This is a genomic window from Amycolatopsis sp. H20-H5 (assembly GCF_035828755.1).
Taxonomy (GTDB): domain Bacteria; phylum Actinomycetota; class Actinomycetes; order Mycobacteriales; family Pseudonocardiaceae; genus Amycolatopsis.
In genome coordinates this window covers 18,182-74,633 of the sequence record NZ_JAYMZS010000024.1, presented here as the reverse complement: position 1 = coordinate 74,633, position 56,452 = coordinate 18,182, and the positions used below count along the sequence as shown (strand labels likewise).

54 protein-coding genes and 1 pseudogene (1 of these 55 only partly in view) are annotated in these 56,452 nt (G+C 69.6%); 33 read left to right on the top strand and 22 right to left on the bottom strand.

Annotated elements, in window-relative coordinates; genetic code table 11:
• A protein-coding gene (locus QMK34_RS16405) for an aldo/keto reductase (protein ID WP_326414855.1) crosses the window boundary here: on the bottom strand, positions 1-730 show its 5' portion. 239 nt of this gene lie to the left of the window's left edge; the window shows 730 of its 969 coding nt (coding positions 1-730); the start codon lies at positions 728-730; the stop codon falls past the left edge of the window.
• Positions 731-908: 178 nt separating this feature from the next.
• On the opposite strand from QMK34_RS16405, the gene QMK34_RS16400 reads away from it, so the two are divergent.
• The 3 genes from QMK34_RS16400 to QMK34_RS16390 all read left to right on the top strand — a co-directional run bounded on the left by QMK34_RS16400 (position 909) and on the right by QMK34_RS16390 (position 4,639).
• On the top strand, positions 909-1,748 hold the full coding sequence (locus QMK34_RS16400) for an undecaprenyl-diphosphate phosphatase (protein ID WP_326414854.1): 840 nt from the start codon (positions 909-911) through the stop codon (positions 1,746-1,748).
• 38 nt (positions 1,749-1,786) lie between these two features.
• On the top strand, positions 1,787-2,506 hold the full coding sequence (locus QMK34_RS16395; protein ID WP_326414853.1) for a histidine phosphatase family protein: 720 nt from the start codon (positions 1,787-1,789) through the stop codon (positions 2,504-2,506).
• 81 nt (positions 2,507-2,587) lie between these two features.
• Entirely contained in the window at positions 2,588-4,639 is a 2,052-nt protein-coding gene (locus QMK34_RS16390) for a M3 family metallopeptidase (RefSeq protein WP_326414852.1), read from the top strand.
• Between the two features lie 85 nt (positions 4,640-4,724).
• On the opposite strand, the gene QMK34_RS16385 is transcribed toward QMK34_RS16390, so the two are convergent.
• Both QMK34_RS16385 and QMK34_RS16380 read right to left on the bottom strand, forming a co-directional pair.
• Positions 4,725-5,018 (bottom strand): putative quinol monooxygenase, encoded by a 294-nt coding sequence (locus tag QMK34_RS16385; RefSeq protein WP_326414851.1) that lies wholly within the window; start codon positions 5,016-5,018, stop codon positions 4,725-4,727.
• Positions 5,019-5,313: 295 nt separating this feature from the next.
• Positions 5,314-6,303 (bottom strand): malate dehydrogenase, encoded by a 990-nt coding sequence (locus QMK34_RS16380; RefSeq protein ID WP_326414850.1) that lies wholly within the window; start codon positions 6,301-6,303, stop codon positions 5,314-5,316.
• Between the two features lie 132 nt (positions 6,304-6,435).
• Between QMK34_RS16380 and QMK34_RS16375 the strand changes: the two genes are divergently transcribed.
• The gene (locus QMK34_RS16375; RefSeq protein WP_326414849.1) at positions 6,436-6,600 is read left to right on the top strand and encodes a hypothetical protein; all 165 of its coding nucleotides are present in this window, start codon (positions 6,436-6,438) and stop codon (positions 6,598-6,600) included.
• Between the two features lie 18 nt (positions 6,601-6,618).
• Positions 6,619-6,792, top strand: a complete 174-nt coding sequence (locus QMK34_RS16370) for a VOC family protein (RefSeq protein ID WP_326414848.1) — start codon at positions 6,619-6,621, stop codon at positions 6,790-6,792.
• A 65-nt stretch (positions 6,793-6,857) separates the two neighbouring features.
• Here the strand turns inward: QMK34_RS16370 and QMK34_RS16365 are convergent, their stop codons facing one another.
• From QMK34_RS16365 to QMK34_RS16345, 5 genes are all read right to left on the bottom strand, one after another.
• Positions 6,858-8,951 (bottom strand): FUSC family protein, encoded by a 2,094-nt coding sequence (locus tag QMK34_RS16365; protein WP_326414847.1) that lies wholly within the window; start codon positions 8,949-8,951, stop codon positions 6,858-6,860.
• A complete protein-coding gene (locus QMK34_RS16360) occupies positions 8,948-12,085 on the bottom strand; it encodes a GH92 family glycosyl hydrolase (RefSeq protein WP_326414846.1) in 3,138 nt (1,045 codons plus the stop codon). Before QMK34_RS16360 ends, QMK34_RS16365 begins: the two co-directional genes overlap by 4 nt.
• Positions 12,086-12,101: 16 nt before the next feature.
• A complete protein-coding gene (locus tag QMK34_RS16355; RefSeq protein WP_326414845.1) occupies positions 12,102-12,512 on the bottom strand; it encodes a hypothetical protein in 411 nt (136 codons plus the stop codon).
• Positions 12,509-13,291, bottom strand: a complete 783-nt coding sequence (locus QMK34_RS16350) for an SDR family oxidoreductase (RefSeq protein ID WP_326414844.1) — start codon at positions 13,289-13,291, stop codon at positions 12,509-12,511. The genes QMK34_RS16355 and QMK34_RS16350 overlap by 4 nt, the downstream gene beginning before the upstream one ends.
• A 172-nt stretch (positions 13,292-13,463) precedes the next feature.
• Positions 13,464-17,756 (bottom strand): GH92 family glycosyl hydrolase, encoded by a 4,293-nt coding sequence (locus QMK34_RS16345; RefSeq protein WP_326414843.1) that lies wholly within the window; start codon positions 17,754-17,756, stop codon positions 13,464-13,466.
• Positions 17,757-17,899: 143 nt separating this feature from the next.
• Here QMK34_RS16345 and QMK34_RS16340 point away from each other — a divergent pair, with 143 nt between their 5' ends.
• A complete protein-coding gene (locus QMK34_RS16340) occupies positions 17,900-18,544 on the top strand; it encodes a class I SAM-dependent methyltransferase (RefSeq protein WP_326414842.1) in 645 nt (214 codons plus the stop codon).
• A 127-nt stretch (positions 18,545-18,671) separates the two neighbouring features.
• Here the strand turns inward: QMK34_RS16340 and QMK34_RS16335 are convergent, their stop codons facing one another.
• The 4 genes from QMK34_RS16335 to QMK34_RS16320 form a co-directional block, all read right to left on the bottom strand.
• Positions 18,672-19,769, bottom strand: coding sequence for an MAB_1171c family putative transporter (locus QMK34_RS16335; protein ID WP_326414841.1), 1,098 nt, complete (start codon positions 19,767-19,769; stop codon positions 18,672-18,674).
• Positions 19,766-20,320, bottom strand: coding sequence for a hypothetical protein (locus QMK34_RS16330; protein WP_326414840.1), 555 nt, complete (start codon positions 20,318-20,320; stop codon positions 19,766-19,768). The genes QMK34_RS16335 and QMK34_RS16330 overlap by 4 nt, the downstream gene beginning before the upstream one ends.
• A gap of 66 nt (positions 20,321-20,386) precedes the next feature.
• Positions 20,387-21,679: a M20/M25/M40 family metallo-hydrolase gene (locus tag QMK34_RS16325; RefSeq protein ID WP_326414839.1), complete on the bottom strand. Its 1,293-nt coding sequence runs from the start codon at positions 21,677-21,679 to the stop codon at positions 20,387-20,389.
• Positions 21,672-22,499: a M55 family metallopeptidase gene (locus tag QMK34_RS16320; protein ID WP_326414877.1), complete on the bottom strand. Its 828-nt coding sequence runs from the start codon at positions 22,497-22,499 to the stop codon at positions 21,672-21,674. Before QMK34_RS16320 ends, QMK34_RS16325 begins: the two co-directional genes overlap by 8 nt.
• Positions 22,500-22,693: 194 nt before the next feature.
• Here QMK34_RS16320 and QMK34_RS16315 point away from each other — a divergent pair, with 194 nt between their 5' ends.
• The 6 genes from QMK34_RS16315 (at position 22,694) to mptB (ending at position 30,726) form a co-directional block, all read left to right on the top strand.
• Positions 22,694-23,302: a TetR/AcrR family transcriptional regulator gene (locus QMK34_RS16315; RefSeq protein ID WP_326414838.1), complete on the top strand. Its 609-nt coding sequence runs from the start codon at positions 22,694-22,696 to the stop codon at positions 23,300-23,302.
• 384 nt (positions 23,303-23,686) lie between these two features.
• On the top strand, positions 23,687-25,459 hold the full coding sequence (locus QMK34_RS16310) for an ABC transporter substrate-binding protein (RefSeq protein WP_326414837.1): 1,773 nt from the start codon (positions 23,687-23,689) through the stop codon (positions 25,457-25,459).
• A 9-nt stretch (positions 25,460-25,468) separates the two neighbouring features.
• Entirely contained in the window at positions 25,469-26,500 is a 1,032-nt protein-coding gene (locus tag QMK34_RS16305) for an ABC transporter permease (protein ID WP_326414836.1), read from the top strand.
• Positions 26,497-27,405, top strand: coding sequence for an ABC transporter permease (locus QMK34_RS16300; RefSeq protein ID WP_326414835.1), 909 nt, complete (start codon positions 26,497-26,499; stop codon positions 27,403-27,405). The genes QMK34_RS16305 and QMK34_RS16300 overlap by 4 nt, the downstream gene beginning before the upstream one ends.
• Positions 27,405-29,060, top strand: coding sequence for an ABC transporter ATP-binding protein (gene nikE / locus QMK34_RS16295; RefSeq protein WP_326414834.1), 1,656 nt, complete (start codon positions 27,405-27,407; stop codon positions 29,058-29,060). Before QMK34_RS16300 ends, nikE begins: the two co-directional genes overlap by 1 nt.
• An 82-nt stretch (positions 29,061-29,142) precedes the next feature.
• Positions 29,143-30,726, top strand: coding sequence for a polyprenol phosphomannose-dependent alpha 1,6 mannosyltransferase MptB (gene mptB / locus QMK34_RS16290; RefSeq protein ID WP_326414833.1), 1,584 nt, complete (start codon positions 29,143-29,145; stop codon positions 30,724-30,726).
• A 59-nt stretch (positions 30,727-30,785) separates the two neighbouring features.
• On the opposite strand, the gene QMK34_RS16285 is transcribed toward mptB, so the two are convergent.
• The 3 genes from QMK34_RS16285 to QMK34_RS16275 are packed head-to-tail and all read right to left on the bottom strand — an operon-like array spanning position 30,786 to position 34,090.
• A complete protein-coding gene (locus QMK34_RS16285) occupies positions 30,786-31,232 on the bottom strand; it encodes a TIGR03668 family PPOX class F420-dependent oxidoreductase (protein ID WP_326414832.1) in 447 nt (148 codons plus the stop codon).
• A 6-nt stretch (positions 31,233-31,238) separates the two neighbouring features.
• A complete protein-coding gene (locus QMK34_RS16280; protein ID WP_326414831.1) occupies positions 31,239-32,147 on the bottom strand; it encodes a S66 peptidase family protein in 909 nt (302 codons plus the stop codon).
• Positions 32,144-34,090: a prolyl oligopeptidase family serine peptidase gene (locus QMK34_RS16275; protein WP_326414830.1), complete on the bottom strand. Its 1,947-nt coding sequence runs from the start codon at positions 34,088-34,090 to the stop codon at positions 32,144-32,146. Before QMK34_RS16275 ends, QMK34_RS16280 begins: the two co-directional genes overlap by 4 nt.
• Before the next feature lie 98 nt (positions 34,091-34,188).
• Between QMK34_RS16275 and QMK34_RS16270 the strand changes: the two genes are divergently transcribed.
• The 10 genes from QMK34_RS16270 to QMK34_RS16225 all read left to right on the top strand — a co-directional run bounded on the left by QMK34_RS16270 (position 34,189) and on the right by QMK34_RS16225 (position 41,172).
• Complete coding sequence (locus tag QMK34_RS16270) at positions 34,189-34,764, top strand: DUF3090 domain-containing protein (RefSeq protein ID WP_326414829.1); 576 nt, start codon at positions 34,189-34,191, stop codon at positions 34,762-34,764.
• Between the two features lie 80 nt (positions 34,765-34,844).
• Positions 34,845-35,588, top strand: coding sequence for an SCO1664 family protein (locus QMK34_RS16265; RefSeq protein WP_326414876.1), 744 nt, complete (start codon positions 34,845-34,847; stop codon positions 35,586-35,588).
• Between the two features lie 6 nt (positions 35,589-35,594).
• The gene (locus tag QMK34_RS16260) at positions 35,595-36,485 is read left to right on the top strand and encodes an aminoglycoside phosphotransferase family protein (protein ID WP_326414828.1); all 891 of its coding nucleotides are present in this window, start codon (positions 35,595-35,597) and stop codon (positions 36,483-36,485) included.
• 51 nt (positions 36,486-36,536) lie between these two features.
• Positions 36,537-37,352 carry a DUF3097 domain-containing protein gene (locus tag QMK34_RS16255; protein WP_326414827.1) on the top strand — a complete coding sequence of 272 codons (816 nt, stop codon included), beginning with the start codon at positions 36,537-36,539 and terminating at the stop codon, positions 37,350-37,352.
• An 84-nt stretch (positions 37,353-37,436) separates the two neighbouring features.
• A complete protein-coding gene (locus tag QMK34_RS16250) occupies positions 37,437-37,868 on the top strand; it encodes an NfeD family protein (protein ID WP_326414826.1) in 432 nt (143 codons plus the stop codon).
• A 121-nt stretch (positions 37,869-37,989) separates the two neighbouring features.
• Positions 37,990-39,306, top strand: a complete 1,317-nt coding sequence (locus QMK34_RS16245; RefSeq protein ID WP_326414875.1) for an SPFH domain-containing protein — start codon at positions 37,990-37,992, stop codon at positions 39,304-39,306.
• Between the two features lie 109 nt (positions 39,307-39,415).
• Positions 39,416-39,802 carry a VOC family protein gene (locus QMK34_RS16240; protein ID WP_326414825.1) on the top strand — a complete coding sequence of 129 codons (387 nt, stop codon included), beginning with the start codon at positions 39,416-39,418 and terminating at the stop codon, positions 39,800-39,802.
• The gene (locus QMK34_RS16235; protein WP_326414824.1) at positions 39,802-40,119 is read left to right on the top strand and encodes an ArsR/SmtB family transcription factor; all 318 of its coding nucleotides are present in this window, start codon (positions 39,802-39,804) and stop codon (positions 40,117-40,119) included. Before QMK34_RS16240 ends, QMK34_RS16235 begins: the two co-directional genes overlap by 1 nt.
• A complete protein-coding gene (locus QMK34_RS16230; RefSeq protein ID WP_326414823.1) occupies positions 40,116-40,559 on the top strand; it encodes an SRPBCC family protein in 444 nt (147 codons plus the stop codon). Before QMK34_RS16235 ends, QMK34_RS16230 begins: the two co-directional genes overlap by 4 nt.
• A 22-nt stretch (positions 40,560-40,581) precedes the next feature.
• Positions 40,582-41,172, top strand: a complete 591-nt coding sequence (locus QMK34_RS16225) for a TetR/AcrR family transcriptional regulator (RefSeq protein WP_326414822.1) — start codon at positions 40,582-40,584, stop codon at positions 41,170-41,172.
• Between the two features lie 445 nt (positions 41,173-41,617).
• On the opposite strand, the gene QMK34_RS16220 is transcribed toward QMK34_RS16225, so the two are convergent.
• Both QMK34_RS16220 and QMK34_RS16215 read right to left on the bottom strand, forming a co-directional pair.
• The gene (locus QMK34_RS16220; protein ID WP_326414821.1) at positions 41,618-42,388 is read right to left on the bottom strand and encodes an SGNH/GDSL hydrolase family protein; all 771 of its coding nucleotides are present in this window, start codon (positions 42,386-42,388) and stop codon (positions 41,618-41,620) included.
• 372 nt (positions 42,389-42,760) lie between these two features.
• The gene (locus QMK34_RS16215; protein WP_326414820.1) at positions 42,761-43,282 is read right to left on the bottom strand and encodes a CGNR zinc finger domain-containing protein; all 522 of its coding nucleotides are present in this window, start codon (positions 43,280-43,282) and stop codon (positions 42,761-42,763) included.
• Between the two features lie 25 nt (positions 43,283-43,307).
• On the opposite strand from QMK34_RS16215, the gene QMK34_RS16210 reads away from it, so the two are divergent.
• Positions 43,308-43,484: a hypothetical protein gene (locus tag QMK34_RS16210; protein WP_326414819.1), complete on the top strand. Its 177-nt coding sequence runs from the start codon at positions 43,308-43,310 to the stop codon at positions 43,482-43,484.
• Between the two features lie 3 nt (positions 43,485-43,487).
• On the opposite strand, the gene QMK34_RS16205 is transcribed toward QMK34_RS16210, so the two are convergent.
• Together QMK34_RS16205 and QMK34_RS16200 are read right to left on the bottom strand one after the other, a co-directional pair.
• Positions 43,488-44,093 (bottom strand): response regulator transcription factor, encoded by a 606-nt coding sequence (locus tag QMK34_RS16205; protein WP_326414818.1) that lies wholly within the window; start codon positions 44,091-44,093, stop codon positions 43,488-43,490.
• Positions 44,090-45,322: a sensor histidine kinase gene (locus QMK34_RS16200; protein ID WP_326414817.1), complete on the bottom strand. Its 1,233-nt coding sequence runs from the start codon at positions 45,320-45,322 to the stop codon at positions 44,090-44,092. The genes QMK34_RS16205 and QMK34_RS16200 overlap by 4 nt, the downstream gene beginning before the upstream one ends.
• Before the next feature lie 99 nt (positions 45,323-45,421).
• On the opposite strand from QMK34_RS16200, the gene QMK34_RS16195 reads away from it, so the two are divergent.
• From QMK34_RS16195 to QMK34_RS16175, 5 genes are all read left to right on the top strand, one after another.
• The gene (locus QMK34_RS16195) at positions 45,422-46,438 is read left to right on the top strand and encodes an ABC transporter ATP-binding protein (RefSeq protein ID WP_326414816.1); all 1,017 of its coding nucleotides are present in this window, start codon (positions 45,422-45,424) and stop codon (positions 46,436-46,438) included.
• The gene (locus tag QMK34_RS16190; RefSeq protein WP_326414814.1) at positions 46,435-47,184 is read left to right on the top strand and encodes a hypothetical protein; all 750 of its coding nucleotides are present in this window, start codon (positions 46,435-46,437) and stop codon (positions 47,182-47,184) included. Before QMK34_RS16195 ends, QMK34_RS16190 begins: the two co-directional genes overlap by 4 nt.
• Before the next feature lie 72 nt (positions 47,185-47,256).
• The gene (locus QMK34_RS16185) at positions 47,257-47,985 is read left to right on the top strand and encodes a CPBP family intramembrane glutamic endopeptidase (RefSeq protein WP_326414813.1); all 729 of its coding nucleotides are present in this window, start codon (positions 47,257-47,259) and stop codon (positions 47,983-47,985) included.
• A gap of 36 nt (positions 47,986-48,021) precedes the next feature.
• Positions 48,022-48,213 (top strand): DUF4177 domain-containing protein, encoded by a 192-nt coding sequence (locus QMK34_RS16180; protein WP_326414812.1) that lies wholly within the window; start codon positions 48,022-48,024, stop codon positions 48,211-48,213.
• A gap of 170 nt (positions 48,214-48,383) precedes the next feature.
• A complete protein-coding gene (locus tag QMK34_RS16175; protein WP_326414811.1) occupies positions 48,384-48,866 on the top strand; it encodes a DUF3995 domain-containing protein in 483 nt (160 codons plus the stop codon).
• 19 nt (positions 48,867-48,885) lie between these two features.
• On the opposite strand, the gene QMK34_RS16170 is transcribed toward QMK34_RS16175, so the two are convergent.
• Complete coding sequence (locus tag QMK34_RS16170; RefSeq protein WP_326414810.1) at positions 48,886-49,494, bottom strand: TetR/AcrR family transcriptional regulator; 609 nt, start codon at positions 49,492-49,494, stop codon at positions 48,886-48,888.
• 94 nt (positions 49,495-49,588) lie between these two features.
• On the opposite strand from QMK34_RS16170, the gene QMK34_RS16165 reads away from it, so the two are divergent.
• The gene (locus tag QMK34_RS16165) at positions 49,589-50,590 is read left to right on the top strand and encodes an SDR family NAD(P)-dependent oxidoreductase (RefSeq protein WP_326414809.1); all 1,002 of its coding nucleotides are present in this window, start codon (positions 49,589-49,591) and stop codon (positions 50,588-50,590) included.
• Here the strand turns inward: QMK34_RS16165 and QMK34_RS16160 are convergent.
• Entirely contained in the window at positions 50,585-51,847 is a 1,263-nt protein-coding gene (locus QMK34_RS16160; protein WP_326414808.1) for a tyrosine-type recombinase/integrase, read from the bottom strand. The genes QMK34_RS16165 and QMK34_RS16160 overlap by 6 nt on opposite strands.
• A gap of 146 nt (positions 51,848-51,993) precedes the next feature.
• Between QMK34_RS16160 and QMK34_RS16155 the strand changes: the two genes are divergently transcribed.
• Positions 51,994-53,157, top strand: a complete 1,164-nt coding sequence (locus QMK34_RS16155) for a response regulator receiver protein (protein ID WP_326414807.1) — start codon at positions 51,994-51,996, stop codon at positions 53,155-53,157.
• Between the two features lie 934 nt (positions 53,158-54,091).
• Positions 54,092-54,328, top strand: coding sequence for a TetR-like C-terminal domain-containing protein (locus tag QMK34_RS16150; RefSeq protein ID WP_326414806.1), 237 nt, complete (start codon positions 54,092-54,094; stop codon positions 54,326-54,328).
• 57 nt (positions 54,329-54,385) lie between these two features.
• Here the strand turns inward: QMK34_RS16150 and QMK34_RS16145 are convergent, their stop codons facing one another.
• Positions 54,386-55,360, bottom strand: a complete 975-nt coding sequence (locus tag QMK34_RS16145; protein ID WP_326414805.1) for a helix-turn-helix transcriptional regulator — start codon at positions 55,358-55,360, stop codon at positions 54,386-54,388.
• Between the two features lie 97 nt (positions 55,361-55,457).
• Here QMK34_RS16145 and QMK34_RS16140 point away from each other — a divergent pair, with 97 nt between their 5' ends.
• Both QMK34_RS16140 and QMK34_RS16135 read left to right on the top strand, forming a co-directional pair.
• On the top strand, positions 55,458-56,018 hold the full coding sequence (locus QMK34_RS16140; protein ID WP_326414804.1) for a DinB family protein: 561 nt from the start codon (positions 55,458-55,460) through the stop codon (positions 56,016-56,018).
• 56 nt (positions 56,019-56,074) lie between these two features.
• A pseudogene (locus tag QMK34_RS16135) lies at positions 56,075-56,452 on the top strand (DNA glycosylase AlkZ-like family protein); the annotation flags it as partial.

The following is a 56,452-nucleotide window of genomic DNA, read 5'->3' as shown; positions in this document are numbered from 1 at the left end:
GGGCGGCGCGCTCGTTGCGGTGGTGTTCGACGTAGCCGGCGAAGGTGGTGGACGCGCCGCGGGAGTCGGCGGGGGTGCCGGACCGGTACTTGCCGGTCAGGACGCCGCGGCCGAGTGGGGCCCAGGGGAGCAGGCCGATGCCGTGGTGGGCGGCGCCGGGGACGACCTCGCGTTCGACGCCGCGTTCCAGCAGGGAGTATTCGACCTGGGTGGACAGGATCGGGGCGGTGGCCGCGGAGCGGGCGGCGGCTGTCGCGAGCTGCCAGCCGGAGTAGTTGGACACGCCGACGTAGCGGACCTTGCCGCTGGCGACGGCGAACTCCAGAGCCGCGAGGGTCTCCTCGATGGGCACGGCGGTGTCCCATGCGTGCAGCTGCCAGAGATCGACGTAGTCGACGTCGAGCCTGCGCAGTGACGCGTTGAGGGCGTTGAGCAGGGCGCCGCGGGAGGCTCCGCCGCCGAACGGGCCGTCGGTGCGGCGGGCGACTGCCTTCGTGGCGAGGACGATGTCTTCGCGGGGCACCAGGTCGCCGAGGAGGGTGCCGAGCACCCGTTCGCTCTCGCCCTCGCCGTAGACGTCGGCGGTGTCGACCAGGGTGCCGCCCGCGTCGACGAAGGCGACGAGCTGGCTGGCCGCCTCTTCCGCGTCGGTGTCGATACCCCAGGTCATGGTGCCGAGAGCGGTCCTCGAGACGCGCAGTCCCGACCGGCCGAGCTGTCGCTTTTCCACGACGGCCCAGCCTAGTGGTTCGGCCACGGGGAGCTTGACCAAGGTAAGTCGTGTCGCGTGGATGGTGCCCCATTAGGGTTTCCCATCGTGCGACTCGGACTGAATCTCGGCGGCGGGCAGGAAACGGGCGGTCGCGGCTATGCCGTGGCCCCGACGGAACCGGCGGGGGTCGTCTGACATGGGGTGGTTCGAAGCACTGGTGCTCGGGCTCGTCCAGGGCCTGACCGAGTTCCTGCCGATCTCGTCGAGCGCGCACCTGCGGATCACCGCGGCGCTGGCGGGCTGGGACGACCCGGGCGCGGCGTTCACCGCGGTCACCCAGATCGGCACCGAGCTGGCGGTCATCCTCTATTTCGCGAAGAAGATCGGCCGGGTGCTGGTCGCGTGGTTCCACTCGCTGTACAGCAAGGAGTGGCGCAGCCATCCGGACGCGCGGCTCGGCTGGCTGATCATCGTGGGCTCGCTGCCGATCGTGGTGCTGGGCCTGCTGTTCCAGGACGACATCGACACCTCGTTCCGCGACCTGCGGATCACCGCGACGATGTTGATCGTGTTCGGCGTCATCCTGCTGGTCGCCGACCGGATCGGCCGCCAGGAGCGTGACCTCGACCAGCTGACGGTGAAGCACGGTCTCGGGTTCGGGTTCGCGCAGGCGCTGGCGATCATCCCTGGTGTGTCCCGTTCGGGTGGTACGACCAGTGCCGGGCTGCTGATGGGGTACACGCGGGCCGACGCGGCGGAGTACTCGTTCCTGCTCGCGGTGCCTGCGGTGTTCGGTTCGGGGCTGTACAAGCTGACCGACATCGGCAAGAACGGCGTGACCGCGCAGTGGGGTCCGACGATCCTGGCCACGCTGGTGGCGTTCGGTGTCGGGTATGTGGTGATCGCGTGGCTGATGTCGTACATCAAGACGAAGAGCTTCCTGCCGTTCGTGGTGTATCGCCTCGCGCTGGGTGTGCTGTTGTTCGTCCTGATCTTCACCCACGTCCTGGACCCGAACGCGGGCCCGGCGGTCTGACCGCAGGGTGGCTGATCGGTAACCCGTATGGTGGAACGGTGAGTACCGTCATCCTGCTCCGGCACGGCAAGTCCACGGCCAACGGCTCCGGCGTCCTCGCCGGGCGGACGCCGAAGGTGAACCTCGACGAGACCGGGCAGAAGCAGGCCGAAGCGCTGGTGGAGCGGTTGTCGCCGGTGCCTCTGGCCGAGCTGGTGATCTCCCCGTTGCTGCGTTGCCGTCAGACGGTCGGCCCGCTGGCGAAGGCCCGCGGGCTCGGCCGCACGACCGAACCACGGCTGTCCGAAGTGGACTACGGCGACTGGACCGGTCGTGAGCTGAAGACGCTGTTCAAGGAGCCGTTGTGGCGGGTCGTGCAGGCGCACGCCTCGGCCGCGGTGTTCCCGGGCGGTGAGGGGCTCGCGGCGATGCAGGCGCGCGCGGTCGCGGCGGTTCGTGCGCACGACGCCCGGATCAGCGCCGAGCACGGTGAGAACGCGGTCTGGCTGCTGTGCAGCCATGGTGACGTGATCAAGTCGATCCTCGCCGACGCGCTGGGCCAGCATCTGGACGCGTTCCAGCGGATCGTGGTGGATCCGTCGTCGATCTCCGTGGTCCGGTACACCGAGACCCGCCCGTTCGTGCTGCGCGTCAACGATCACAGCGGGGACCTGGCCGGGATCGTGCCGCCGAAACCGCCCGCGAAGCCCAAACGCGGCAAGGCGAAGGCCGGTGCGGACGCGGGTGACGCCGTGGTGGGCGGATCCACCGGGCGCTGACTGTGCAGATGAACACCGTTGTCACTCGCCAGCCCGTAGGCTGACCGGACCGTAGCGAGCCGACAACCAGGAGCATGGCCGATGATTTCGCAGGACAACCCGTTCGCCAGCCCGAGCGAGCTCCCGTACGCCCTGCCCCCGTTCGACCGGATCACCGACGAGCATTTCCTGCCGGCCTTCGAGGCCGGGCTCGAAGGGCACGTGGCCGACATCGCCGCGATCGCGGCCGACCCGGAACAGCCGACGTTCGAGAACACGATCGTCGCGCTGGAGCGTTCCGGCCGGTTGCTGAACCGGGTGGGTTCTGTGTTCTTCAACCTGGCGGGGTCCAACGCCACCGACCGGATCCAGGAGATCCAGGCCGAGCTGGCACCAAAGCTGGCCGCGCACGACGACGCGCTGTACCTCAACGCGGAGCTGTTCGCCCGGATCGACGCGCTGTACTCCCGTCGTGACGAACTCGGCCTCGACGGTGAGTCCGCCAGGTTGCTGGAGCGGCACCACACCGATTTCCGGCGCGCGGGCGCCGGGCTGCCCGAGACGGACAAGCAGCGGCTGCGTGAGCTGAACGAGAAGCTCTCGACGTTGCGCACCCAGTTCCAGCAGAACCTGCTGAAGGACACGAACGAGCTCGCGGTCGTCGTCGACGACGTGGCGGACCTGGCAGGGTTGACCGCCGACGAGATCGCGACGGCGGCCGAGGCGGCTTCGGCCAAGGGCCAGGAAGGGCGGTACGCGCTCAAGCTGACCCTGCCGACAGCGCAGGCGTCGCTGGCTTCGCTGGAGAAGCGCGCGGTGCGCGAGCGGATCTTCACCGCGTCGATCTCCCGGGGCAACCGCGGCAACGAGTCCGACAACAACCGGATCATCGCCGACATCGCCCGGCTGCGTGCCGAGCGGGCGGCGGTGCTGGGCTACCCGCACCACGCGGCGTACGTCATCGCCGACGAGACCGCGAAGACCGCCGAGGCGGCCGTCGGGCTGCTGGAGAGGCTGGCACCGGTCGCGGTGGCGAACGCGAACGCCGACGCCGAGGAGCTGCAGCGTTACCTGGTGGCGGACGAGCCCGGCGCGGTGCTCAAGCCGTGGGACTGGGCGTTCTACGCCGCGAAGGTGCGCAAGGACCGTTTCGACGTCGACACCGCCGAGCTGCGACCCTACTTCGAGCTGAACCGGGTGCTGATCGACGGCGTGTTCCACGCGGCGGGCGCGTTGTACGGCCTCACCTTCACCGAGCGCGAGGACCTGCCGAAGTACCACCCCGAGGTGCGGATCTTCGAGGTCTTCGACGCCGACGGCAGCGGGCTGGGCCTGTTCCTGATGGACTACTACACCCGTGACTCCAAGCGCGGTGGCGCGTGGATGAACAACTTCGTCGATCAGAGCGGTCTGCTGGGCGGGAAGACCGTCGTGGTGAACGTGCTCAACGTGGCGAAGCCGCCGGCGGGGGAGCCGACGCTGCTCACCTTCGACGAGGTGGTGACCGCGTTCCACGAGTTCGGCCACGCGCTGCACTCGCTGGTGTCCTCGGTGCGGTACCCGACGTTCACCGGCACGAACGTGCCCAGCGACTTCGTCGAGTACCCCTCGCAGGTCAACGAGATGTGGATGCTCTGGCCCGAGGTGCTGGCCAACTACGCCAAGCACCACAAGACCGGCGAACCGCTGCCCGCCGAGACCGTCGGGAAGCTGATGGCGTCGCAACAGTACGGCGAGGGGTTCTCCACCACCGAGTACCTCGCCGCGTCGCTGCTGGACCAGGCCTGGCACGGACTCGGCGCGGACGACCAGGTCGACGACGTCCAGGCGTTCGAGGCGGAGGCGCTGGCCAAGGCCGGTGTCGCGCTCGAGAGCGTTCCGCCGCGCTACCGCACGACCTACTTCGCGCACATCTTCAGCGGTGGGTACAGCGCCGGGTACTACTCCTACATCTGGAGCGAGGTGCTCGACGCGGACACCGTGGAGTGGTTCACCGAGAACGGTGGCCTCAAGCGGGAGAACGGCGACCACTTCCGGCGTGAGCTGCTCGGCCGTGGTGGCAGCATCGACCCGATGGAGGCGTTCCGCGCCTTCCGCGGGCGCGATCCGGAGATCGAGCCGCTGCTCAAGCGCCGCGGCCTCGCCGGAGCCTGACGACGTGCCTCTGAAGGCCACCTTGAGGGACTCTAACGCCCTCAAGGTGGCCTTCAGAGGCTTTGGTGCTTGCCTGTCCACCGGGTCAGTCGAAGGGCAGTCCGCTGTGGGAGACCTCGTGCTTGAGCGCCTCGCCGACCCGGATGGCGATCGAGGTCGTGGGCCGGGGCGCGATCGCCCGCCAGGCCGCCAGGATCTCCTTCGACTCCCAATACTCGAACAGGTTCACCCGCCCCGCGTCCACGGGATCGGGCGATATCGCCACATCGAGACAGCCGGGATACTTGCGCGCCTGCTCCACGATCGTGCGATGGCCTTCGATGAACTCGTCCCGGTCAGCCGGATCGACGTACACCTTTCCGGCGATGATCAGTGTCAAGGGTTCCTTTCCTTCCGCTCGCTTCGTCCGGGTGCTTTCATCAATACGACAAACGGCACCCGCGCAGCCCGACACGACCAGGCAAGTCCGTGGCCGGGACACCGCGCTGGCTAGCTCGCGAGCTGGACGCGTCGTGTCTGGGTCGGCGTGGCGCTGAGCGAGACAGGCTCCACCAGGCTGATCACTCAACGTAGTCAACCCGCTGACCCCGAACGCTCTGAAGGCCACCTTGAGGGACTTAGAGTCCCTCAAGGTGGCCTTCACGGATCAACGAAACTGACGCTGAAGCACCGGCTCAGATCAGGCCGAGCTTCTTCACCGCGTCGCGCTCTTCGGCGAGCTCCGCGACGGAGGCGTCGATGCGGGCGCGGGAGAACTCGTCGATCTCCAGGCCCTGGACGATCGAGTACTTGCCGTCCTTGGCGGTGACCGGGAACGACGAGATCAGGCCCGCGGGCACGCCGTAGGAGCCGTCGGACACGACCGCGGCCGAGGTCCAGTCACCCTCCGGGGTGCCGTTGACCCAGGTGTGGACGTGGTCGATCGCCGCGGAGGCGGCCGAAGCGGCCGAGGACAGGCCACGGGCCTCGATGATCGCCGCGCCGCGCTTGGCGACGGTCGGGATGAACGTGTCGGCCAGCCACGCCTGGTCGTTGACGGCCTCGGTCGCGCTCTTGCCCGAGACCTCGGCGTGCGCGATCGACGGGTACTGGGTCGCGGAGTGGTTGCCCCAGATCGCGACCTTCTTGAGCTCGGTGACCGGCACACCCAGCTTCTTCGACAGCTGCGCCAGCGCGCGGTTGTGGTCGAGGCGGGTCATCGCGGTGAAGCGCTCGGCCGGGACGTCCGGCGCGTGCGCCTGGGCGATGAGGGCGTTGGTGTTGGCCGGGTTGCCGACCACGAGCACCTTGATGTCCTCGGCGGCACCGGCGTTGATGGCCTCGCCCTGCGGCTTGAAGATGCCACCGTTGGCCTCGAGCAGGTCGCCCCGCTCCATGCCCTTGGCCCGCGGACGGGCGCCCACCAGGAGGGCGACGTTCGCGCCCTCGAAGGCCTGCTTCGCGTCATCGAAGATGTCGATGCCGGCGAGCAGCGGGAACGCGCCGTCGTCGAGCTCCATCGCGGTGCCCTCCGCCGCCTTGACCGCCTGCGGGATCTCGAGGAGCCGCAGCTTCACCGGGGTGTCCTGGCCGAGCAGCTGGCCGGACGCGATGCGGAAGAGCAGCGCGTAGCCGATCTGGCCGGCCGCACCGGTGACGGTGACGTTGACAGGGGCTTGGGTCATTGAGAACTCCAGCTTGAGGCGAGTTTGACTAGTACCGCGATGCTATCCCTCCCGCGCGCAGCCGTTCGGGTGCGTCCAGTCACTCTTCGCTTGATCGATCAGGACCGCGCGGGCGCCGCGTAAGGTCCCGTCATGATTAACGGCGCGCACGTGATCATCCACAGCCGCGACGCGGAAGCCGACCGTGCGTTCCTCAAAGACGTCCTCTGCTACCCGCACGTCGACGCGGGTGGGGGCTGGCTCATCTTCAAGCTGCCCCCGGCGGAAGTCGTCGTCCACCCCACCGGCGAGCGTTAGTCGCACGAGCTCTATCTGATGTGCGACGACGTCGAAGCCACTGTCGCGGACCTGACCACCCAGGGCGTCGAGTTCGTGAAGCCGCTCACCGATCAGGGCTGGGGCGTGCTGACGTCGATCCGGCTGCCCGGCGGCGGTGAGCTGGGGCTCTACCAGCCACGCCACCAGCCCGCGTACGACCTCAGGGAATGACTGCCCCTGAAGGCCACCTTGACGGCGTTATACGCGGTGAAGGTGGCCTTCAGGGGCACGAAGAGCTACCGCACCAGCTGTGTCGGATCTGTTGCCTCGACGTCGAACGCTCGCCCCAGCGCGATCAGCGTCTCGTCGAGATGGCCGAGGCTGGAGATCACCGAACGGGTCCGCGGGTCCTCGATGCGGTCCGAGACCGGCGTGCCGTCGTCGCGCACCAGCGTTCCGTGGCCGGACGCGCCGGGGGACTGGACCGCCTTGCGCACGATGTCGATGTTGCGCAGGATCCGGCCGGTGAACAGCAGCAGCCGCTCCTGCTGATCCGCGAGCAGCCCGGGTTGCGCCCGCGCGGCCACGTGCCGGGCGCGGAACGCGATCGTCTCCACCGTGGTCAGCACGTGCCAGCCGTAGTCGCGCCGCGCGCTGCTCAGGTTGATCGGGTGGGTCAGCGGCTCGACGGTCACCCGGACCTTGTCCACGGCGCGGTCCAGGTCGCGGGACAGCTCGATGATGTTGACGTTCTCACTGCCGGACAGCAGTTCCGCGGCCCGTTCCAGGAACTCGGTCAGCTCGTCGAGCAGGTCAGCCACGTCGTCCAGCATCACCGCCCGCGTCCGCACCGGGACGATCACCGACGCGGCCAGGATGCCCGACGCCGCGCCGACAGCCGTCTCGGCCACCCGGATCCCCAGCACTTCGATGCTGAACGTGCCGAGCAGGCTGTAGAGCAGCCCGAGCATGCTGGTGACGAAGAACGCCATCACCACCTGCGACACCCGTGACATGTAGACCATGCCGAACACGCACACCAGGATCAGCACCAGCGTGGCCGGGGTGTTGCCGCCGACCAGCAGCGCCAGCAGCACCCCGCCGAAGATGCCGACCACCGTGCCGCCCAGGCGCCGCGCGCCCTTCACGAACGTCGCCCCGGCAGTCGACGAGCCGATGAACACCACGAACACCGTCAGCACCGCCCAGTACCACCGCTGGTGCGAGACCAGCTCGCCACCGAGCACCGCCAGGCCACCACCGACCACGGCCTGGATCGCGCTGCGGGTCTGGTTGTCGTAAGCGAACGCCGCCGTGCCCTCGTCTTCCTCGTCTTCCTCGTCGTCCGGCTCCGGCAGGTCGTCGGGGTCGTTGTCCGCGACGCGCTGAGCACGGACGTCGGCGAGCGCGAGATCCGCGATGGCACGCCGGAGCTCGTCTCCCGGACCGGCGTGGTGATCGATCCGGCTGCCGTCCACGAGCATCTTGCTGAACTCGTCGGTCTTGCTGATCACCGGCAGGTCACGGGGGTCGCTTTCGATGAGCGAGCGGAAGCCGCGCAGCCGCCCGATGAGCTCCTCGCGGACCTCGGGCGTGAGCTCCTCCGAACACGTCCGCTGCACGGTGATGGTGAGCCACTGCACCGCCAGCTCCAGCTCGATGGCCCGGCGCCGCAGCTTCCCGGCCGAGCTGGCGCCGATCACGTCGGGCGCCGCGTCCTCGATCAGCAGCACGACTTCGTGCAGCCGCGCGTTGGCCGTCCGCAGCTGCTTGCGGGTGCGTTCGTTGCCGTACGTGGTCAGGTAGGCCTCACACACCCGCACCACGCCGCCCAGTCGTGCCCGGAACGCACGCCGGACTCGCAGGAACTCCGCGCCCTCGTCCCGGCGAAGCAGCACGAACCGCACCAGCGCGTTGCTGGCCATCCCGACCACCAGTGCCAGCAGCAGTAACGGAACCTGCTTGAGGTGGGTCTGCAGGAACATCGCGAAGAAGAACAGGAAGAACGCCACCGAACCGAGCGCGATGCCGCGGGTGCCGAAGCGCTGCGCGTACACCGCGACGAAGATCAGCAGGACGAACAACACGCTGTCCAGCGGCGGCAGGGCACTGCCCAGGCTCGCGGCGGTGAGCGAGGCCGCGCCGACGACCAGCGCGAGCAGCAGCGTGACCGCCTGCTTGCCCGGGGTCGTGTCGTTGACGGTGAACGCGCTCATCATCGCCGCGATCGCGGCGACCAGGATGATCGTGATCGGCTGGTGCAGGGGCGCCAGCACCGCGATGGAGATGGCGATCCCGAGCACCGCCGAGAGCGCGATCCGCAGCCGCACCATGCCGGGATCCGACGCCGCCAGCCGGTCACTGGCGGCGTTCCAGAACCTCGTGATCATCGTGCCAGCATCTCCCATTGGGCCAGCACGACCCGCCCCGAGGTCGGCGAAGTGACGCGCAGCCGGTACCTGGCGTGGGTGGCGGGCTCGGCCAGCACGAACGGCCGGGTCTGGCGCCGCCACGGGAACACCTCACCGGAGCGCTCGTCGAGGCTCGTCCAGCGGTCACCGTCGTCGGAACCCTCCAGCACCCACGAGCGGGGATCGGCGCGGCGCGCGCCCGAGGTGAGCGTGTACATCGAGACCTCGCGGGGCTCGCCGTCGACGACGAACTCGACCGTCGGCGTCGGCGAGCGGAACCTCACTTCGGTGCGGCTCGTGTTGTCGAACAGCGGCGTCACGTCGGTGCCGTCGGAGGCGTGACCGGTCCCATCCAGATCGGACAGCGGCGCCGCGGCGACCGGTTCCTCCGGCGTCCGACCCCAGTCCGAGGGCTCCGCGCCCATGGTGAACTCCAGCACCGCGCCGTCCGCGAGCGCGGAGTGCGGCAACGTGGTGGTGTCGTGCGGGCGTCCATCAAGGGTGAGACCGTGGACGTGGACCGTGCTCGCGTCGTTTCCCGGCGCGTGGACGACGACGTCCTTGCCGTTCTCCAGGTGGATGGTCGCCCTGGTGAACAGTGGCGAGCCGATCGCGTACTCCGGGCTGCCCATCCGCAGGGGGTAGAACCCCAGCGCGCCGAAGACGTACCAGGCCGACATCTCGCCGTTGTCCTCGTCGCCAGGATAGCCCTGGCCGATCTCGCTGCCCACGTACAGCCGCCGCAGGACCTCCCGCACGACACGTTGCGTCTTCGCCGGGGCGCCCGCGTAGTTGTAGATGTACGGGATGTGATGCGAGGGCTGGTTGGAGTGGCCGTACTGGCCCATCCGGACGTCGCGGGCCTCGGTCATCTCGTGGATGAGCCCGCCGTACGCCCCGGGTTTGCGGCCGGTTTCCGGCGTCGCGAAGAACGTGTCGAGCTTCGCCTCCAGCCCACCCGGCCCACCGTGCAGCGCGGCCAGGCCGGGGCCGTCGTGCGGCACGGAGAACGCGGTGTTCCAGGAGTTCGTCTCGGTGAAGTCGCCGCCCCACGCCTCCGGGTCGTAGCCGGGCGGCTCGAACTTGCGGCTGCCGTCGCGGTTGCAGCCCTGGAAGAAGCCGAGCCGCTCGTCGAAGTGGTTGACGTACTGCAGCGCGCGCTGCCCGAAGTACGCCGCGTTGTCCCGGTACTCCTGTTGCCGCGGCGAGCTTTCCCGCGACAGCGCGAGTGAAAGGTTCGCCAGGCCGAAGTCGTTGATGCAGCCTTCGAGCGACCACGAGAGGCCTTCGTGGACAGTCGAGGGGGTGAAGCCGAGGAAGATCGACTCGTGCAGGCCCTTGCGGCCGACGCGCTGGCTTTCCGGCGTCACGGTGGCGTTGCGCACCGCCGCGTCGTAGGCGCCCTCGACGTCGAAACCACGCACGCCCTTGAGGTACGCGTCGGCGAACGCGACGTCGGAACTGGTGCCGGTCATCAGGTTGGCGTAGCCGGGGGAGGACCACCGTGAGATCCAGCCACCCTCGCGGAACTGCCGCACGAACCCGTCGATCATCTCGCCGCACCTGCCCGGCTCCAGCAGCGCGTACGCGGGCCACGTCGTGCGGTAGGTGTCCCAGAAGCCGTTGTTGACGTACATCGTGCCGTCGAGCACCTTCGCGCCGGTGCGCCTGCGGGTGCTGGGACACCACGTCCGGACGACCGGGCTCGCGTGCCGGATCCCTTTGGATGTTTCCTCGTGCGCGGAGTTCGGGTAGAGGAACAGCCGGTAGAGGTTGGAGTAGAACGTCGTCAGCTGGTCCTCGGTGGCGCCCTCGATCTCCACTCGGCCCAGCACCTCTTGCCAAGCGTCCCGCGCCCGAGCACGGACCTGTTCGAACGTGGTGCCCTGGGGGATTTCCAGTGCCAGGTTGCGTTTCGCCTGCTCGAGGCCGATCAGCGAGGTTGCGATCCGCATGGTGACCTCGGGCGCGTCGAACTCCAGGCAGCCGGTCACGGTGCGCCACAGCGGGCGCCGGATCCGCCTGCCACGCCGCGCCGGGACGTCGAACTCGGCGTACACGAACATCCGGCGAGCGCCGGTCGACAGGCTGCTGCGCACCCAGGTGTGGCCGGTCAGCACCCCCTTGGCGGGGTCGAGGCGCAGGCTGCCGCGGTTGCGGGTGTTGTCGAACAGCAGCCAGCCGTTGTCACTGGGAAAGGTGAACCGGAACAGCGCGGCGTGGTCGGCGGGCGCCAGGTCCGTGGTGACCCCGTTGGTGAACCGGACGCCGTAGTGGTGCGGCCGGGCGGTCTCGTCGTCGTGCGAGAACGCCAGCGCGCGTTTGACCCTGTCCGGCTCGACCGGGCCGATGCCCGGCATCACCTGAAAGGTGTGCCTGTCACCCATCCAGGGACTCGGCTGATGGCTCAGCGCGAACGCCTGCAGCGCGGGCAGGTTCTCGGCGTTGTTGTGGCGGTGATACGAGTAGAGCCAGTTGGTCGCTCCCGCGTCGGTCACCGGGGTCCAGAAGTTGAACCCGTGCGGCACCGCGGTCGCCGGGAAGTTGTTGCCCCGCGAGAACTCGTCGCTGGACTGCGTTCCCCGAGTGGTGCGGACGTGGTCCACCGGCTCACGCGGTTCGATCCGGCGCTCCGCCAGCCGGACGTCGTCGAGCCAGCCCGAGGGCTCACCTCCACCCGGCGGCGGCGCGAGATCCAGCACGATCCGGCGGACCCGCCGACCGGCGAACGCGCCCAGCCGCTCGCGGACGGGATTCCACTGGTCGACGTAGAGGGCCTTGGCCTCGCCCTGGGCGAGTGCGGTGAACCCGGCCGCCGAACCGTCGTCGAACTCCAGGTCCACCGCGACGTACGTACTGCGATAGCTCGGCCCGGCGTCCGACTCCGGAAAGACCACATAGGACAGTTCACTGTGCTCGGTCAGCTCGACGTCGACCTCGAACAGCGTCACGCGCCGCGCCCCGGCGTAACGCAGGGCCCGCAGGCCGGTGAACCCGACACCGGTCTTGGCGGTCGGCGAACCGCCCGGCCCCGCGCCGACCGCCGACGGGGAGCCGAGCGGCTGCGGATCGCCGGTTTCGAAGGAGGAGAAAAAGCCGGCGCTCGTGGTCACCCGGCCACCGTAACCGCTACGGCGGCGCCGTACCCGCTGACGTCGTCGAGCGCCGTACGGTGAGCACCAGCAACCCGATCGGGACAGCGGCGGCCAGTGACAACAACGTCACCAGCACCGCGGACTGCGCGGGCGGGAGATGCCCCAGATACCGAGTGTGGATCAGCACGTGCGCCCCGGCGAACACCAGGTACACCACCAGCGCGGTCCGGACGAGCACGCGGTCCATCCGCACCGCGGCGACGCCGAGCAACACCGCGAGCGCGAGGTTCATCGCACCGAAGTCGAGCAGCAGGTGCTCGTTGTACGGCAGGCCCATGTTCACCCACGGCAGCGCGAAGAACGAGCCCGGCGCCACCAGGATCCAGCCGCCCAGCCCGGCCTGGACGGCGGTCAGGAACACCAGCCCGGCCCGCAGCGCCGTCACGGCTTGCCCCGGCCGAACCGGTCGCGCAGGAACTCGGTGTAGGTGCGCTTGCCGTCCGCGTGCCCCGGGGTCAGGAGCGCGCCCTCCCGGACCGCACGGGCGGCCGCGCCGGGCAGGGGCAGTGAGACGACCACACGGCGACGGCCCGTCGCCTCGAGATAGGACTTGGCCAACGCGCGGGCGGTCAGGATCTCCGGCCCGCCCAGATCCGGCACCCGGCCCGCGGGGGACCCGGTGGCGAGGTCGACGAGCCTGCCCGCGACCTCGCCGGCGTCGATCGGCTGGAAGCGGAACCCGGCGGGCATCAGCGTCACAGGCAGGAACCGCTGCGCCGCCGACAGCGCGGTGACGAGGTCGTGGAACTGGGTGGCCCGCAGGATCGTCCACGGCAGGCCCGCGTCCTCGACCACCCGTTCGGTGTCCACCTTGGCCCGGTAGTACGAGAACGGCACCTGCTCGATGCCGACGATCGAGATGTACACCAGATGCGGCCCGCCCGCCCGTTTCGCCGCGTCCACCAGTGCCCGCGTCGCCTCGACGTCCTTGTGCCTGCCCTGCGCGGTGGCGCAGTGCACGATCGTGCCCGTCCCGGCGAGCGCGGCGTCGAGGCCCGCGCCCGTGCTCAGGTCGCCGGTCGCCCACGCGTAGGGCTCCCGATCGGCCTCGGGGCGCGAGTGGCGGCTCAGCACCCGGACGTCCTGCCCGGCGGCCAGCAGCCGCCGCACCACCTCGCGCCCCAGCGTGCCGGTGCCACCGGTCACCAGAATCGGCTTTGTCACAGGGGTTCCTCCCGATCAGTGAATGCGTTCACCTCTAGGGACACGGCAGCCTCCCGGAATGTGACAACCTCTGCCGCCCGATCAGCTCAACGCGAAGTGCCCCTGAAGGCCACCATCACGGCGTAAAACGCCGTGATGGTGGCCTTCAGGGGCAACAGGTGGTCTCGGGCAGTTACATCTTCGTGCACTGACCCGCGGTCGGACCGCGGACCGTGTTGGCGAGGCCGTAGTTCGACGGCGCCGGACTGTTCCCGGCGCAGGCGAGCGGACCGCCGATCTTGCTGCTGGTCAGCACCGGCCCGTGGTTGCCGGTCAGCGCGACCGGGCCGCCGATGTCGGCCAGCTCGATCGACACCGACCCGGTGGTCCCGGTGATCGTCACCGGGCCACCCACCTTGGTGCGGTTGAGCACGATCTGAGCCGCACCGGCCGCCGCGAGCGGACCGCCGATGCTGCCGCCCGTCGCGATCAGCGACGCTCCCGGCGACACCGCCACCGGACCGGTCACCGTCGCGTTGTCCAGGCACACCGTGCCGCTCGACACCTTCAGCGGGCCCTTGTGCTCACCCGTGATGGTCTGCGTGCACGTCGCGTCCGGCTTGCCGAGCAGCTCGATCTCCGCCAAGGCCGCCTGACCGCCGGTCGTCGCGGTGACTTCCAGCTGGTAGTAGGCGTAGTGCGCCGGGTTGGCCACCTTGAACGACTTCGTCTGCTGCCGCCACTGGAACACCTGGTCGGTCTGCTGGTCCGCGACCGCCCACGTCTTCCCGTCGTACGAACCCTTCAGCGTCCAGCTCTTCGGATCGCCCGCCACCTTCGGCGAGGTCAGCGTGTAGTGCGTGACGGCCTCGTTCGTCGACTTGACCTGCGCCTGGATCGGCCCGGTCACCTTCGCCTCGGTCTGCGACGTGTTGTCGAAGAGCGCGGCGCTGCCACTGGAGACGGTCCCCGTCTCGTCGTGCAGCGGGGTCGGCACGGCGTTGCCCGTGGTGATCGACGCCGGGGCGTCGTTCGCGCCGGTGCCCCAGCTCGACGGGTTGGGACCCATGTCGAAGTCGAGCGTGGCGCCCTTGCTGAGCAGGTCCTGCGGCAGCGACGTGGAGGTGTACGCCTTGCCGTCGACCTTCAGGCCCTGGACGTAGACGTTCTTCGCGTTGTTCTTCGGCGCGTTGATCACCAGGTCCTTGCCACCGGCCAGATGGACGGTCGCCTTGGTGAACAGCGGGGAACCGACCGCGTAGTTCGGGCTGCCCATCTGCAGCGGGTAGAAGCCCAGCGCGCCGAAGACGTACCAGGCCGACATCTCGCCGTTGTCCTCATCGCCCGCGTAGCCCTGACCCAGCTCGCTGCCCGCGTAGAGCCGCGAGAGAGCCTCACGGACCTTCGACTGCGTCTTCGACGGCTGACCCGCGTAGTCGTACATGTAGAGCAGGTGGTGCGAAGGCTGGTTGGAGTGGCCGTACTGGCCCATCCGCACGTCCCGCGCTTCCCGCATCTCGTGGATCGCGCCGCCGTAGGTGCCGGGGAAGTTCGCGGTCTCCTGGTCGGCGAAGAACCCGTCCAGTTTGGACGCGAGCTTGTCCTTGCCGCCGTAGAGGTTCGCGAGGCCCTGGCCGTCCTGCGGCACGGTGAAGGCCATGTTCCAGCCGTCGGTCTCGGTGTAGTCCCCGCCCCACACGCGCGGGTCGTACTGGTCCTTGGTCTTGCTGAACTTGCCCGCCGCGTCCTTGCCCTGGAAGAAGCCGACGCCCGAGTCGAACAGGTTCACGTACTGCTGCGCGCGGCTGGTGAAGTACTCGTAGTTCTCCTGGTACTCCTTCTTGCGCGGGTCGCTCGCGGGCGCCTCGTCGTAGAGCTTCTTCGACAGGTTCGCGATGCCGAAGTCGTTGACGTAACCCTCGATCGCCCAGGAGAAGCCCTCGCCGGTGGTGTTCGGCGTGTAGCCCAGGAAGATCGACTGGTCGAGACCCTTACGCCCGACCGCCGAGTTCGGCGGCGTGACCGTGGCGTTCTTCAGCGCCGCGTCGTAGGCCGACTTGACGTCGAAGTTCTTGACGCCCTTGAGGTAGGCGTCGGCGAACGCGACGTCCGAACTGGTGCCGGTCATCAGATCGGCGTAACCGGGGGAGGACCAGCGGGCGATCCAGCCACCGTCGCGGTACTGCTGGGTGAACCCGTCGACCATCTTGCCCGCCATGTCCGGGCTCAGCAGCGAGTACGCCGGCCAGGTGGTGCGGTAGGTGTCCCAGAACCCGTTGTTGACGTAGGTCTGGCCGTCGACGACCTTCGACCCGGTCTGCGTCGCGGTGTCCTGGCCCGTCTTCGGCGACACCGGGCTGGCGTACTTGTACGTCGGCTGGGTGGCGGTGCCGGTGTTCTCGAACCCGGAGTTCGGGTACAGGAACAGGCGGTACAGGTTCGAGTAGAGCGTCGTGAGCTGGTCCTTCGACGCGCCCTCGACCTCGATCACCTTGAGCTGGTCGTCCCACGCCTTCTGCGCGGCGTCACGAACCGAGTCGAACGTCGCGTTCGGCGCGATTTCCTGGGCGAGGTTCTTCTTCGCCTGGTCGACGCTGATCAGCGAGGTCGCGATCCGCATGTTCACCGTCTTGTCGGCGCCCGCGTCGAACCGCAGGTAACCGCGGACGGCGTCGCGGCCTTCACCGGGCAGCTTCGCCCCGGCGGTGACGGCCTTGTCGAACGTCGCGTAGACGAACAGGCGCCCGGCACCGGCGGACAGGCCGCTCTTGGCGTCGGTGAACCCGCTCAGCGAACGGTCCGCCGGGTTCAGGGTGAGCCCGCCGCTGTTGTTGACGTTGTCGAAGATCAGGCTCGAGTCCGCGCCGGGGAAGGTGAACTTGAAGTCCGCCGCGTGGTCTGTCGGCGCGATCTCGGTCTTGATCCCGTTCTCGAACTGGACACCGTAGTAGTGCGCCCGAGCCGTCTCGTTGTCGTGCTTGAACGGCAGCTGACGGTTCGCGCGGTTCGCGTCCGGGACCCCGGCGGCGGCCGACGGCATCACCTGGAAGCTCTGCCGGTCACCCATCCAGGGGCTCGGTTCGTGGCTCACGCTGAACGCCTGCAGCGACGGAAGGTTCTGCGCGTTGTTCTGCGTGTGGTAGTTGTACAGCCAGCTGCTCGAGCCCGCGTCGGTCACCGGGGTCCAGAAGTTGAACCCGTGCGGCACGGCCGTGGCGGGGAAGTTGTTGCCCCGCGAGAACGTGCTGTTGGCCAGGGTGCCGCGAGTGGTGATCACGTTGTCACTCGGGCGAGTGCTGGCGGGCGGCGTCGGCGTGGCCGAGATCTTGACGTCGTCCAGCCAGCCCTGCAGCAGCCCGGGGCCGTTCGGGTTGTCGTAGCCGACCAGCACCCGGTCGATCGTCTTGCCGTTGGCGACGGTGCCGATCAGCGAGCGGACCTGGTTCCACTGGTTGGCGTAGAGCACCTTGCTCGCACCCTGCGCCTGCGGCGACATCCCGAAGCCGTACTGATCGACAGCGCCGAGGTTGCTCAGGTACGTGCCGTCGGTGAAGGCGAGGTCGATCGCGACGTTGGTGCTCGGGTACTTCAGGTCGCCGGTGAAGAACTGCGGCTGGACCTTGTACGAGAGCTCGGTCGAGGCGACGACCGGCAGGTTCACGTCGAAGATCTTGTTGTACGAGTAGCCGTGACCCGCGGCGGTCTGGCTGCCCGAGTAACGGAACGCCTTCAGCCCGGTGAAGCCGACGCGGTTCTTGTTCGTGTAACCGCCGGTCGGGCCGCTGTCGGTGAAGCTGCGCATGTTCGGCAGCGGTGGCGGCGCCGGGTCGTCATTCGCCAGCAGCAGCTCCGCGACCTGCAGGATGTCGCCGCCGTTGTTCTTGGTGATGTTCAGCCGATAGAACTTGTACGCCGCGCTCGGGGCGGCGAGCTTGTAGTCCTTCTGCTGGAACCGCGCGGTGAACTTCTGCCCGGCCTGCTTGTCGAGGTCCGTCCAGGCCGAAGCGTCGTTCGAGCCTTGCAGCGTCCAGTCCTGCGGGTCACGCTCGTCGTGGTCGTTGGCCGAGGTGATCGCGTAGTGCGTGATCGCGGTCGCCGCCGACAGGTTCAGCTGCGCCCAGGCCGTCGGATCCCAGGACAGCCACTTGGTGTCGAGGGTGCCGTCCACGAGGTTGGCGACGACCTCGCCGCCGTCGGTGTTCTCACTGCTCGCGCTGGTCTCGGTGACCTTGCCACGGATGTCACCGGGAATGGCGGTGCCGTTCGCACCGTTGACGCCGAACGCGCGCGGCTGGCCGGCGGCATCGGTGTCGACCGTGTCGGACCAGGTCGGCTGGGGATCACCGGCTTCGAAGGAAGACGAGAAATCCGGGGGAGCCGCCTCCGCGGCGGCACCGGTCGCCGGAAGGGCGACCAGGGACGACAACACGACGGCGACAGCGACGGACAACGCGGTGCTGACCGATGGTCTCGCGCTTCGGGGCATCATTGCTCCAAGCTCTCAGGGGACGAGAAACAGGGCACCGCACAGGCGGGACAGACGGCGCCCAGGAAGGGAAACTCTTGGGTGACATCGATGTCAAGGCTGGCCGGAATTCCTGACCGGAAGTGGACAAGAGGGGACACCCGATGAGCGGCACAGATCCGGACGAGGACGCGCGTATCCGCGCCGGAGCGGCCTTGGCCGCCGGAGACCCGACAGCGTGGTTCGAACCGCTCTACGCGGCCGCCGAAACCGGCGACGCCGTCGTCCCCTGGCACCGCGGGAAGCCGAACGCCGAGATCGTCTCGTGGGCAAACGGCGTACGCGGTACCGGCGAACGGGCGATCGTGGTCGGCTGTGCGCTCGGCGACGACGCCGAGTACGTCGCCTCGCTCGGCTACGAGACGGTCGCGTTCGACGTGGCCGAAAGCGCGATCAAAGCCGTGCGCCTGCGCTTCCCGGCGTCCCCGGTGGATTACGTCGTCGCGGACCTGTTCGCCCGGCCGCCGAGCTGGCGCCACGGGTTCGACCTGGTCCTCGAGATCTCCACGGTGCAGGCGCTGCCGACCGACGTCCGGACCGCGGCCACTTCGCGGGTCGCCGAGCTGCTGGCACCCGGCGGCACCCTGCTCGTCGGGGCCTTCGCGGCCGACACCGACGAGCCGTACCCAGGGCCGCCGTGGCCGCTCACCCGCGCGCACGTCGAGGGCTTCGCCGTCGACGGCGTGAAGCTGAAGTCTCTGGAACGCACCCGAGGTGGCGGCCGCTGGTGGGGGATCCTCACCCGCTGAGCCACCGCAGGTGTCGCTGTGGGCAGCTTGCTGTCGGTCAAGTCCCTGAAGGCCACCTTCACGGCGTTTAACGCTGTCATGGTGGCCTTCAGGGACTTCTGCAGGAAGTGCGCCAAGGAGCCCCCGGTCAGGCAGGAGCCGCCCTCAGCGACTCGGACAGGGTGACCAATGCGCGGGCGTCGTCGTCAAGGCCGCCGCCATCGGGTGTGGCGACGGGCATCCCCTTCTCCGGTACCGGTTCGCTGCGGGCGTGGGCGCGCAGCGCTTCGGTGAGTCGGTCGGCAAGGGAACCGTCATGGTCCAGATGCGCGAGGTACGGGCTGATCCGGACCAGTCCGTCTCGGCATTCGATGACCCGCCGGTAGTAGCGGCGATGCACGCCGCGCAGGCTCAGCGCGTCCCGCCACGGGGTGAGCGGCGTCCGGCTCAGCGCGTCCTCCGGGAACGCCTGGTGCAGTCGTGTCCACAGTGGACCGATCTGGTGGTACGTCCGAAGGTGCTGCCGCCACACGCGGGCCGCGGCCAGCCGGGTGGCGACACCGGGATAGGACAGGCCGACGACGAGCAGGATCGCGCTGGGGAACACCAGAAAGACCGTGGCCTGCACCAACAGCAAGGGGATCGTCGCGCCAACCCAGTGCACGAGCACCACCGCGATCAGTGTCGCCCCGCCCACCGCGCCGAAGGCGAATCCCAGGGACGCCACCAGCAGCCCGCGGGCCAGGTCGGGTGCGGCGCCCCGTGCGTAGCGCCGCGCGAAGAAGCACGCACTCGCGATGCCGTAAGTGAGGTACAGATCGGCTGCGAGGTAGAAGATCGAGACCCCGGCGCGGGGGTAGGCCGCCGGCGGGACGTCGGGCATGAGTACCGCGTCGATCGCCATCACGAGGATCGCGGTGCCCAGCGGCACCGCCTCCTGCCAGGCCCGCCGCCGCGCCTGGGCGACCGGAAGTGCCGAGAACAGGAAGAAGCAGGCCAAGGAGTAGACGAGCCCGCAGAGGAAGATGTGCTGGAACAGGAGCGGCACGATCGACCCGGGGTCCGGCTGGTTCACGTCTCCCGCCAGTAGGCCGAGCGGGTAGGAGGCCGCGAAGCAAGCCAGGCAGGCGGTGACCATCCAGCGCGCCACGTCCCGCGGTGCCCGGGTGAGCTGGTAGAGCTTCCACAGCAGGGCGGGGTAGAGGATCATCCCTTGGACCACCAGCAGCGCGACCTTGCTGTTCACAACCAGCCGAGCCGCTCGCCCAGCGCGGTCTCGATTCGCTGCGCGGTGGCCTCGTCCGACGACTTCGGTGCGACCCGGTCCAGCACGGACGCCCACTCCAGGATGATCGTTGCGACCGTTTCGGCTTCCCGCTCGTGATCGGTGTCGTAAGAGGTTCGCCGAAGGGCTTGGCGGACCGACTCCGGTTCCAGGTCCGGGTACCGCTCGCGCAGGTCGCCGGGCTGAGCGGCGGCCGGGGTCAGCACGGCGACCAAGCTGTCGTCCTCCTCGGTGGTGCGGTGGCCGGCCAGCATGTGGCCGACCTCGTGCAGGATGATGTGGCGCTGGTGGGCCTTGCTCGTGTCCTGCTGGTACACGATGTAGTCGGCCTTGCCGGTGGTGATCCAGACACCGAACGGACCCGGCACCGGGATCCGGTGCTCGATCAGCCGGATCGGGCGGCCGCGCTGTTCGCCGACCTTGCGGCACAGTTCGAGGACGTCGAGCGGCGGCCGGATGCCCAGTTCGTTGAGCAGTCGCCTGCAGCTGCGCCGTAGCTCGCGTTCCCTCACCAGTCACCCTGCTGTCGGTGTGCGTGGGCCGGAACAATCCGTCCGGTCTGACCTGACCGCCAAACCCTAGTTCCGCAGGAAGTGGGCCAGCGCGCATGTCCCGAAGTGGAGGCCTTCGACGGGCACCCGTTCGTCGACGCCATGCGCCATCGCGCGGTACGGGAAGCCCTCTGGCAGCCACAGCGGGGCGAAGCCGTAACAGTCGATTCCCAGCGGGCTGAAGGCCTTCGCGTCCGTGCCGCCGCCCATGCAGTACGGCACGACCACGGCGTCCGGGTCCTGTGAGCGCAGGGCTGCCGCCATCGCGTCGAACCAGGGGGAGTCGACCGGCGCCTGCACCGCGGGCTGGTGGGCGACGAACTCGCGGACGACCCCGGTGCCGAGCAGATCGTCGAGCTGGGCCAGGAGTGCTTCCTCGGTGCCGGGCAGCACCCTGACGTCCACTTGGGCCTGTGCGACGGTCGGGATGACGTTGACCTTGTAGCCTGCGTCGAGCATCGTCGGCGTGGCGCTGTTGCGGACGGTCGGGACCACGAGGGCGCCAGCCGGTCCCAGTGCGGCGACTGTCGCGTCCACTTCGGACAGATCTACCGGCACGCCGAGCACGTCACCGGTCCGGCGCAGGAACGCTTCCACGGTCGGGGTCAGGTGCACCGGCCAGCGATGCTCCGCGATCCGGTTCAGGGCGCCGACCAGGCGGATGACGGCATTCTCGTCGTTCGGCCGGGAACCGTGCCCAGCTCGGCCCCGCGCTGTCAGCCGCAGGTGCGCGGTACCCCGCTCGGCCGTCGCCACCGGGTAGAGCCGCACGGTCCGGCCGTCGGCGGCGGGCACGTGATAGGTGTAGCCGCCGGACTCGCTGATCGACGCCGCGCAGCCCTCGAACAGCTCGCGGTGTTCCTTCACCAGCCAGTGCGCGCCGTAGTCCCCGCGGTCCTCCTCGTCGGCCACGAACGCCAGCACGATGTCCCGGCGCGGCTGGAAACCCGACGCGACGACGGTGAGCACCATCGCGCAGAAGTCCTTCATGTCGGTCGCGCCGCGACCCCACAGGTAGCCGTCGACGACCTCGCCGCAGAACGGGTCCCTCGACCAGTCCGCCGGGTCCGCGGGCACCACGTCAAGATGGCCCTGGACCAGCAGCGCGGGCAGAGACGGATCGGTGCCCGGAATGCGTGCGAGCACGTTGGCGCGGCCAGGCGCGGCCTCGATGATCGTCGGCTCGACGCCTGCGTCCGACAGCAGCGTGGCGACGTACTCCGCGGCGTCACGCTCGCCCTCTGAGTCGCCGTTGCCCCGGTTGGTCGTGTCGAAGCGCAGCAGCGTGGAGCAGACCTCCACGACGTCCAGCTCAGCCATAGATCCCCTGTACCGCACCGCCCGCGATGGCCGTGACCACCTTGAACGCCTTCATCGCCTCGGTCATGTTCGGCGCGTCGAACCCGACCCGCCGCACGCCGATCTGTTGCACCGTGGGAATGACGGCGGTCGCCTGCGCCAGATGACTGGCGTCGAACTCGACTTCGATGCGGTGCGCGCCGGGCACCCGCTCCACCCGTCCCGCCTGCGCCATGCCGTCCGCCGCCGCGGCCGTGAGCAGCTCGGACGTGCGGGCGGGCGGCAGGCAGATCGCCGCGTACCGGCTCACGCACTCCTTGACCTGCACCAGTTCGGCGTCCGGGGCGTAGTCGCGCGCGTCGTCGCAGGTCTTGTCGTCGCCGGTCACCACCAGCACCGGGACGCCGTACTCGGCGGCCATCCCGGCGTTGAGCCTGCCCTCGCTGGCGGGGATGTCGTCGAGCCACACTCCGGTGATCTGGTTCTCCAGGTACGTGTGGGACAGGACGCCGTCGAACCCGGCGCCGGCGTGGTAACCGAGGAACACCACGCCTTCGACGCCCGAGTCGATGCCCTGCATCATCGACAGCGGTTTGTGCCGCCCGGTCAGCATCCGCGCCCGGGGGTCGAGGTCCTCCAGCAGCAGGTTGCGCTGCGAGGAGTGCGCCTCGTTGACGAGCACGTCGGTCGCGCCGGCGTCGAACAGCCCGGCGATGGTCGCGTTGACGTCCCCGGTGAACAGCCGCCGGAACCGCTGCCACTGCTCGGTCCCCGGTACGACGTCGTCGGTCCAGGTGACGCCGGTGGCGCCTTCCATGTCCGCCGAGATCATGATCCGCATGCCGAGCACCCTAGTGGTCACGTCGGGAAGTCTGCCGAAGGTCTCGACGGCCCAGCTTCCCGCTGGGAGCACGGCCGGACGACCCGGGTACGACCACGGTACGAGGGTCATCCGGCCGCACACACCGCTGCGGCCCCGGCGCGGCGGTGATCGCTGTGTAAGATGGCGGCCTCACCAGCCCGGGATTGGCCACTATGTCTGCACCGCGCGGCACCGAGCCCAGACCTCCCGCGGACCCCCGAAGCGGGCGCGAGCGCGTCCTGCGAGCGGCCTACGAGCTGTTCAGCCGCGACGGCATCCGAGCGGTGGGCATCGAGGCGGTCATCGCCAGGGCGAACATCGCGAAGATGACCCTGTACCGCAACTTCTCCTCCAAAGAGGACCTCGTGCTCGCCTTCCTGGAGCGCCGCGAGCGGCTGTGGACACACGAGTGGCTCGAGCGCGAGACGGAGCGCCGGGCCGCCGAGCCCGCGCGGCGCCTGCTCGCCATCTTCGACGTGTTCGGCGAATGGTTCGCCTCACCGGGGTTCGACGGCTGCGCGTTCGTCCGCGTCCTGCTCGAGACCAGTGACTCCGACAGCGCCGTGCGGCACGAGAGCATCCGGCAGCTCGCCACCATCCGCGAATTCGTGCGCGATCTCGCGGATGGCGCCGGTGTGGCGGACCCGGATTCGCTCGCCCGGCAGTGGCACATCCTGATGAAGGGCTCGATCATCTCGGCGCACGAAGGCGACCTCCAGGCCGCCGCGCGCGCCAAGGAGATGGGCGAGCTGCTGCTGCGGCACCACGACGTCCGGCTGTAGCGGGGCGGCGCCACGGGCTCGGCAGACGCGGATCCGGTCACCATGATCGCTCTGCGTATCGATTGTGCATCAACGATGATTCCGGCCTACAACTATCGCGACCTGCGGATTCACGGCCGACGCTCACCCGGATGGCCCAACATCACACCGAAAATGGTGACTGAAAGCCACCGGCGCGGTGCCGACGGTCACACGTGGCCACGGGAGGGTGTCGGACCGGCACGCGCGGTGTTGGGTAGATATTGCGCAGTTCGGCGCCCATGTGGTTACTTTTGCGCCTTGGGGTCGGACCGATCGAGTAAAAATGGGGTGGTCGAGTTGCGCACACTGCGTTCATCCGGCGGGAGGCGCGGCTCTCGGGCGGTCGCGCTCCTGGCTGCGGCGATGCTGCTGGCGGGACCGTTCGCGGTGCCCGCTCAGGCCCAGCAGGGCAAAACGCTGCGGGTGGCGCTGATCACCGGGATCGACCACCTCAACCCGTTCACCGCCACCCTCGCCGCGGCCACCCAGGTCGGCCGGTTCGTCTACGAGTTCCTGACGCTGCCGTCCGCGCGGGACACCCAGCCCACCGGCGGTATCGCCGAGAAATGGGTGCCCTCGCCCGACAAGCTGACCTGGACGTTCACCATCCGGTCCGGCATGAAGTGGTCCGACGGGCAGCCGGTGACCGCCAAGGACGCCGCGTTCACGTTCAACCGCATGCTCACCGACGAGAACGCCCGCACCGCCAACGGCTCCTACGTGTCCAACTTCGCCTCCGTGAGCGCCCCGGACGACAAGACGCTGGTCATCAAGAACAAGGTCCCGCAGGCCAACATGCTCTCGCTGGACGTGCCGATCGTCCCGGAGCACATCTGGGCCCCGATCAAGGACCTCAACGACCCGAAGACCGACGACATGAGCGTCGTCGGCGTCGGTGACGGGCCGTACCTGCTCACCGAGTACAAGAAGAACGAGTACGTCAAGTTCAAGGCCAACAAGGACTACTGGCGCGGCGCGCCGAAGGTCGACGAGCTGCAGCTGCTCCAGTTCAAGGACGCCGAGGCCGCGGTCAACGCGCTGAAGCAGGGCGAGGTCGACGTCATCAACCGGCTGACCCCCACCCAGTTCAACGCGCTCAAGAGCGAGCCGAACATCGCCACGAACACCGCGCCCGGCCGCCGCTACAACGAGCTGATCATGAACTTCGGCGTGCAGAACAACGCCAACCAGCCGATCGGCGACGGCAACCCGCTGCTCAAGGACATCCGGATCCGCAAGGCCATCCTCCAGTCGATCGACACCAAGACCGTCGTCGACAAGGTCATGAGCGGCTACGGCCAGGTCGGCGGCGGGACCATCCCGGCCATCTACGCGGTCAACCACTGGGAGCCGACCGGCGCCGACAAGGTGAACTTCGACGCCGCGGCCGCCAACACCGCCCTCGACCAGGACGGGTACGCCAAAGGCCAGGACGGCATCCGCGTCGGACCTGGTGGCGCGAAGCTCCAGTTCCGGCTGACCGGGCACTCGAGCAGGCCGTTCGACCAGCGCACCGCGCAGTACATCGAGGGCTGGCTCAAGGATGTCGGCATCGGCGTCAAGCAGGACCTGGTCTCGGACGACGAGCTCAACGACCGCACCACCGCGGGCAACTACGACCTCGCCATCTCGGGTTTCGCGACCAACCCGGACCCGGATTCGGCGCTGTCGCTGAACGTCTGTGCGGGACGTCCCAACGCCCAGGGCAAGGGCGGCACCACCGCGACGTTCTTCTGCGACCCGCAGTACGAAGAGCTCTACAAGCAGCAGCTCTCGGAGTTCGACGCGGCGAAGCGGTCGGAAATCGCGAAGCAGGCACAGGCGCGGCTCGCCAGCCAGGCCGTCGACGTCGTCCTCGACTACGACAACGTCCTCGAGGCGTACCGGTCTGACAAGTTCTCCTCGTTCACCAAGCAGCCGCAGCCCGACGGCGTGATCCTCGAGCAGTCCGGCTACTGGGGCGTCTACGGCGCGACCCCGGCCGGCGCGTCGGCGGATTCGGCCGCGGCGGGCTCGTCCGACAGCGGTGGCAACACCGGCCTGTGGATCGGGATCGGCGCGGTGGTCCTCGTCGTGCTGGCAGGTGGCGGGTTCTTCCTGGCGCGCCGCGGCAAGACCTCGGACGACCGGGAATAAGGACAAGCGGTGACCCAGGCACTGAGTTCCGTCGACCCGTCCTCGGCGCTCGTCGATCCCGACGAGCGCCGAGGCGGGACCGGCACCGCGCGGTTCGTGCTCACCAAGGTGGCGGAGGCACTGGCGAGCATCGTGCTCGTCGTGGTGCTCTTCTTCTTCCTGTTCCGGATGCTGCCGGGCGACCCGGTCAACTTCATGATCCGGGACCGGCCGACCGACCCCAGGATGATCGCCGAGCTGCGGGAGAAGCTCGGCGTGGACAAGCCGATGCTGCGGCAGTTCGTCGACTACATCGGCGGTCTGCTGCACGGTGACATGGGCCAGTCCTACATCGAGCGCCGGCCCGTTCTCGACATGATCGGCGAACGGCTGTGGCCGACGGTCCTCCTGGTCGGCAGCGCGACACTGCTGGCGGTGGCGCTCGGCCTCTGGCTCGGTGTCCGCGCGGCCTGGCGCCGCGGCAGCGGGTTCGACCGCGTCCAGACCGGGATCGCGCTGACCCTGTGGTCGGTCCCGCAGTTCTGGCTCGGCCTGCTGCTGCTCGTCGGGACCAACGGGCTGTTCCCCAGCAGGGGCATGCACTCGCCCGACGCCGCACCGGACTTCTTCTCACAGGGCCTCGACGTGCTGCACCACCTCGTTCTGCCCTGCGTGACGCTCATGGTGGTGTTCTACGCGCAGTACATGCTGGTCATGCGGTCCTCACTGCTGGGGGAGATGAACGCCGACTACCTCACCACGGCACGGGCGAAAGGCCTCCGTGACGACCTCGTGCGGCGTAAGCACGCGGTGCCGAACGCGCTGCTGCCGACGGTGACGCTGGTGTTCATGCAGTTCGGCATGGTCGTGTCGGGCGCCGTCTCGGTGGAGGCCGTGTTCAGCTGGCCCGGCCTCGGACAGCTGGTCTACGAGGCGTTGCACGGCCCCGATCTGCCGGTGCTGCAAGGCGTGTTCGTCGTGCTGGCCAGCGCGGTGGTCCTGATGAACCTGGTCGCGGAACTGCTCTACCGCGTCCTCGACCCCAGGGTGCGGACAGCATGACGACACCGGAGAAAGCCTCTCCCCGCGCCATCGCGTGGCAGCGCCGCCGGGCGTCGATGGGCAAGGTCTGGCAGGAGTTCGCGACCAACAAGGGCGGCCTGATCGGGCTCGGCTTCCTCGCGCTGGCCGTGGTCCTCGCCCTGCTGGCCCCGCTGATCAGCGACGAGTCCGGGCTCGACGTCACCAAGGCCGCCGGCCAGCCGCTGAGCCCGCCGAACGGCGACTTCCTGCTGGGCACCGACATCGACGGCCGCTCGATCCTGCTCATGACCTTCTGGGGCGCCCGGATCTCGCTGCTGGTCGGGTTCTCGGCGGCGATCCTGTCGGTGCTCATCGGTACCGTCATCGGCGTGACGGCCGCGCACTTCGGCGGCTGGGTCTCGACGGTGCTCCTGCGCTTCACCGACTTCTTCCTGGTGTTGCCGTCACTGGTGCTGGCCATCGCGTTGTCCGCGGTGCTGCCCCAGGGCGTGTGGACGGTGATCTTCGCGATCGGCGTGACGGCCTGGCCCACGACCGCCCGGCTGGTGCGCGCCCAGACGCTGACCATCGAGGGCAGGCCGTACATCGAGCGGTCCAAGGCACTCGGCGGCGGTCACCTGCACCTCATCGGCAAGCACGTGCTGCCCGGTGTCGCGCCGCTGGTGCTGGCGAACACCACGCTCGTGGTCGGCAACTCGATCATCGCCGACGCCACGCTCGCGTTCCTCGGCGTCGGCAACCCGGCCGCGGTGTCCTGGGGCACGATGCTCGAGACGGCGCTGAACAACGGCGCGGTGACCCGCGGCGCCTGGTGGAACCTGCTGCCGCCGGGGATCGCGATCGTGCTGATCGTGCTCGCCTTCACCCTGGTCGGCCGCGCGCTGGAGACCGTGCTGAACCCGAGGCTCAAGGGGGGCCACTGATGAGTCCCTTGCTGGAACTGAAGAACCTGGGCGTCACCTACACCACCGGCGGTGGGAAGGTCACCGCCGTGCGCGGGGTCGGCCTGCGGCTCGAACCGGGCGACACACTCGGCGTGGCGGGGGAGTCCGGCTCCGGGAAGTCGACGGTCGCGATGAGTGTGCTGCGGCTGCTGCCGCGTTCGGCCGAGGTGAGCGGCGAGATCCTGCTTGACGGCGAAGACGTCACCACCATGAAGTGGGGCCGCCTGCGTGCGGTCCGCTGGGCGGCGGCGTCGGTCGTGTTCCAGGGCGCGATGCACGCGCTGAACCCGGTCCGCAAGATCGGCGAGCAGATCGCCGAACCGATCCGGGTGCACGCGCCGGAGGGCAAGCCGCCGTCGGACGCCCAGCTCAAGGCCAGGGTCGCTGAGCTGCTGGAACAGGTCGACCTGCCGGCCGCACGTGCCGGGGCTTACCCGCACGAGCTGTCCGGCGGGCAGAAGCAACGCGTGATGATCGCGATGGCGCTGGCGTGCGAACCCCGGCTGATCATCGCCGACGAGCCGACCACCGCCCTCGACGTCATCGTGCAGGCGCAGGTCCTCGACCTGCTCGGCGCACTGGTCGCCGACCACGGCATCGGGCTGATCATGATCAGCCACGACCTGTCCGTGCTCGCCGCGACCTGCGCGCGCATCGCCGTGATGTACGACGGGGAGATCGTCGAGCAGCGGCCGAGCGCCGAGCTGATGAACGATCCGCACCACCCGCACAGCCAGGCGCTCGCCGCGGCGTTCCCGACCGTCGGCGACCCAGTGTCGCGCTTCGCCCCGGCCACCGCCAGCCCGCTGCCACCCGAGCCGGACCGTTCCGCCGCGGACGATCGGCCGCCGCTGCTGGCCGCCGAAAACCTCCGCGTCAGCTTCCGCGACCGCACCGGCTCACGGATCGACGCCGTCGCCGGGGTGAGTCTGGAAGTACGGCGCGACGAGATCGTCGCGCTGGTCGGCCAGTCCGGCTCGGGCAAGACCACGCTCGCCAGGACCCTGCTCGGACTGCAGAAGCCGGATTCGGGCCGCGTGCTCTACGAGGGCGCGGCCGTGCCACGCGGCGGCGCCGGGCTGCGCGCGTACCGCCGGCAGGTCCAGCTGGTGCTCCAGGACCCGACGAGCGCGCTGAACCCGCGCCACAGTGTCTACGAGGCCGTCGCGGAGGGCCCGCGCATCCACGGGCTCGGCGCGGACGAGCTCGGCATCGTCACCAAGGCGCTGGAGGCGGCTGAGCTGCGTCCGGCGGAGAAGTACTTCGGCAGGCTGCCGCACGAGCTCTCGGGCGGGCAACGCCAGCGCGTCGTCATCGCCGGGGCGCTCGCGCTGGAGCCGGGCATGCTCGTCGCGGACGAGCCGGTGGCCTCGCTCGACGCCTCCGTGCGTGGTGAGATCCTCGGCCTGCTGCTGCGCCTGCGGCGTGAGCTGGGCCTGGCGGCGCTGGTGATCACGCACGACCTCGGACTGGCGTGGAACATCGCCGACCGCGTCGCCGTGATGTACCGCGGTGAGCTGGTCGAGGTCGGCACCGTGGAGGAGGTGCTGCTCAACCCGCGGCACGAGTACACGAAATCCCTGCTCGCGGCCCTGCCCGGCGGCACGGCGGTACGCACGGTCGCCGAGCGGTGACCCACCGCCAGTCTCCACGCAGCACGAAAAGACCCGTTGCCGCGAACACGCACAGGTGCGGTGTGTAATCTCCAACATCGAAATGGCGACTACGACAGACCCCGTGCAGAAGTCCCCAGCAGACTCGCTGGGGGAGCGTCTTCACGTGCCTTCCCGGTTCCCGTACCGCACCATCGCGATGGGCACTGTCGGTAGTACGTTGCTGATGCTCGCCGCGCTTGGTGCCGGTGGCATTTTGATCCACGACCCGATTCTCGGGCACGGGCCGCTGTCCTGGATCCGCTACGGCCACGGCCGCTGGCTGGCCGACGCCGTGCTCTACACCGGCTTCGCGCTGGTCGTCTGGGCGTGGGTCCGCCTCGGCCGGTACGCGCTGGCCGGGCGCATCGGCAGCCGTCCCATCGTGATCGCCGCGCTGTGCTGGATGGCGCCGCTGTTCGTGTCGCCGCCGCTGTTCACCCGCGACACCTTCTCCTACCTCGGCCAGGGCGCCCAGCTGCTCTACGGGCTCGACCCGTACGCCAACGGCCCCGCCGAGCTGGACCAGCTGCCCAACGTCGTCCAGAACATCCACCCGCTGTGGCAGACCACGCCGGCGCCGTACGGCCCGCTGTACCTGCTGATCTCCAAGTGGACCGTCTCCATCACCGGCGACAACCTCATCGCCGGGGTCATCGCCACCCGGCTCGTGCTGCTGCTCGGCCTCGGCATGGTGCTGTGGGCGCTGCCTCGGCTGGTCAAGCACCTCGGCGGCAACCAGGCCATCGCGATGTGGCTCGCGGTCGCCAGCCCGATGATGGTCATCCACCTGTTCGGCGGGCCGCACAACGACCTGATGATGATCGGCCTGCTCTGCGTCGGCGTGCTGGCCGGGCTGGAACGCCGGTTCGCGCTGGCGATCGCGCTGGTCACGGTCGCGATGCTGCTCAAGGCCACCGCCTCGATCGCCCTGCCGTTCCTGGTCTGGATGTGGGCCAGCCACCTGCCCGGCGACCGCAAGGTACGCAACTTCCTGCGCGCCGGCGCTATGTCGGTCGGCATCTTCGCCGTCGTGTTCGTCGCCGGGACGTGGATCTCACTCGGCTCGCTGAACATCGGCTGGGCGACCGGCCTGAAGGCGCCGACGCTGATCGCGAACTGGATGAACTTCCCGACCGGGATCGGCGAGATCGTCTACTCGCTGGTGCACCTGGTCGTCGACGTGCAGGTGTCGCCGTTCGTGACGGTCGCCAGGCTCGTCGGCATGGTGGCGCTCGCCGTCTTCGCCGGGCGGCAGTGGTGGCTCGCCCGCGACGGCGCCAGCAAGACCACCGTCTACCGCATGGCGCTGGTTCTGCTCGCTGTCGCCATCGTGCCGCCGCCTTCACTGCCCTGGTACCTGACCTGGGGTTTCGTCATTCTCTCCGCCTTCCCGTGGCGCCGCCGGAACCTCGCCGGGGTCGTCGGGATCTCGGTGTTCGTCGTGCTGGTCTACTACCCCACGGGCGAGCAGGCGCTCTACGACTGGTGGTTCATCGCCATCGTCATCGCGGCGAGCATCTACGCAGCGGCATCGCTGCTGCGTCCCGACCCGCTCGGCCTGATCGCCGCCTGGCGCAAGCCGAAGCAGGACGAGTTCCTCGGCCCGGAAGTGCACGTCGAGCCCGATCGCCCCGTCAGCACCTGAGCGCTTTCAGTGGTCCCTGAAGGCCACCTTGACGGCGTCTAACGCCGTCAAGGTGGCCTTCAGGGACTTGTGGGGTCGGGCTTCGGCTGGGAGCGGGAGGTCCAGCCCCGCCAGGTGTGGACCTGGGTGGTCACCACGGCGTGCGCCGGGGGCCTCTCGGCGTACTGCGGATACTTCGCCCGCAGCCAGCGGACCGGTTCGGCCCGCTCGTGCACGCCGGTCAGCACGCGGGCGACGCCGTCGGCCCTCGCCCACCACAGCCTGTCCCAGTCCTCCTCGTAGTGATCGACGAGGAACGTGACCGCCGGGTTCTCCCCGATGTTGCGCAACCGGCGCAAGTCCGTGGTGCTCTTCGGTTTGTGGTCGATGGCGAACACCAGCGTGTCGCCGTGCAGCGCGAACGTCACCGGCACCAGATGGGGCGTGCCGTCCGCGGCTGCCGTCGCCAGCCTCGCCACCCGCCGCGTGGCGAAGCGCTCCCTGGCCTCCTCTGTGGACAGTCGCATCCCGGCTCAGGCCAGCGCCGGGACGTCGAGGGTGATGACCCCCGCGTCCGCGTCGAGTTCGGCCACGGCACCCAGCGGGATCGTCGGTGCGGCGGGCACGTGGCCGAAACCGAACCCCCACACCACCGGGACGCCGAGTGGCCCGAGGCGGTCGAGCACCAGGTCGTGGATCGGGCCTTGCTCGCCACACCCCGCCCACGAGCCCAGCGCGACGCCCGCGACCCCGTCGAACCAGCCGGACCGCAACAGCTGCGTCAGCATCCGGTCGAGCCGGTACGGGCTCTCGGTCACGTCCTCCAGCAGCACGATCGCCTCCCGTGCGCGGCCTTGTTCGGGGGTGCCCAGTCCGGCGGCGAGCAGCGCCAGGTTGCCACCGGTGAGCGTGCCGTGCGCCTTGCCGGGCATCATGCTCTCCCAGCCTGGGGCAGCGGTGATGCTGAGCGTGGACTCCGGCTCGAACAACGTCCGCCGCAGGTGACCGGCGGCGAACTCGTCGAACAGCACGCTCGCGGGCATGGAGGAGAACAAACTGTCCAGTCCTAACTGGACGTCGACCGCCCGGTGCACGGCGGTCAGGTCGCTGGACCCGGCGAACACCTTCGGACCGGCCGCCCGCAACGCCGCCCAGTCGAGCAGGTCGAGTATCCGCTGGGCGCCGTAGCCACCCCTGGCGGCCAGCACACAGGTCACCTCCGGATCGAGCCAGGCGGCGGTGAACTCCGCGGCCCGCTGCTCGTCGGTGGCCGACAGATAGGGGAGCCCGGCCGATCCACCGCGCACGCACGCGCCGATCTTGACCTTGACACCCCAGTCGCGCAGCACCGGGAGCGCGGTTTCGAGCAGCGCGTCAGGCACCGGGCCGGACGGCGCGACGAGCGCCAGCGTGTCGCCCCTGCGCAGCCTCGGCGGCCTCACGTCGACAGGCCCAGTTCGGGCACGCCGGGCGTCTCGAACCCGAACACCTGGCCGTAGAAGGACAATTCGGCCTCCAAAGCGACGATGATCGTCTCCGCCCTGCGGAAGCCGTGCTGCTCACCTTCGAAGGTCAGGTACGCGTGTTCGATGCCCCGGCCCGTCAACGACGCGACGAACCGGTCCGCCTGCTCGGGCGGGCAGATCCGGTCGTCGAGGCCCTGCAGGAACAGCACCGGCCCGGCGAGCGTCCCGGCGTGGTTGATCGGTGAGCGGTCCCGGTACCGCGCCTCGGCTTCGGGCAGCGGCCCGACCAGGCTGTCGAGGTAGCGCGACTCGAAGTCGTGGGTCTCCCCGTCCGCGCCGGTCCAGCGGTACAGGTCGAGGACCGGGTACTTCACCGTGCCCGCCGCGTACGTCGTGGTGGTCGTCATCGAGGCCGCCGAGGTGAAGCCGCCCGCGCTGCCGCCGCGGATCGCGAGCCGCGCGCCGTCCGCGCTGCCTTCGGCCACCAGCGCCTCCGCCACCGCGGCGCAGTCGGCGACGTCGACGACTCCCCACTGCTCGCGAAGCCGCTCCCGATAGCGGCGGCCGTAACCGGTGGACCCGCCGTAGTTCACCGCCACGACGCCGAAGCCGCGGCTGGTGAAGAACGCGACGTCCAGGTCCACCGTCGGGTAGTTCCGCCCGGTCGGCCCGCCGTGCACGTAGATCAGAAACGGCGGCAGCTCGCCTTCCGGCGCGGTGAAATCCGGGTTCGACGGCGGGAAGACGTAGGCGGGCACCGCTTCGCCCTCGGGAGTGGTGAACACCCGATCCTGCGGGCGCGGCAGGTAGGCGGCCGGGGGCAGGCCGTCCGTCCGCGGCGGCACGAGTTCGGTGAGGGTGTCCCTGGCGAGGTCGACGTGCACGACCGCGCTCCCGTGCTGAGTGCCCGACGCGACGCCCGCGACACCACCGGCGTAGGCGGCGAAACCGGTCGCCGACCATTCGCACAACCCCGCGGCCGCGGGGACCGGGGTCACCGTCCCGGTCGCTTCGTCGAGCACCGCGAGCCTGCTCGAGCTCAGGACGGCGTGCCTGCCGCCGCCGAGCGGGACGAACCAGCGCGACCCGAGCTTCCACAGCGCGCCGCCGAGCTCCTCGCCGACCGGTGCCAGGTCGACGGCCGTGCCGTCGAGGCCGATCCGGTGCAGGTTCCACCAGCCGCCGGGGTCCTGCAGCGCGAGCAGCCGGTCCGGCGTCGCCCATTCCAGCTGGCACACCGAAACCCCCGGACCACCGGCGAGCACCTCGTGCGGGCCGAAGGAACCGTCCGCGAGTACCTCGGCGACGCAGAGTTCGGTGCCGTCCCACGGCATCGCCGGATGGTCCCAGCCCAGCCAGGCGGCGTGCCGCCCGCCGGGGGCGAGCTGCGGCGCGGTGAGGAAGTGATGGGTGGCGGCCAGTATCCGTGCCGGTCCGCCGTCCAGGGGCAGGGCGATCAGGTCGCGCGTGATGTCCGTCGGCCGCGGCCCGGTGCTGGTCTCACGAACGGCCCACAGCTCGCCCGCGAGCCCTGGGCGCAGATCGCCGTAACGCACGCCCTGAGGCGTCTCGGGCTCCGGAGTGAGCGGGAGCACTTCGCCGCCAGGGAGCCGTCGAAGGTAGACCCGCTGGTCGTCCCAGTGGGTGAAAGCGAGCGTGTCGCCGATCACCGCCCAGGGACGGCCGCCGTACTCGTGGACCCGGTTGCGCGCGTTCCACGGCGCGGGCAGCACCTCGTCGCGTTCCCCGCCGGGACCCGTCCTGACCAGCGCGACCCTGCCGCCTTCGCCAGGTCTGGCCTCGGCCCACCAGACGTCCTCGCCGACCACGTCGAGCCACGACGCGCCACCCTCGGCGGCGGCCGCGTCGGCGGCCGTGATGGGCGACACCCAGGCTCCGTACGGCGCGATCCTCGACACCTCTTGAGGCTAGCCGTGCGGCCGCGGGTCCGCCCGCAGGCCGGATACCGGGGCGGCGGATGCCGATCATGCGGGCGTGGCCTAGGGTCGACAGTGCTATGTCTCGCGTAATTCACGTCTTCCGCAAGCCCGACCGGTTCGTCGCCGGGACCGTCGGGGAGCCCGGCGACCGCACTTTCTTCCTGCAGGCGTCCGAGGACGTCCGCACGGTGAGCGTGACGATCGAAAAGCAGCAGGTGGCGGTCCTCTCCGAGCGGCTGAGCTCCTTGCTCGAGGAGGTCGCCAGCCGGTTCGGCGCGGACGTGCCCGAAAAGGTGCCCGACGACCTGCGCGACGTCGACCCCCTCAGCGTCCCGGTCGAGGAGGAGTTCCGCGTCGGCACGATGGGCCTTGGCTGGGACGCCGACAGCAGCGCGGTCGTCATCGAACTGCTGGCCATCACCGAGGGCGAAGTCGACGAGACCGTCGTCCTCGACGACACCGAGGAAGGCCCGGACGCGGTGCGCGTGTTCCTGAGCCCGGCGGCGGCCCGTGCCTTCGCCGAGCGCGCTGACCGGGTGGTCAACGCGGGGCGCAGGCCCTGCCCGCTGTGCGCCGAACCGCTGGACCCGGCCGGGCACATCTGCCCGCGCCAGAACGGGTACCGGCGCGACGTCGACGTGATCGAAGACTGAGGTAACGCGTGGCGGACTTCCCGGCCCACGAGCTCGACCCGGCGAATCCGGGAGTCAGGGACCTGGTCGCCCGCGGCCGGATGGACGTCGAAGGCAGGCTGGTCGACGCCTCCAACGTGACTCTGTTCTGCACGATCGAACTCGACGGCGTCTCCGGGCACGTGGTCTACAAGCCGGTGTCGGGGGAGAAGCCGCTGTGGGACTTCCCCGACGGCACGCTCGCCGGGCGCGAAGTGGCCACCGCGATGGTGCAGGAAGCGTCCCAGCTCGGCGCCATCCCGCCCACGGTGCTGCGCGACGGGCCGTTCGGCCCCGGCATGGTGCAGCTCTGGATCGAGACCGGCGACGACGACGTGGTCGAGGTCCTCGCCCCGGCAGACCTGCCCGAGGACTGGAAGATCGTGCTGCACGCCCACGACCGCAACGGCGAGCCCGCGGTCCTGGCGCACGCGGACCATCCCGGGATGCGTGAGCTGGCCGTGCTCGACATCGTGGTCAACAACACCGACCGCAAGGGCGGGCACCTGCTGCCCGGCACCGACGGCCGGGTCTACGGCGTCGACCACGGCATCTGCCTGCACACCGAGCCGAAGCTGCGGACCGTGCTGTGGGGCTGGGTCGGGGAGCGGCTGCCCGAGGAGTCCGTGGAGAAGCTGCGTGGCCTGCGGTCCGAGCTCGACGGCGCGCTCGGCAAGGCACTGGCCGAGCACCTCACCGGGTTCGAGATCCGCGCGCTGGCGGATCGGACCGATCTGCTGCTCGCCGAGGGCGTCTTCCCGCAGCCGACCGAGGAGTGGCGCGCCGTTCCCTGGCCGTTGCTCTAGCCACTGATGACCGCCGTAATCGACGACGCCGCCCGCGCCCACCTGGTCGACCGGTTCGGCCAGGGGGTCGCGTCCTGGTGTGACGAGCTGCCGTCCGTCGTGGCCCGGCTGAGCGAACGCTGGGGCTTGCGGCTGCTGTCCTCGGTACCGGGAAACACCGGGCGGACGTTCCTGTGCGAGGACGCGGACGGCCGGTCGGTGGTCCTGAAACTGACGCCGGAGCGGGACATCGCCGAAGCCGAAGCCTCGGCATTGCGGCTGTGGCAGGGCTGCTCGCGGGTGGTGGGGCTGATCGACGCCGACCTCGACGCGGGTGCCGTACTGCTCGAAGGCATCGTGCCCGGAACCCAGCTGAGGGAGCTCGGCGCGGCGGTGCCGTGGGCCGAGATCGGCGAGCTGCTCGACCAGCTGGCCGCGATCCCCGCGCCCATCGCCGGGTTCCCGCCCCTGCTCGAACGGATCACTTTCATCTACGAACTGTCCGAACGCCGGTGGCGCGGCTCGGCGGCTGAGCGTCATCTGCCACTGGACACGCTGAGGCGGTCCGCGGACCGGGCGGCGGAACTGGCCGTCGGCGGCAGGGTCGGGTTGATCCACGGCGATCTGCATCCCGCCAACGTGCTCTACGGCGGTCCCGAGCGCGGGATCGTCGCGATCGACCCGCGGGCCAGCCTCGGTGACACCGCGCTCGACGCGGCCGACTGGGTGTTCCTGCCGGTCGCCGAAGGCGGCACGCTCGACGACGGCCTGGCAGCGCTGGCCCCGCACGTGCGCTCGCTGGACGCCGAGCGGGTCCGCGCGTGGTGCGAGGCGCTGGCGGTGCTGGTCGCGCTGCCGTCGCTGCGGCGTGACCAGCCGTCGCCGTTCACCGAACGGCTGCTGCGGATGGCACCCTGACCGGCGTGGCGGGGCGACGCCGGGCCGGTTTCGCCACTAGCGTCGTCCGCCGTGCGCTCCCACTCGTATGACGACGTGCTGGCCGGGCCCCGGAAGCGGAAGATCCCCGAGGTCCCCGCCGAGCCGGGGCTGGTCGTCGAAGACCCGGCCAGCGGCTACTGCGGTGCCGTGGTGAAGATCGAGTACGGCAATGTCGTGCTGGAGGACCGGCACGGACGACATCGTGTGTTCCCGCTGGCCGAAGCCGGATTCCTGCTGGAGGGCAAGCTGGTCACCCTCGTGCGAGTGAAGTCCGCGCCCCAGCAGCCGGTCAAGAAGGTGTCGGCGTCGGGCTCGGTGCACGTCCGAGGGCTGCAAGCCCAGGTCGCCAAGGACTCGCGAATCTGGGTCGAGGGCAAGCACGACGCCGAGCTCGTCGAACGGGTGTGGGGCCACGACCTGCGGGTCGAGGGCGTGGTGGTCGAGCCGCTGGACGGCGTCGACGAGCTCGCCGAGCGGGTGACCGAGTTCGGTACCGGGCCCGGCAGGCGGCTGGGCGTGCTGGTCGACCATCTGGTCAAGGGCAGCAAGGAGTCCCGCATCGTCGGGGCGGTCCGCGACGAGAACGTGCTGGTCACCGGCCACCCGTACATCGACATCTGGGAGGCGGTCAAACCCGCCGCCGTCGGCATCCGCGCCTGGCCGGTCATCCCTCGGGGCACCGAGTGGAAAGAGGGCATCTGCGAGGCGCTCGGCTGGGGCGAGCCCTACGAAGGCTGGCAGCGCGTGCTGTCGTCGGTGAGCAGCTACCGGGACCTCGAAACGCCGCTCATCGGCGCGGTCGAGCGGCTCATCGACTTCGTGACCGAGCCCGCCGAGGAGTCCTGAATGCCGGATTTGTCCAAGGTCACGCCAAGGTCACGGCCGCTTACTCCCTCGGTGCGGACCGGCGGTATCTGAGAGCATGAAGGCATGACAGCGGCACTGATCTGGTTGATCGTCGGCATCCTCTTGATGATCGCCGAGGTGCTCTCGGGCGACTTCGTGCTGATCATGATCGGCGCCGGGGCGCTGTTCGGCGCTGGATCGGCGGCACTGAGTGGCAACCCGTTCATCGACGTCGCGGTGTTCGCGATCGCTTCGGTGGGCATGCTCGTGCTCGTGCGGCCCGCGCTCAAACGCCGGCTGCTGTCCGGGCCCGACATCAAGACCAACGCCGACGCGCTGATCGGCGCGCGCGCCGTGGTGCTGTCCACTGTGGACGTCGACAGCGGCCGCGTTAAGCTCGCCGGCGACGTCTGGTCGGCACGCTGCCTTTCCGAGGGCGAGCCGATCAGCCCCGGCACCACGGTCACGGTGGTCGAGATCTCCGGGGCGACAGCCGTCGTGTCGGCCGTGCCGTGACACCAGCCCGAGAACCCGGAAACAGCTACGAGGTAAGGGGAAAGTCTTGTCGTCGACGGTAGCGATTGTCGTTGTCGTGCTGCTGGCCTTGTTCGTGATCGTCACGGTCGTGAAGGCGATCATGGTCGTTCCGCAGGCGCAGTCGGCCGTCATCGAGCGGCTGGGCCGGTTCCGCACCGTGGCCTCGCCGGGCCTGACCTTCCTGGTGCCGTTCATCGACAAGGTGCGCGCGCGCATCGACCTGCGCGAGCAGGTCGTCTCGTTCCCGCCGCAGCCGGTGATCACCGAGGACAACCTGACCGTGTCGATCGACACGGTCGTGTACTTCCAGGTGACCGACTCCCGCGCGGCCGTGTACGAGATCTCGAACTACATCGTCGGCGTCGAGCAGCTGACCACCACCACGCTGCGAAACGTGGTCGGTGGCATGAGCCTCGAGCAGACGCTCACCTCGCGTGACTCGATCAACAGCCAGCTGCGCGGCGTGCTCGACGAGGCCACCGGCCGCTGGGGCATCCGCGTCGCCCGCGTCGAGCTGAAGGCGATCGACCCGCCGCCCTCCATCCAGGACTCGATGGAGAAGCAGATGCGCGCCGACCGTGAGAAGCGCGCGATGATCCTCACCGCCGAAGGTCAGCGCGAGTCCGCCATCAAGACGGCGGAAGGCCAGAAGCAGAGCCAGATCCTCTCCGCGGAAGGCGCCAAGCAGGCCGCGATCCTCGGTGCCGAGGCCGAGCGCCAGTCGCGCATCCTGCGCGCCAAGGGTGAACGTGCCGCTCGCTACCTGCAGGCGCAGGGGCAGGCGAAGGCGATCGAGAAGGTGTTCGCGGCGATCAAGGCCGGGCGTCCGACGCCGGAGGTGCTGGCCTACCAGTACCTGCAGACGCTCCCGCAGCTCGCACAGGGCGACGCGAACAAGGTCTGGATGATCCCGAGCGACTACGGCAAGGCGCTCGAAGGCTTCGCCCGCACGCTGGGCGCGCCGGGTGACGACGGCGTCTTCCGCTACGAGCCGGCGCCCTACGATGACGCCGAGAAGCCCGACCTTGAGGACGACGAGGTGTCGGATTGGTTCGACGTCTCGGGTGACCCGAAGGTCGCCGAAGCGGTCGCCGCCGCGGAAGCCGTGGCACGCAAGGAGGTCGCGGGTCCGCTCGGCGCCACTCCGCACCCGCTGGTGCCGCCGTCCCTGTCCGGCCCGCGTGGCGGAAACGACACCGGAAACGACGCCCCGGTCGGGGGGTCCCTTGTGGACAACGAGCCGGAAGCGCCGCAGCAGATCCCGCCCGCCTCCTCGCTGCCCCAGCCGCAGAGCCCGCCCCCTGGCAGTCAGTACCAGGGCCCGCCGCCCGCGCAGCCCGGCCCCACCGGTCCCGCGGGCGGGCCTGGCAGTGGCCCGTTCCCGCAGCAGGGTCCGTTCGGTGGCCCGCGCCGCTGATCCGCAGGCCGAAGGGGCGTTCGGTGCGACCACGCACCGGACGCCCCTTTCTTCGTGCCCAGCACTGCCCGGTTGACACGTAGGAGATATCCTACCTATTGTCGATGGCATGAATATCAGCCATCTTCAGTACCTCACCGTGCCCGTCGCCGACCATGCCAAAGCGCGCGACTTCTACGTCGACAAGCTCGGGTTCGACCTGCTGGTCGACGTCCCCGGCCCGCACGGCCGCTTCGTCATGGTCAGCCCGAAGGGTGCCTCGACCGGGCTCGTGCTGACCGATTACGAGGTCGACGGCTTGTCCTTCGGCGGCCCGCTGAGCTTCCAGCTGCACACCACCGACGTGGACGCCGACGTCGAAGCGCTGCGCGCGGCCGGGGTGGCGGTCGAGGACCCGCAGGAGCTGCCATGGGGGCGGACCGCCTCGATCAAGGACCCCGACGGCAACGGCATCGGGCTGCTCGAGCCGTCGGAATACGGGAACTGGCCGCGCTAGTGCCCGTCAACGACGACGTGTTCGCGGCGCTGGCCAGCCCGGCCCGGCGCGAGGTGCTCAAACTCCTGCTCGACGGCCCGATGGCGGTGGGGGACCTGGCGGAGCACTTCGCCATGCGCCGGCCGAGCCTGTCCGAACACCTTCGGGTGTTGCGGGAGGCCGGGCTGGTCAGCGAGCGTAGGGAGGGCCGTCACCGGTTGTACTCCCTCGACGCGGACCCGCTGCGCGAGGTGTCCGACTGGCTGACCCCGTACGAGCGGTTCTGGCGTACGAAGCTCGCCAGTCTGCGCGACCTGCTGGACGAGGAGGACCTGTGACGGAGCGGGCGGACGACGCCACGTCGATCCACGTGGACCAGTTCCTGGCTCATCCGCCGCGGAAGGTGTGGCGGGCGCTGACCGAACCGGACCTGCTCGAACGCTGGCTCGGCATGCCCAACGACATCAAACCCGTGGTGGGGCACCGGTTCGAGCTGCTCGCCCGGCCTGTGCCCGCGGCCGGGTTCGCCGGCGGGCCGGTGCCGTGCGAGGTGCTGGTGGCCGACCAGGAGGAGCTGCTCAGCATCAGCTGGGGTCCGGTGTGGACGGTCACCTGGCGGCTGGTGGCCGAAGGCCGCGGCACCCGGCTGCTGCTGAGCCACGAGGGCTTCGACCCCGAGGACGAATTCCAGCAGATCTCCCGCCGGATCATGGGCGGCGGCTGGCGCTCGCACGCGCAACGGATGCTCGAACGGCTGCTGGACGCACTTGAGGACTGATCGGCGGCTACGATCAGTCGTTGTGACGGAGTCGAAACCCCTGCGTGCGGACGCTCGCCGCAATCGGGCGCGGGTGCTCGAGGCGGCGGAGAGCGTGTTCGCGGCGCGGGGGACCGGCGCCCCGACCGAGGAGGTCGCGCGCGCGGCGGGCGTCGGTGTGGGGACGGTGTTCCGGCACTTCCCGACCAAGGAAGAGCTCCTGAAGGCCGTGCTCTTCGCCAGGCTGCTCCGTTTCGCCGACGAGGCCGACGCCGTGGTCGCGGCGAACTCCCCGGACCCCGGCGACGCCTTCTTCGGCTTCCTGGCGGGCTGGATCGAGATGGCGGGCGCGAAGAACGCCTACCTCGAAGCGCTCTCGGCGGCCGGGATCGCGGTCCCCACCTCCGGTTCGGTGATCGGCGAGCGGCTCATCGGCTCCCTCGGCGTCCTGCTCGGCCGGGCGCAGGACGCCGGTGCGGCGCGCAAGGATCTCTCGGCCGAGGAGCTGATCCCGGTCATCATCGGCATGGCGAAGGGCGCCGAGCACGTGGGCGACGACCCGGTCCGCCGGGCCCGCACCATCGAGATCATGTTCGACGCGCTACGCCCGCCCGGCCGCTCTCTCGCGGAATAGCCGACTCCAGGAGGTCGGCCTGCTCGGCGACCGGAAGTGGTTCAGCGTCAATCCGACGCACGCCGCGGCAGGCCCACGGTCTTGGTCAGCAGCGCGTCTGTGGTTCGGGCCGACAGAGCTCGCTTCAGCGCGACAGCCGTGCGTGCGTCGGCACCGACGAGGTCGCGCGTCCGGGGACGGTTTGAGGTGAGCGCTTCCTCGACGAGCGCGGCGACGCGCTCCGGCCCCGGCCTCCAGCAAGCCTGACGGCGACTGCCCGGCCGATGCCGCTGGAGGCCCCCGTTACGAGGAACGTCATTCTCGACGCCGTCGCGGGTATCCGTCCGGCCGATTGTCACCCGGAAGGACCGATGATGTCCGGTTCGCCGACAAGCTCTGTGCGCTCGGCTACCGGATCTGCTCATGACGGGCAGAGTGACAGCGATCCCGGGCCTGCCGTGCGTAGTCAGGTCCGGTGCTGCTCCACCGGCTCGAGTGCCGGTCGTTTCGCGGTGAGGGTGTCGCCGGAGGACTCGCCGCGCAGCCGCCGCTTGACCCAGGGGACAGCGTGTTCCCGGCCCCATTGCAGGTTCTCGGCCCGCTGCTCACGAGCGTCGAGCCGCTCCCGTGGGCCGAGCACGGTCGCCTCCAGTTTGTGGGGGACACCGAGCGCCCCGAGGACGGCGATCGCGACCTCGGTGTGGCCGAGCGCGTTGAGGTGCAGCCGGTCCGGGGCCCACATCCGGCGGTCCCGCAGCTGCCGCATCGACCAGAGGTCCACCAGAAGCGTGCCCTGGCGGGCCGCGATCCCGCGGACGAGCTCGTTGTAAATCGCCACCCGGCCGCGGATCCGGCGGAACAGCGCGTCCTCCACCCCGTCGACGCCGGTGAAGAGCAGGACCTGCGCGCCGGTGCCGGTCAGCCGCGCGACCGCCTGCTCGTACCGGTCGGTCAGCGCGTCGATGTCGACCTTCGGCCGCATCAGGTCGTTGCCGCCCGCGTACAACGTCACGAGGTCCGGGCGCAGGTCCAGGGCTGGTTCGAGCTGCTCGTCGAGGACCTGGCCCAGCAGTTTGCCGCGGATGGCGAGGTTGGCGTAGCGGAAGGCGGGATCCTGTGCGGCCAGCTGCTCGGCGGTCCGGTCGGCCCAGCCGCGGACGCCGTTGCGGCAGGACGCGTCGTCGTCACCGACGCCCTCGGTGAACGAGTCGCCGAGGCTGACTAAGCGGTTGCTCATTTTCAGCACTCTATTAGGTGGCGTCTGAGAACTGTCGCAGCAGCCGCCGCTCGAAGCCTCGAGCACCTGTCCTTCGAAGCCGCTTACCCTCCACAAAGGACGGTAAGTCTACCCATTCGCCCGTTTCGTACCGCCATGACTGTTTCATGTGTGCCCCTGAAGGCCACCATGACAGCGTTAAACGCCGTGAAGGCTCCCATCAGGGCACACGGCAAACCTGGGGTCGCGACTGAAGGGGACTTACCCTCGACTCAACCTTGCAAAAGTCCCCTTCACCAGAACAGACCGCGTGAAAGTCCCCGTCAGTCACGCGGCCCCAGGCGCCAAACTGGACGACATGACATCAGTTTCCGGACGCCCTCTGAGGTGGCCTCAGCCCGCTTGACGCGCCCGGTCGCGGTGCTCGGCGACGTGGACCCGCGTCGCGCACCGGGTCGAGCAGTAGCGGCGTTTGCCGTTGCGGGACACGTCCACGTAAACGATCCCGCAGCCTTCGCGGCCGCAGGCGCCGAGGCGGCCGGGTTCGTCGCAGACCAGATGGGCGAGCCCGCCCGCGGTGTAGGCGCGGACGCGGCTGACCGGGTCCGCGTGCTCGCTGGCGTAGTGCAGGTGCGCGACCCGGCCGTCGTGGCGGGAGATGTACGGGCGGCAGGCCGAATCGGACAGCAGCCTGTTGAGCAGGTCGGCCTGGCCGTCCGCGGCGGGCGCGGCGAAGACCTCGCGCAGCCGCAGCCCCCAGGCGGCGATTGCCGCCGCCTCGTGCTGGTCGAGCCGGTGCAGTGTCATGCCGTGGCCATGCATCATGGCGGCCATCGCGACCGGGTCGTCGCTCGTCAGGTTGGCGAGCTCGGCCGCCACCTGGGCCGCGGAGCCTCCGTAAGGGTTGAAGTGCACTAGACCATTACAGCACACTCGGCTCATGGAACAGACTCGATGCCCGCGCTGCGGCTGCCCGCTGGCCGAACTCACCCGCACCGCTGCCGTGCCGCACTCGGTCGCCCACGGCACGCTCGACTACCTGCGCTGCGTCTGCGGGAGCTGGCTCGCCCGTGTCAACGGGGTGGTCGTGAGCGCGACACAGGCGCGCCGGGGCTGACGGTCAGAGCCAGCCGTTGTCGCGGGCCCGGCGGACCGCCTCGGATCTGGTGTTCGCGCCGAGCTTGCGCATGGCGGAGGACAGATAGTTGCGCACGGTGCCCGCCGAGAGATGCACCAGGTCCGCGATGTCGGACGCGGTGCGCGCGTCGCGCACCTGCCGCAGCACCTCGAGTTCCCGGTCGGTGAGCGGGCAGCCCTCCGTGTTCAGCGCGGTCATCGCGAGCTCGGCGTCGACGTAGCGGCCGCCCGCGTGCACCCGCCGGATCGCCGTCGCGAGAAGTGCCGCGGGAGCGCTCTTCGCGACGAAACCGGCTGCACCGACCGAGAGTGCCCTGCGCAGCACGCCAGGACGCGCGTGTCTGGTCAGCATCACACAGCGGATTCCCGGCCATTCCGCGGCGATCCGCTCGGCGATCTCGGCACCGTCCATTCCTGGCAGGTCGACGTCGAGCACGACCACGTCCGGCCGCTGCGCCCGCACCGTCGCCAGTGCCTCCTCGCCGCTCGCGGCTTCGCCGACCACTTCGAGGTCGCCCTCGAGACCGAGCAGCGCCCCGACTGCCTCGCGCGTGAGCTGCTCGTCTTCCACGAGCACCAGCCGGATCATGCGGGGACCACCGCTGCCTCGGGCACGGTGCCCGGCCGCGGCACCGGAACGGTCACACACAACGAGAAGCCGCCGACCTCGCGGCGACCGGCCGACAGCGTTCCCGCGTACGGCGCCAGCTTTCTTTCGATGCTGCGCAGGCCGCTGCCCGAGGGCGAGCCCTCCGGAGACGGCGCGGAGCCGGTGCCGTCGTCGTCCACGCGCAGGGTCGCCACCGGCCGCTGCCCGCCGTTCTGCCCCAGGGTGATCGTGCAGTGGGTGGCGTCGGAATGGCGCAGCAGGTTTGTCATCGCCTCGCGCAACACCCTGCCCAGCACGTCCTGCAGCGGTTGCACGACCAGCGCGGGGTCGCCGTGCACTTCCAGGCGTACCCGCGCGGAGTCCAGCACGGCGCGCGCACCGGCGAGCTCACTCGCGAGGTCGGTCGGCCTCCGGTCCGCGGCTAGCGAACGCACCTCGTTCATGGCTTCGCGCGCCACCCGTGCCGCGTCCGTCATCTCCCGGCGGGCTCGGTCCGCACCGTCCACACCGGACGGCACCGTCCGCGCGGCCAGCTCGCTCTTGAAGGCCACCACCTCCAGCGCGTGGCCGAGAATGTCGTGCAGGTCGTCGGCGAGGCGCAGCCGCTCCCGCGTCATGGCGAGCTCCGCGGCGATCCGTCGCGACTCGTCGACCTTCACGAGCGAACCCAGCCACCAGTTCCGTTCGAGGTTGCTGGCCCACGTGGTCGAGATGTAGAAGGCCGCGATCGAGGGGCCGATCCAGCCCGGTACCCCCGCGATCCGCGGCGCGACGAGCAGGTCCGAGCCGAACACGAGCAGCGTCGCGCCGGTCACCCACACCGTGATCGCACGTTTGGATCTACCGCCCACGACGTCGCCGAGCAGCAGCGCCGGAACGATCGCCCACGCCCAGCCGGTCCACGCACTCGCCTGCCCCACCACGCAGAGCGAGAACCCCACGGAAACGGCCATGACCATGGCGGGCGCCGACACCTGGGAACCCGGCCGCCGCAGGTACTCGCGGAAGCGCAGGCAGTGCAGGGCGAGGGCGGCGCACAGCAACGCGAGCAGCGGGGCGCCGAACCCCCAGCCCGGCCAGGAGAACAGCATCGCGGCCACCGGGATCATCGACAGGAACGCGGCGGTCGCGGCGAAGGCGCACAGGGCGTAGCGCCGTGCCATCCGTACCGGTCGCTCCGCCTCGATCATCTGTCGATCTTCGCTCACGAGGGTCAAGCTACCCGGTCAGGCCGATGACACGTGTCATCGGAACCGATGACGGTGAGGACTACCGACCCGCGGCTGACGCCGCCGACAATCACCGCCATGACTCAAGTAACCCCAGCGTCGCGGCGCCACGCCACCGCGAACCTCCCGCCGCCGGAAGACGGCGACGCCGTCGAAGTCAGCGGCCTGCGCTGCCGGTACGGCGACTTCGACGCGGTGCGCGGCATCGACCTGACGGTGCGGGCCGGGGAGGTCTTCGCGTTGCTGGGCACCAACGGCGCGGGCAAGACGACCACGCTCGAAGTCCTCAGCGGCTTCCACCGCCCCGCCGGGGGAACCGTGCGGGTGCTCGGCATCGACCCGGCCACCCAGTCGGCGAAACTGCGCAGCCAGCTTGGCGTCATGATGCAGGAGGGCGGCTTCGTCGGGGAGCTGACCACGGTCGAGACGCTGCTGCTGTGGCAGCGGCTCGTGTCGCGCCCCGACGACCCGGAGCGGCTGCTGGCCCGGTTCGATTTGGGCAGCAGGCGCGACGTCGCCGTCGCGAAGCTCTCCGGCGGGGAACGCCGCAGGCTCGACCTCGCGCTGGCGGTGTGGGGCACGCCGAAGCTGGTGATCCTGGACGAGCCGACGACCGGGCTCGACCCCGAGTCGCGCAGACGTGCGTGGGACGCGATCGGCGAGCTGGCCGAGGCGGGCCGCACCGTCGTGCTGACCACGCACTATCTGGAGGAGGCGGAGGCGCTCGCCGACCGCGTCGCGATCATGCACGGGGGCAGGATCGCCGCCACGGGCACGCTCGCGGAGATCACCGCGAGCCAACCAGCGCGATTCGACGCGCGGATCGTGGGCCCGCCCCCCGCGCCACCGCCGGAGATCTCCGGCGAGCTGGTGCTCGGGCGCGACGGGCCCGACACCACGGTCACCGGGGCGACGGATCACCTCCAGCAGGACCTCACGCTGCTGCTCAATTGGGCTGAGCGGCACTCCGTGACCTTGGAGGGGCTCCGCGCCGCGCCCGCGTCGCTGGAGGCGGTTTACCACGCTGTGCGGGAGAGCGACAGCGAGACAAACCAGGACGAGCACCACAAAACCGAGACGGAGGTATCGTTGTGAGCGCTGCGTTCACCGCCATCGCAGCGGCGGAAACCAAAGTGTTGTGGCGCAACCGGACGGCCGGGTTCACCGGTGTCGCGCTGCCAGTCCTGCTCGGCGCCTTCGTCACGTTCCTGGTGCGCCCCCAGAATGCCACCACGTGGGCGATCGTCGTGGGCCTGCAGCTGACGTTGACCCTCGCCTACGGCGTCTACACCACGACGACCTCGGTCGTGGTCGCTCGCAGGCACGCGCTCGTGCTGAAGCGCATGCGCACCAGCGACACGCGGGACTCGGTGCTGCTGGGGGGCATGGTCGCGCCGCCGGTCGCTCTCGCGTGGGGACAGCTCGTCGTACTGGCGCTCGTGGATGTGGTCCGTGGTGCCCCGGTGCCCGCGGACCCGGCCCTGCTCGTGCTCGCGGTCGTACTGGGATTCGCGATGTACCTCGCGGCCGCACTGGCGACGACGCCGATGAGCAGCTCGCCGGAACGCGCCCAGCTCACGACGCTGCCGCTCGCCTTCCTCGCCATGGCTTCCGGTGCCGTGCTGCCGATCCTCGATTCCGGGACGCTGGCCCAGGCGCTCACGGCGATCCCCGGCGCCGGGCTGGGCAGGCTCGCCGCGCTCGCGTTCCACGGCGGGGCGTGGGAAGCCGGCGCGGGCGGGTTCCCCGCGGCGCTGCCCGCCCTGCTCTCGCTGGTGGTGTGGACCGCCGTCCTCGGGTTGCTGGCCCGGCGGTTCTTCCAGTGGGAACCACGTCGCTGAGACCCGTCAGCGGCGAGGTCCTCAACGACCTCGCCGATCCCGAACCCATCGGAATCCAGGAGCCTCGTCACCATGTCTCGTACTTCCCACGACGACCAGCAGGAGACGGCAAAGACCCGGCCCGCACCCGAGGGTCGCGTGCGCCCTGGCTGGACCGAGATCGTTGTCGCCGCCGTCGTCTACGTGGTCATCGTGTTTCTGGTCGTCGCGCTGATCGAGGGGCTCGATCTCGCTCCGGCGACGCTCGGCCTGATCGAAGGGGCGCTGTCCGCCGTCGCCGCGCTGGGCGCGTTCGCGGTGGCCGTGGCGCTGCGGATCCGTTCCTGGAGTGCCCTCGGTGCGGGCCGGGTGTCCTGGCGCTGGTTGCTCGTCGGGCTCGGCGCCGGGGTGCTGGCCGTCGTGCTCAGCCGCCTGGTGGCGGTGGCCTTCGTCGCGATCACCGGAATCACCGCGAACCCTCAGGACGGATACAACTCGGCCGCCACCGCCGGGCCGCTCGCCCTGGCTCTGTCGATGGTGCTCATCGCCGTCGCCACCCCGATCGGCGAGGAGCTGCTCTTCCGCGGCCTTCTCACCACCGCGCTGATGCGTTACGGCGCGGTGGTCGCGGTCGTGGGCAGTGCCGCGATCTTCGCCTTCGCCCATGGCATCAACACCATCCTGCCCATCGCTTTCGTCATCGGACTCATCAACGCCGAACTACGACGCCGCAGCGGATCGGTCTGGCCAGGCGTCGTCGTCCACATCGTCAACAACGTGGTGACCAACCTGATCTTCGTCGCGCTCGCCGGCACGAGCTGACACAACCCGCAGGACCAACCGAAGGGAAACCGGCACATGGCCACGCAGTGGGAGTACAAGGTGCTCACCTACAAGCTCCGCATGAAGGGCTTCGACTACAACCAGATCGAACTGGACCTCAACGACCTTGGCCGCGAGGGCTGGGAAGCGCTCAGCACGATCGCCCCCAGCTTCGGCTCGGGCCAGGCCATCGAGGTCGCCGTCGTCCTGAAGAAGGCCTACGCCTGACATCGTGTCCTGGCCCGTCTGCGTCCTGATCACCGCGGGAACCCAGCCGTAGCGGATGTATCCGGGCGTGCCCGGCGGCGTTGTTTGACCAGTATGGGGTCCGGTGCCATCCTGGATCGAAAGGTGATCGTCGAGGGCGGTCAGCACTGGGGGATGGTGGATTGTCGCGCGTGTTCCGGTCATTTCACTGGGGATATCCGGCCGTCGGCTGGGCCGTTGTTTTCGCGAGCGTACATTTCTTTTGGGCGCTCGGCGGCGAAGCCGGGCTCGACATTTCGGCCGGGCAGCAGCTCGCGGCCGAGCGACCCGGCTGGTTCGTGGCGGGCGGGCTCTGGGGAGTCGGCTGTCTCTGCCTGATCGGCGCGCTGGCCGCGTTCGGCTTGACCCGTCGCAGCGTCAGTGGCCTTCGCCGGCGGCTGCTGACGCTGCTGGGCTACGGCGTCGGCGCGCTGCTGTTGCTCCGCGGGATCGGTATCGAGGTGCTCATCCTCGCCGACGCGCCGGGGATCGACGTCTCGGTCGGCTCGGCACAGAGGTTCTGGACACTCGTGCTGTGGAACCCCTGGTTCGTCCTGGGCGGCGTCCTGTTCGCGCTCGCCGCGCACGGTTTCGGAAAAAATGCGGCGGATTGCATTTCCGCCGCACCGCGGTGACGGACCTGACGAATCGAGGTCAGGCGTGCCGCTTGCCGTGATCAACGGCTGGCAGGAAAAGGTCGACGCCGATGGTCATTCGCGCGACAAACTCTTCTCGTGCGGCCGCTTCGTGTTTGATACCGCGGGCAGTACTCACCAACGTCCTGGCCATGTCCGCTGCCATCCCCACCCGCCCCGGAGGCAGATCGGCCGCAATGGCAGCGGTGACCATCTCGAGAAAACGCCGCGGGTATTCGAGGACAAGCGGGCCCAGCAGCTCCGGACTGGTCTCGATCAAGCCGGAGACCTCTTTCGCCATGGGGCCGACGTAACGCCCGGTCCACAGGTCGAACGCTTCGATCAACCGATCGCGAAGCGGGCGCCCAGCGTCCGACAAACACCGTTTCGCGGCATCGACATCGCTGTCGAGGGCGTGGGTGACGGCCGCGCGGAACAGGTTCTGCTTCGAGGTGAACAGGAAGTACAGGCCCGGACGAGAGATGTCCGCGGCCCGTGCGACGTCCTCCATTGACGCCTTCTTGTACCCGTAGCGGGCGAAAGTCTCGAGAGCGGCCCCCAGGACGTGCTCCCGGCGGCCGCTCTCACTCTGGGCCTCTTCGGCGACGGAGGACTCCAGGTCGGTCATGCCCGTTAGTCTACCATCGACCGAACCAACTAGACAACGTATGCTGATTGAGTATAGTTGGTTCACAGCGAACCTTTGTCCCTAGGAGGGCTTCATGTCAGCACCTCATCGACGGATCACCACCCGATTCGACGCGAGCAGCACTGCTGACGACGTCGTGGCGGGGCTGGACCTCACTGGTGTCCGCGCCATCGTCACCGGCGCGTCGTCGGGGATCGGTGTGGAGACGGCCCGCTCTCTCGCGCGTGCCGGTGCCGAGGTCACCCTTGCGGTCCGCAACGTCAGCGCGGGTGAGAAGACAGCCGAGGACATCGCGGAGTCGACCGGCGGCGGCCACGTTCACGTCGGCGCGCTGGATCTGGTTGACAGGTCCTCCATCGCCGAGTTCACCGGTCGGTGGACCGGCCCACTGCACATCCTGATCAACAACGCGGGCGTCATCGTCAGCGACCTGGCCCGAACCCCGGAAGGCTGGGAACTTCAATTCGCCACAAACCATCTCGGCCACTTCGCCCTGACGCTCGGACTGCGTGAAGCCCTCGCCGCGGGAGCCCGCGAACGGGGCGGGGCCCGGGTCGTCTCGCTGAGCTCCACGGCACACATGAGGTCGCCGGTTGTGTTCGACGACATTCATTTCGAGCGGCGCGAATACGATCCTCAGGCCGCGTACTCGCAGTCCAAGACCGCCAACTCGCTGTTCGCGGTCGAAGCCACCCGCCAGTGGGCGGCCGACGGCATCGTCGCGAACACGGTCAACCCCGGGGGCGTCTCCACCGGGCTGCAAAGAGACTTCACCCCCAGGCAAAAGGACTATTTGGCCGCGGCCGAGGCGGCTGGAGCCTTCGTCTACAAGACCGTCCAGCAGGGCGCCGCCACCACCCTCGTCGCGGCGGTCGCCCCCGAGTTCGCCCGGACCGGCGGCCACTACCTCGATGACGGACGCCAGGCCCACACCGTGGGCAACGACGCGACGCTGTTCGACAACAGCCATGGTGTCAAGGAATGGGCGCTCGACCCCGGCGCGGCCCGGCAGCTGTGGACGGTATCGCTCGACCTCATCGGCCTTCCCGCACCAGGCGAGACCTCCGCGTCATAGACCGGTTTCAACGCCGGTGTACCAGGTGGCGGCGACGAGGTCGACCGCGCTGCGCGACGGGTCACGGGCGGCGTGGTCGTACGTCTGCTGGGTGGTGTCGATGCTGGCGTGGCCGACATCCGCCTGGACGTGGACCAGCTGTGCGCCTGCCTCGACCGCCGAGGTGACGTAGAAGTGACGCAAGGCGTGCGGATGCATCGCGTCGACGATGTCCGCGAGGGCCGGTCCGGCCGCCGCGGTGAGACGACGGAGGAGCTGCCAGATCGCCTGCCGCTGGTAGCGGTTGCCCGTCCGCGTGACGAGCAGCGGGACCGGGCCCGCGGCGAGGGGGTTCGCCGGTCGCCGGGCGATCGACGTCGTCCTCGACGCGGCCGCCTCGTCGCGTTTGACGAGGTACGCCATGAGCGCCGACTCGGCGGGGGCGCTGAGGTAGACGATGCGCGTCTTGCCGCCCTTGCCCAGCACGCGCAGGGCGCGGCGGCCCCGGGTGACGTGCGAATCGGTGCGGTCGAGCCCGCAGAGTTCGCTGACACGCAGCCCGAGGGTGAACAGGGCGACCACGGCCATGGCGCGGCTGGTGTCGAGCGGGCTCGCGCCCCGCCGGGCCGCGCCCGCCGCCGTGTAGAGCGCGTGGACCTGGTTCGCGGTGAGGGTGACAGTCGTCGAGGTGCTGGTGGCGCCGACCGCCAGGCCGAGCCGTCGACGATCGAGGGCAGCGGGGTTGCCGGTGGCGAGTTTCACCGACGCCAGGTAGGCGTAGAGCGCTTTGACGGTGGCGAGCATCCGGTCGCGAGTGGCCGGAGCGGCACCCGTGGTGGTCAGTTCGTCGAGCCAGGTCTTGACGTCCGTCGAGGTGGCGGCGAGTGGATCGACAGCGGTGGCGACACACCAGCGGAACCAGTGCAGTGTCCGCAACCGGCCGCGAGGTGCCGGTGGGGGAGCGGTGCGGGCCGGAGCTGGACCTGTCCCGATCCTGAGCGCGGCCGAATAGGCGTGGAGCGCTTCGTCCCAGCCCGTTGCCGGGGTGCCGGTGCGGGTCCAGGTGTCGAGGTCACTCGCGGAAACGGGCAGGCCGAGACCTTCGGCGTAGGTGCGGCGGGTGGCGTGGTTGGCGTACCCGATCAGCCAGTCGGCGATGGCCGCCAGCAGTTGCGCGGGATCGCGGACGCCCGGCCAGAGGTCGACCTCCGTCGAGAGGTGCCCCCCAGTTTCCGAGCCGCCGGTCCACGCTTCGATCGACCGCGAAATGCTACTCAAAGTCACCAAACCAGTTACTTGTTGTCGCCGATTCGTCCTGCGCTGAGCTTAGCAACAAAAGGAGTGTTCTGTAGCTAACCTAGGTTACAGATACAGTATCCATAACCTAGGTTGATGGTTTATTAACCATCAACTAGACTACGGGAATGTCCGATTTTTTTGCTGGAACGGCCCTGTGCGGGTTCCGTCGATGCCAGACCCCACTGCCGCCGCCCGGACCGCGCGGAGGACGCCCCTACGAGTTCTGCCCGGATCGGGTCTGGCCCGGCGGTAAAACCTGCAAGCAGCTCGCCGCCGCCGAGCAGGCCCTGCGTGAAGCACTTGGTGACACAGAGGTGCCGACCGCTCTTGAGGATGCGGGCGAGGCTTTCGCCCGTGCCGCCTCAGGCGTGACCGAACCGCTGCAAACGCTGAGCAATGCGCTCGACACGATCACCGGACAACTGCAGAAGGACATCGCTCTCGCGGTCGCACAGGCCGAGACTGCTGAGCGGCGTGCCACCGACGCCGATCAGGGCCGGGAGGCATCCGAAGCCCGCGCGAGCGCGGCTGAACAGGCCCGGCACGAGGCCGACGAGCAGGCTCGCCAGGCAGAGCAGGCCAAGGAGCTGGCCGAGGTCAGTACGGCCAACGCGGTTTTACAGTGTGCCGAAGCTGAACTCGCGCAGGCCCGCGCCGAAGCCGCCGCTGCCGCGATCAGCCGGCAAGCCGAGAAATCAGCCGCCGAGTGGACAGCCGAACGTGCCAAGGTCAGCTCTCTCACCGCGGATCTGGCCACCTGTGCCGAGGAACTGGCGGTCCGTACCGCTGAACGCGACGCCGAACGGACCACACTGAGCGATCTGCGTAAGCACAGCGGCGAGCTGGAACGCGCCCTGACAGGACAGAACACGCACCTCGGCGCCGAACTGGGCGAGGTCAAAAAACGACTGCGCGGCGCCGACGATCAGTATCGAGCACTGCTCGAACAACACCAGGCCAGCGAAGCAGCGCAGCGCGAAAGCATCTCCGCGCAGCGCGCCGACCTCGCCCGTCAAGAAGGACAACTGTCGGCGGCCGCGCTCAACGCCGTGCACCTCCAGCGCCGCGCCGACGACCTGGCGACCACGCTGAGCACGGTGCACGAGGTGGTACTGAGCGCGACCGACGAAGCACCGGGCCGACTGCGCGACCAGCTCCTCGCGACGCTGCTCGTTGATCATGCCGTCAAACCCGAGGATTCCAGGGCTGCCAATCCGGTGGTGAACGTTCCTGCCGGTGACTCATCTGATGGAGAGTCACCAGCCGCGGCCGGGGCAGACCACGAGTGAGGTACGCGTCGTCAGCGGGCTCCTCTACGACTTCGCGGCGCTTCCCTCGTCCAACAAGTCCGCCGACGAGGTTCGATCACTCGTAGGTAGCGGCCACAAACTGGCCGCTACCTCTGTGACGATGGATTCATCACCGGGAAGCCGAGCAAGCATCCCGGCACGTCTCGAATGAGAACGGAGACTGGCACGCGGTCTGTTCTGGTGAAGGGGACTTTTGCAAGGTTGAGTCGAGGGAAAGTCCCCTTCGGTCGCGACCCCAGGTTTGCCGTGTGCCCTGATGGGAGCCTTCACGGCGTTTAACGCTGTCATGGTGGCCTTCAGGGCACGCGCGAAACGGTCATGGCGGTATGAAACGGGCGAATGGGCAGACTTACCGTCCTTTGTGGAGGGTAAGCGGCTTCGAAGGACAGGCGCCCGAGGCTTCAGCGTGGGGCCACAACGACAGTGTCCAGACGTCCTCTAACGCCTTGAGCAGTCGCTCGCTCAGTTTCGGAGTCGCTGCGCCGCCTTGGGCAGGTAGGCGGCGCCGATGACGGGCTACTGGCCGGGGCACGGGCTCCTGGGCTCACAGAGCGCGTTGGTATTGGTGGGGCCAGGCGGCTTTGTTCGCGGGGCGCTTGCGGAGGCGAAGTAGGGGTCGCGCAGGAGAGGGCGCCCTATCATCACGGCGTCCACTTGGCCGTTCGCCACCAGTTCGCCGACCAGGGACAGGTCATCGATCTGTCCGACCGCGCTGACCGCGAGTCCCGTCGCGTTCTTGAGTGTCGCCGCGAGCTCGACGTGGGCTCCGTCGGCGACCTGCTCGCCGACGTCGCGACCAGCCGCTTCTCCGGCGACATCGTGGTGCCGGACACCGTCGACCCTCCGCGAGGACCTGAAACGCTACGCGGCCGACCTCGCCAGGGACCTCTGAGACCCGGACAACCTCGCCCTGGTGCGCGCCACCATCGGCACCGACGGAGAACAAGGCGCGGCCGCGTGCCGCGGAGAACGCCAGCACCAGCTCGAAGCCATCCTCGAACGGCAACGGTCCAGGGGAGAGCAGCCCCCGACCCTCGAACGCACCACGGACGCCGTGCTCGCCCCCCTCTGCTACCGGGCCGTCTTCACCGACGAGCCCCTCACCCCCGAATGGACACGCACCCTCGTGTCGCACCTACTGCCGGACTGACCACGCCCCGGGTGACCGCGGCGAGTTCGGCTGTGGCCGCACCTGAGCAGCCACCGGCTAGTTCGCGGCGTTGGCGTAGCGGCGGGCCAGTCGGGCGAAGGCGTCCTTGAGTTCGGCCGGGCCGACGACCTCGATGTCGGCGTCGAACCTGCCGAGGGTGGCGGCCAGGCCGGGCCATGACCACGAGCCCAGGATGAGCCGACAGCGGTCCGGGCCGAGTTCCTCGACGAGTCCGTCGCTGGTGTAGGGGGACACGGCGGCGGCGGGGAGGTCGAGGATCACCTCGCCGCGGCACGGCCATTCGCCGGAGGCGTCGGAGCTCCAGAACCGGCCGGCCACGAAGGTGGCCACGTCGCCGCCGGGCAGTTCACGCGGGGCGAAGCGGGGTCCGGTGGGGGTGCGCGGGGCGATCCGGTCGGCACGGAAGGTGCGCCAGTCCTCGCGCTCGAGGTCCCAGGCGACCAGGTACCAGCGCCCGCCCCAGGTGACGACGTGGTGGGGTTCCACCCGGCGCGGCGGGGACGGCGCACTCCCCGCGGGTGCGGCGGAGGAGTAGTCGAAGCGCAGCACCTCGCGGGCGTGGACCGCCGCGCCGAGTGCCATGAGCACGCTGCTGTCGACCTTGGGGACCGGCCGGAGTGTGGGCCGCTCGACGGCGGTGACCCCGATGGCGTCGATGCGGTGGCGCAGCCGTGCGGGCATGACCTGCCGGACGGTGTGCAACGCGCGCACCGCGGCCTCCTCGATGCCCGCGCCGGCAGTGGTCGCGATCTGGAGTGCGACGGCCAGCGCGACGGCCTGCTCGTCGTCGAACAGCAACGGGGGCAGCTGGGTGCCGGCGTCGAGCCGGTATCCGCCCTCCGGTCCTTTGAAGGCGAGGACGGGATAACCGAGCTCGCGCAGGCGGTCGACGTCACGGCGCACGGTGCGCGGGCTGATGTCCAGCCGGTCGGCCAGCAGCGCCCCCGGCCAGTCCCGGCGCGCCTGGAGCAGTGAGAGCAACGACAGCAGTCGCGCTGAAGTTTTCGGCATGGTTCCATCATGCCCCGAGAAGCGGCCACATCCTGTCCGCTTCTACTGGGAGTCTTGTCCTATGCCAGTCAACAGCGACCTGAAGGAACGAAACACCGTGACCTCAACTCTCGACGCCGAGCGGACCGACCTGCTCGCCGCGCTCGCCGCCGCGCGATCGTCAGTGACCACCACCGTCCGCGGACTCACCGACGAGCAGCTCGCCGAAACCCCGACCGTCAGCGCGCTGTGCCTGGGCGGGCTGATCAAGCACGTCGCGTCCATCGAGGAAGGGTGGCTCCGCTTCGCGGTCGACGGCCCGTCGGCGATGAGCTACGACCTGCCCGAAGGTGTCACCTGGGCCGACTTCGCGGCCGGTACCGCGAGCGAGTACCCGCAGTGGGCGATCGACCATCAGAACAATTTCCGGATGCTGCCCGGCGAGACACTGGCCGGGATCGTCGAGCGGTACGAGCAGGTTGCCGCCCGGAGCGAGGAGGTCATCGCCGCCATTGCCGACCTGTCGGCGACGCACCTGTTGCCGTCGGCTCCCTGGCACGAGCCGGGCGCCGTGCGCAGCGTGCGAGGAGTACTGCTGCACGTCATCGCCGAAACCGCCCAGCACGCCGGGCACGCGGACATCCTGCGCGAGACGCTCGACGGGCAGAAAGCGACCTGACCGGTTTGTAGCTCACACGGAATCGAAGGGAACGACCGTACTGCGAAGACGCGCGAATGAGCGTTCTCGACACCCGGGCGCTCAATCGCGCGACGCTCGCCCGGCAGCCGCTACTCGACCGTGCCGACGTGCCCGTCCTCGACGCCGTCGCGCACCTGTGCGGGCTGCAAGCGCAGAACCGCAGGAGCCGTTCGTCGGGCTGTGGTCGCGGCTGCGGGCGTTCGACCCGGCGGTGCTCTCGGGCCTGCTGCTCGGGCGGAGCGTGGTGCGCACGCACCTCATGCGACGCACCCTGCATCTCCTCACGGCCGGTGACGCGCTGGCCTGGCGGGCCCGGCACGGGGCCATGTTGCGGCAGCGGGTACTCGGCACCTACCGCCGCGAGCTCGACGGGGTGGACGTCGCCGAGCTCGCGGCGGCGGGCCGGGCGGTGC

Coding starts and splice junctions, on each gene's coding strand:
- QMK34_RS16400 (WP_326414854.1), top strand. CDS start 909: ATGGGGTGGTTCGAAGCACTGGTGCTCGGGCTCGTCCAGGGCCTGACC.
- QMK34_RS16390 (WP_326414852.1), top strand. CDS start 2,588: ATGATTTCGCAGGACAACCCGTTCGCCAGCCCGAGCGAGCTCCCGTAC.
- QMK34_RS16380 (WP_326414850.1), bottom strand. CDS start 6,303: ATGACCCAAGCCCCTGTCAACGTCACCGTCACCGGTGCGGCCGGCCAG.
- QMK34_RS16375 (WP_326414849.1), top strand. CDS start 6,436: ATGATTAACGGCGCGCACGTGATCATCCACAGCCGCGACGCGGAAGCC.
- QMK34_RS16370 (WP_326414848.1), top strand. CDS start 6,619: ATGTGCGACGACGTCGAAGCCACTGTCGCGGACCTGACCACCCAGGGC.
- QMK34_RS16365 (WP_326414847.1), bottom strand. CDS start 8,951: ATGATCACGAGGTTCTGGAACGCCGCCAGTGACCGGCTGGCGGCGTCG.
- QMK34_RS16345 (WP_326414843.1), bottom strand. CDS start 17,756: ATGCCCCGAAGCGCGAGACCATCGGTCAGCACCGCGTTGTCCGTCGCT.
- QMK34_RS16340 (WP_326414842.1), top strand. CDS start 17,900: ATGAGCGGCACAGATCCGGACGAGGACGCGCGTATCCGCGCCGGAGCG.
- QMK34_RS16325 (WP_326414839.1), bottom strand. CDS start 21,679: ATGGCTGAGCTGGACGTCGTGGAGGTCTGCTCCACGCTGCTGCGCTTC.
- QMK34_RS16320 (WP_326414877.1), bottom strand. CDS start 22,499: ATGCGGATCATGATCTCGGCGGACATGGAAGGCGCCACCGGCGTCACC.
- QMK34_RS16315 (WP_326414838.1), top strand. CDS start 22,694: ATGTCTGCACCGCGCGGCACCGAGCCCAGACCTCCCGCGGACCCCCGA.
- QMK34_RS16310 (WP_326414837.1), top strand. CDS start 23,687: ATGCTGCTGGCGGGACCGTTCGCGGTGCCCGCTCAGGCCCAGCAGGGC.
- QMK34_RS16300 (WP_326414835.1), top strand. CDS start 26,497: ATGACGACACCGGAGAAAGCCTCTCCCCGCGCCATCGCGTGGCAGCGC.
- nikE (WP_326414834.1), top strand. CDS start 27,405: ATGAGTCCCTTGCTGGAACTGAAGAACCTGGGCGTCACCTACACCACC.
- mptB (WP_326414833.1), top strand. CDS start 29,143: ATGGCGACTACGACAGACCCCGTGCAGAAGTCCCCAGCAGACTCGCTG.
- QMK34_RS16285 (WP_326414832.1), bottom strand. CDS start 31,232: ATGCGACTGTCCACAGAGGAGGCCAGGGAGCGCTTCGCCACGCGGCGG.
- QMK34_RS16270 (WP_326414829.1), top strand. CDS start 34,189: ATGTCTCGCGTAATTCACGTCTTCCGCAAGCCCGACCGGTTCGTCGCC.
- QMK34_RS16265 (WP_326414876.1), top strand. CDS start 34,845: ATGGACGTCGAAGGCAGGCTGGTCGACGCCTCCAACGTGACTCTGTTC.
- QMK34_RS16260 (WP_326414828.1), top strand. CDS start 35,595: ATGACCGCCGTAATCGACGACGCCGCCCGCGCCCACCTGGTCGACCGG.
- QMK34_RS16250 (WP_326414826.1), top strand. CDS start 37,437: ATGACAGCGGCACTGATCTGGTTGATCGTCGGCATCCTCTTGATGATC.
- QMK34_RS16245 (WP_326414875.1), top strand. CDS start 37,990: ATGGTCGTTCCGCAGGCGCAGTCGGCCGTCATCGAGCGGCTGGGCCGG.
- QMK34_RS16240 (WP_326414825.1), top strand. CDS start 39,416: ATGAATATCAGCCATCTTCAGTACCTCACCGTGCCCGTCGCCGACCAT.
- QMK34_RS16220 (WP_326414821.1), bottom strand. CDS start 42,388: ATGAGCAACCGCTTAGTCAGCCTCGGCGACTCGTTCACCGAGGGCGTC.
- QMK34_RS16210 (WP_326414819.1), top strand. CDS start 43,308: ATGGAACAGACTCGATGCCCGCGCTGCGGCTGCCCGCTGGCCGAACTC.
- QMK34_RS16205 (WP_326414818.1), bottom strand. CDS start 44,093: ATGATCCGGCTGGTGCTCGTGGAAGACGAGCAGCTCACGCGCGAGGCA.
- QMK34_RS16195 (WP_326414816.1), top strand. CDS start 45,422: ATGACTCAAGTAACCCCAGCGTCGCGGCGCCACGCCACCGCGAACCTC.
- QMK34_RS16185 (WP_326414813.1), top strand. CDS start 47,257: ATGTCTCGTACTTCCCACGACGACCAGCAGGAGACGGCAAAGACCCGG.
- QMK34_RS16180 (WP_326414812.1), top strand. CDS start 48,022: ATGGCCACGCAGTGGGAGTACAAGGTGCTCACCTACAAGCTCCGCATG.
- QMK34_RS16170 (WP_326414810.1), bottom strand. CDS start 49,494: ATGACCGACCTGGAGTCCTCCGTCGCCGAAGAGGCCCAGAGTGAGAGC.
- QMK34_RS16165 (WP_326414809.1), top strand. CDS start 49,589: ATGTCAGCACCTCATCGACGGATCACCACCCGATTCGACGCGAGCAGC.
- QMK34_RS16155 (WP_326414807.1), top strand. CDS start 51,994: ATGTCCGATTTTTTTGCTGGAACGGCCCTGTGCGGGTTCCGTCGATGC.
- QMK34_RS16145 (WP_326414805.1), bottom strand. CDS start 55,360: ATGCCGAAAACTTCAGCGCGACTGCTGTCGTTGCTCTCACTGCTCCAG.